Below are 55539 nucleotides of genomic sequence, written 5' to 3'. Positions count from 1 at the left end.
CTCTCGTCCCAGCAGTCCGAACAATGGAACAGCATCGACCTGGCGGCGCAGGTCCAGGCGATGATCGACGTGCCGGTGAGCTTCGCGCGCGACACGTCGGCGGCCTGCGTCGCCGAACTGCTGCTGGGCCGCGGACGCGACATCAAGAGCTTCCTGTACCTGTTCGTCGACACGTTCGTGGGCGGCGGGCTGGTGTTGCATTCGCAGCCGCACTTCGGCGTGCGAGGCAATGCCGGGGCCGTCGCCTCGTTGCCGGTGAATCTGGCGCAACCCGGCGCGGTGCCGGAGCAGCTGGTGCGGCATGCCTCGCTCTGGGACCTGGAGCAGCACTACCAGCAGCACGGGCTCGACCCGTCGGCGGCGTATGACGCGCGCTCGCTCGAGGCGCCCTACCGCGACCACACCAGCCCGTGGATCCGCTCGGCGGCGAACGCACTGGCCCATTGCATCGTCTCGGGCACCGCCGTGGTGGATGTAGACGCCGTGGTGATGGACGGCTCGCTGGCGCCGGCGGCGCTGGAGTCGCTGCTGGCGCAAACGGCGCAAGCCCTGGACAGCTATAACTGGGAAGGCTTGTGGCGCCCGGCATTGCATGCCGGCAGCATAGGGTCGGACGCTCGCGCGCTGGGCGGCGCGCTACTGCCGCTGCACGCCAACTTCGCGCCCGACCGCGAGACATTTCTCAAGGCGGCTTGACGCCGCCCTGCCCGCCTAGGGGGCCCTAAATCTGCCCGGCGTTCGCGGCCCGGGTGGCGTTGCGTTTCGCTTTCCACGCGCCCCAGAGGATGATGAGCCCGGGGATCAGGATCATCGCCCAGATGATCTTGTCCAGGTTTTCCTTGACCCAGGGGACGCTGCCGAAGAAATAGCCGGCCGTGATGATGCCGCCGACCCATAACGCGCCGCCGGTGACGTCGTAGAAGGTGAACTTGCTGCGGGTCATCTGCGCCACCCCGGCAACGAAAGGCGCGAAGGTACGCAGGAAAGGCATGAACCGCGCCGCCACGATGGTGATGCCGCCGTATTTTTCATAGAACGCATGGGCCTGGTCGAACGCCCGCTTGTTGAAATAGCGCGAGTCCTCCCACTTGAACACCTTGGGCCCGAAGAAGCGCCCGATGGCGTAGTTGCTCTGGTTGCCCAGCACCGCGGCGGCCAGCAGCAGCGCCACCGACAGCTGGTAGTCCATCAGCCCCACCCCGCACATGGCGCCCACCACGAACAACAGCGAGTCCCCCGGCAGAAAGGGCATGACCACGACGCCGGTCTCGACGAAGATGATCAGGAACAGCAAGGCATAGACCCAGGTACCGTAATTCAGTACGAAGGTTTCGAGATGTTTGTCGACGTGCAGGATGAAGTCGACCAGAAATGCGATGAGTTCCATGGGCGTGGATTATCACTCCCTACAATGTGCGATCGCATGAACGCCGTCCTGTCCCCCCTGCCCCGCCGGCCCATCCGGGAACTGCCTGATGAGCTTATCAGCCAGATTGCCGCCGGCGAGGTGGTGGAGCGCCCCGCCTCCGTGGTGCGCGAGCTGGTTGACAACGCGCTGGACGCCGGCGCGGCCCAGGTCACGGTGCGCTTGCTCGCGGGCGGCGTGCGGCTGATTTCCGTGGAAGACGACGGCGGGGGCATCGCCCGCGAAGAGTTGCCCCTGGCATTGCGCCGCCATGCCACCAGCAAGATCGCGTCGCTGGCCGACCTGGAGTCGGTGGGCACCATGGGATTTCGCGGGGAGGCGCTGGCCGCGATAGGCTCGGTCGCCCAATTGAACATCCTGTCGCGCACCGCGGACCAGCCGAATGCCTTCCTGCTGGACGGCCGCACCGGCGAACTGCGGCCCGCTGCCCGCGCTACCGGCACCACCGTGGAAGTGAAGGAACTGTTCTTCAGCACCCCGGCCCGCCGCAAATTCCTGAAGACGGACGCCACCGAGCTGGCCCATTGCATCGAGTCGGTCCGCCGGCATGCGCTCGGCCGGCCGGACGTGGGGTTTGCCATCTGGCACGAGGGCAAGCTCGTCGAACAATGGCGCCCGGCAACGCGCGAACAGCGCCTGGCCGACGTGCTGGGCGCCGACCTGATCGAGCAGAGCGTGGACGTGACCTACGGCGCCGGGCCCATCCGGATCACCGGGCGTGCCGGTATTCCCGATGCCGCGCGTTCGCGCGCGGACCAGCAATTCACCTACGTCAATGGGCGCTTCGTGCGCGACAAGGTGCTCACGCACGCGGCGCGCAGCGCCTATGAAGACGTGTTGCATGGCCAGCGCCAGCCGGTGTATGCGCTCTACATCGAGATCGACCCCGGCCGGGTGGACGTGAATGTGCACCCGACCAAGATCGAGGTGCGCTTTCGGGACAGCCGCGAAGTGCACCAGGCGGTGCGGCATGCGGTGGAATATGCACTGGCCGCACCTCGTGCCGCAGCAGCGTCCGCCGGGCCGATCGAAATGCCGCGCGAGGAAATCCAGCGGCCCGCCATGAACTGGGCGCAACCTGCCATGGACTTCAGCCAGCCTGCCGGTCACCGTGTTTCCGACCTGGGGGCGCTGTGGCAACCGGGAATCGTTGCGCCTGAGCCTGCCAAGGACGCTGCGCCCCAATTGCCCGAGGGCGATTGGCCCCTGGGCCGGGCGATCGCCCAGCTGCAGGGCATCTACATCCTGGCCGAGAACCGGCATGGCCTGGTGATCGTGGACATGCATGCCGCGCACGAGCGCATCGTCTATGAGCGGCTCAAGCTCCAGATGGACAGCAGCCAGATCGCCAGCCAGCCGCTGCTGATCCCTGCGACGTTCGCCGCGACCCCGCAGGAAATCGCCACCGCCGAGGCCTGCGCCACGACACTCCGGACGCTGGGCCTGGAAATCACGCCCTTCTCCCCCAAGACCCTGGCCGTGCGGGCAGTGCCGACCAGCCTGGCCCAGGGCGACGCGGCGGAACTGGCGCGCAGCGTACTGGCCGAACTGGCCCAGCACGACGCCAGCACGGTGATCCAACGCGCCCAGAACGAGCTGCTCGGCACCATGGCCTGCCACGGCGCCGTGCGCGCCAACCGCAAGCTGACGCTCGATGAGATGAACGCGCTGTTGCGCCAGATGGAAGAAACCGAGCGCTCCGACCAGTGCAACCACGGCCGGCCCACCTGGCGGCAGCTGACGGTGCGGGAGCTGGATGCGCTGTTCATGCGCGGGCGCTAGGACGCGGCCAAACGCGCAGCGTTAGATCACATCCTTGAGATACACCGACGACAGCTGTCCGCTCTTCCAGAGCTTGTCGGTCGCATCCGAATACGGCAGCAGCAAATTGCGGATCAGGGGCTCCAGCACGGTGGATTGCGCTTCCGCCAGCAGGATGTAGCGCGTTTCTTCCTCATCCTCGATCTCGTTGACACGGCCTACCCAGTCGAGCGCCACCAGGGTCTCCAGCACCGGCTCGAGCTGAAGGGTTTCCGCTTCCAGCGCCCGGGCCAGTTGCAGCGCACTCAGCCCGCGCTGCGCCGAACTGCGCGCGCGATCCAGTTCACGCAGCACTTCCAGCGCCAATTGAAACTGCCAGCCGTGCGCCGTGGCGCGCCGCCGCGTGCCGGCTACGAGGCTCGGCAGGTACGCGGCGATCACCGCGCCCCACAGCACGATCACCCAGGCGATATAGATCCACACCAGGAGGATGGGCACGGTGGCGAAGGCGCCGTACACGGCGGAATAGGTGGGCACCTTGCCGAGGTACAGGGCCAACAGGCTGCGCGCCAATTCGATCCCGATCGCGGCAAACAGGCCTCCGGCCCAGGCATGGCTGCGGCGCACCGGCGTGTTCGGCACATACCGATACAAGGCGGCCAGGCCGGCGGCGAGCAGGAAGAACTGGATGACATCGAGCAGCAGCTGGACGCCGCCGGGCATTGACGCGACCAGCCCGCGCGATGCGGAAATGAGGTACGAGCTGATGCTCAGGGAGGCGCCCAGCAGCAGCGGCCCGAGCGTCATCACGGCCCAATAGACCAGCACCCGCTGGCCCAGGGGGCGGCGCCGCTTGACCCGCCAGATGCTGTTGAGCGTGCGGTCGATCGTCAGCACCAGGGCCAGGGCCGTGACGAACAGGACCGCCAGGCCGAGGGCGCCGAGACGGCTGGCCTTGCCCGCGAACTGGGTCAGGTAGCCCAGAACCTGCCGGGCAATAGCGTCCGGAACCAGGCTTTGCACCAGCCAGGCCTGCAGGGCGCCCTGCAGCTTGCCGAATACGGGAAATGCCGTGAACACGGCCAACGCCACGGTAAAGAACGGCACCAGGGCCATCGTGGTCGTGAAAGTCAGGCTGCTGGCCGTCAAGCCCAGCCTGTCCTCGCGAAAGCGCTCGCCCAGCGTCAACGCAGTGGATTTCCACGGAAAGTGGGTGAGATCGGCGAGCAATTGGCGGGCATCCATCGGCCGCTATGATGCCATCGCCATGTCCACATCCGATTCCGCGCCAGCCGCACGCCCCGACAGCACGGTCGCTATCACCCGATGGCTCGCCGCCGGCAGCCTGCTGGCACTCATCGTCCTGGGCCTCGCCTGGGAACTCTGGCTCGCGCCGGTGCGGCCCGGCGGCTCCTGGCTGGTGATCAAGGTGCTACCTCTGTGTTTCCCGCTGGCAGGTCTGCTGCGCAACCGCATGTACACCTACCGCTGGGTGAGCCTGATGGTGTGGATTTATTTCACCGAGGGTGTTGTGCGCGCGTATAGCGATCGGGGTTTGAGTGCGCAGCTGGCAATGATCGAAACCGTGCTCTGCCTGGTGCTGTTCGCCGCCTGCGCTTTGCATGTGCGGGTACGTCTTCATAGGGCGAAATCATGACCACACTGATCGACCAACTGCGGCAGCTTGTGGGCGACAGCCAGGTGCTCACCGAAGGCGACTTGACCGCCTGGGAACAGGATTGGCGAAAGCGTTCGCGCGGCAAGGCGCTGGCCGTGGTCCGGCCCGGCTCCACTGCGGAGGTCGCCCAGGTGGTAAAGGCTTGCGCCGCCGCGGGCACGTCCATCGTGCCGCAGGGAGGCAACACGGGGCTGGTGGTCGGGTCCACGCCCGACACATCGGGAACGCAGGTGGTGCTCAGCCTCCAGCGCATGAAGACCGTGCGCGAGATCGACACGGAAAATCTGACGATGACGGTGGAGGCGGGCTGCGTCCTGCAAAACCTCCAGGAGGCCGCGGCGGGGGCAGGCTTGCTCTTTCCCTTGAGCCTTGCGGCCGAGGGCACCTGCACCATCGGCGGCAACCTGGCTACCAACGCGGGCGGAACCCAGGTCGTGCGTTACGGCAATGCGCGCGAGCTTTGCCTCGGGCTGGAGGTCGTCACGGCCCAGGGCGAAATCTGGAATGGCCTGTCGGGCCTGCGCAAGGACAACACGGGCTACGACCTGCGGAATCTTTTCATCGGCAGCGAAGGAACGCTGGGGGTGATTACGGCTGCGACCATGAAGCTCTTCCCCCTCCCCGCTGCGGAACTGACGGCCTGGGCCGCCGTGCCGTCGCTGGAAGAAGCCGTGCGGCTTCTGGGCCTGGCCCACAAGCACCTGGGCGCCGGGCTGACCGGCTTCGAGGTCATGGGCCAATTCGCCCTGAGCCTGGTGGCGCGGCACTTTTCCCAGATGCGCGTGCCTTTGTACGACCAGGCGCCCTACTGCGTGCTGCTGGAAAATTCGGACAACGAATCCGAACTGCATGCGCGGGCCCAGTTCGAGCGTCTGCTCGAAACCGCGCTCGAGGAAGGCTGCGTGACCGATGCCGTCGTGGCCGAGAACCTGACCCAGGCGCACCAGCTCTGGCACATCCGCGAAAGCATTCCGCTGGCCCAGGCCGAAGAAGGCCTCAACATCAAGCACGACATCTCGATCCCGGTGTCACGCATTCCGCAGTTTTGCCACGAGACGGACGCCCTGCTGGCACGGCATATTCCCGGCGTGCGCCTCGTGAACTTCGGCCACCTGGGCGACGGGAACCTGCACTACAACGTGCAGGCGCCCAAGGACAGTGACGCAGCGGCTTTCCTGAACGATTGGGAAGAGAAGGTGAATTCGCTGGTGTACGAGTCGGTCCAGCACTTCGGCGGATCCATCTCCGCCGAGCATGGCGTAGGCAGCCTCAAGCTGGAAAAGCTGGAGCAGCACAAACCCCCGGTGGCGCTGCAGATGATGCGCGGGATCAAGCGCGCACTGGATCCCGCCAACCTGATGAATCCGGGGCGAGTGATTCGCCCATAATTCCATCCATGAGCGAAACCAGCCGCCCCGTCCGGTCCCAGTATGAGGACTTCATGCGCCATGTGTACACGCATGGCACGCCCAAGACCGATCGCACGGGCACGGGCACCCGCAGCGTGTTCGGCTACCAGATGCGGTTCGACCTGAACGAAGGTTTTCCGCTGGTGACGACCAAGAAGGTCCACCTGAAGTCGATCATCCAGGAACTGCTGTGGTTCCTCCAGGGCTCGGGCAACAACAACTGGCTGAAAGAGCGCGGCGTCACCATCTGGGACGAGTGGGCCGCACCCGACGGCGACCTGGGCCCCGTCTACGGCGTGCAATGGCGCAGCTGGCCGACGCCGGACGGCGGCCAGATCGACCAGATCGCCGAGGCGGTCAAGACGATCAAGACCAACCCCGACTCGCGGCGCATCATCGTGAGCGCCTGGAACGTGGCCGACATCCCGAAGATGGCGCTGGCGCCCTGCCACGCCTTCTTCCAGTTCTATGTGGCGGACGGCAAGCTTTCCTGCCAGCTCTATCAGCGCAGCGCGGACATCTTCCTGGGCGTGCCTTTCAACATCGCAAGCTACGCCTTGCTCACGCACATGATGGCGCAGCAGTGCGACCTGGGCATCGGCGACTTCATCTGGACCGGCGGCGACTGCCACATCTACAGCAACCACCACGAGCAAGTGGAGCTGCAGTTGAGCCGCCAGCCCTTCCCCTATCCCGTGCTGAACATCAAGCGCAAGCCCGCATCGATCTTCGACTACGAGTACGAGGATTTCGAGGTGCTGGACTACCAATGCCACGGCGCCATCAAGGCTCCGGTGGCTGTCTGAACGAATGAAACTCGGATTGATCTATGCGCGCGCCCGCAATGGCGTGATCGGCAAGGGCGGCACCCTGCCCTGGCACCTGCCCGAAGACCTGGCGCACTTCAAGCGGCTCACGATGGGCTGCCCCGTCATCATGGGCCGGAAGACCTGGGATTCGCTGCCGCCGAAGTTCCGCCCGCTGCCCGGACGCCCCAACATCGTCATCACGCGCGACGCCGGCTGGACGGCGGCAGGCGCGCAGCGTGCCGCCTCGCTGCGGGAGGCTCTCGCCCAGTGCGAGCACCACCCGCAGGCCTGGGTCATCGGCGGCGCGCAGATCTACGCGCAGGCACTGTCGCTGGCCGACACGGCGGAAGTCACCGAGCTCGACGCCGATTTCGAGGGCGACGCGTTTGCCCCGGAACTGAGCGCGCCGTGGAAGCAGGTCGCCCGCGAGTCGCACATCTCGGCCGGCGGCGTGCACTACAGTTTCGTCACCTACCAGAACACCCAACGAGGAGTTTGAAATGTCCGGAGCAGGTTTCCACGTTCACGGCCCGCACGACCACGAGTTGGAGCATGCGGTGCAGCACAGCGCTCAAGGCGGCATGATCAACCAGATCGCCATGTTCACCGCGGTGATCGCCACGGTCGGCGCGATCTTCGCCTACATGGGCGGCGCGACCCAGGCCAACGCCGGCCTTTACAAGAATAACGCGGCGATCAAGAAGACCGAAGCCGCCAACCAGTGGAACTATTTCCAGTCCAAGAGCACGAAGCAGTCGCTGGCCGAAGTCTCGCGCGACCTGTCGCCGCCAGACAAGCAAGGCATCTACCAGGCCAAGATGGAGCGCTACGAGAAGGAAAAGAAGGAGATCGAGGCCGACGCCCGCAAGCTGGAAGCCCAGGCAAACGAGTGGGACAAGCGCAGCGACGAGCAGATGCACCAGCACCACCGCTGGGCCCAGGCCACCACGGCGCTGCAGGTGTCCATCGCCTTGGCTGCCATTGCCCTGCTCACCAGGAAGAAATGGCTGGAATGGGGCATGTTCGGAATGGGTGGCGTCGGCGTAGCGATCGGTTTGCTGGCAATGCTGCACATTTGAGCCGACGATGAAGATCACCACCTGGAACGTCAATTCGCTGACCGCGCGGTTGCAGCACGTGCTGGACTGGACCGCCGCCAATCCGGTGGACGTGCTGTGCCTGCAGGAGCTCAAGCTCACGGACGACAAGTTTCCGCTCGAGGTGTTGCGCTCGGTCGGCTATGAGCACTGCGCGGTCTTCGGGCAGAAGACGTACAACGGCGTCGCGATCATGAGCCGGCTGCCGGTGCGCGACATCGTGAAGAACATCGTGGGCTTCGCCGACGAGCATTCGCGCGTGATCGCGGCAACGATCGACGGCCCGGCCGGCGAAGTGCGGCTGGTCAACGGCTACTTCGTCAACGGCCAGGCGCCGGGCACCGACAAGTTCGAATACAAGATGAGTTGGCTGCGCGGCCTGCGCGACTACCTGAGCGAGGAAATGGCCCGGCACCCGCGCCTGGTGCTGCTGGGCGATTTCAATATCGCGCCGGAAGACCGGGACTCGTATGACCCGGAGGGTCTGCGCGAGACGATCCACCACACCACCCAGGAACGGGATCATTTTCGCAAGCTGATCGAGCTGGGGCTGTGCGACAGCTTCCGGCTGTTCGAGCAGCCCGAGAAGAGCTACAGCTGGTGGGACTACCGGATGCTGGGCTACCAGAAGAACCGGGGCCTGCGCATCGACCATATCCTGGTCAGCGAGGCCTTGAAGCCCGGGGTGAAAGGCTGCGCCATCGACCGCGTTCCGCGCAAATGGGACAAGCCCAGCGACCACGCGCCGGTGACAGTGGAGATCTGAGCTGTCATTGGCATGGATCCCGGATCAAGTCCGGGATGACAGCCAATTCATTCCAGCCCCAATTCCTGGATCTTGCGGGTGATGGTGTTGCGCCCGATGCCGAGCTTTTGCGCGGCCTCGATCCGGCGGCCGCGGGTGTTCGCCAATGCGGTAAGGATGAGCTTGGATTCGAAGCGTTTGGTGAGTTCGTCCCACACATCGTGCCGGCCGCTCGCCAGCAACTCCAGCGCCTCCGCTTCCAGGCCCGACTCCCAGCTGCGCTGACCGTCAGCAACCGCTGCGGCCATCTCTGGCGCGGCAGTAGGTGCCGGCGATGCATCGTCTGGCGTTGCTGCCCGTGGCGCTTCGATCGCGGGCTGCGCCGCACGCGGGGCCGGCGCTTCGCTGGGCCCTGCCCCCACTTCCGGCGGCAGGTCCTTGGGTTCTATCAGCTGCGCCGGTGCCATCACCGTGAGCCAGTGGCAGATGTTCTCGAGTTGCCGCACGTTGCCCGGAAAACCGAAGGTGGCCAGCCGCACCAGAGCGGCGTCGGAAATACGCTTGGGCTCCACGCCCAGCTGCTTGGCGCTTTGCTGCAGGAAATGCCGTGCCAGCATGGGGATGTCGTCCAGGCGCTCGCGCAGTGCGGGCAGCCGCAGGCGGATCACGTTCAGGCGGTGGAACAGGTCCTCGCGGAAAACGCCTTCCTTGACGCGCTGCTCCAGGTCCTGGTGCGTCGCGGCGATCACACGCACGTTGGCCTTCACGGCGTTGTGGCCGCCGACGCGATAGAAGTGCCCATCCGACAGCACGCGCAACAGGCGCGTCTGCAGGTCGAACGGCATGTCGCCGATTTCATCGAGGAACAGCGTGCCGCCCTCGGCCTGCTCGAAGCGCCCGCGCCGCATGGTCTGGGCGCCGGTGAACGCGCCGCGCTCGTGGCCGAAGAGCTCCGACTCCAGCAGGTCTTTGGGTATGGCGGCGGTGTTGATCGCCACGAACGGCCCACCCGCGCGAGGCGAATGCTTGTGCAAGGCACGCGCGACCAGCTCCTTGCCGGAGCCCGACTCGCCGGTGATCATCACCGTCACGTTGCTCTGCGACAGGCGGCCGATGGCGCGAAACACGTCCTGCATCGCCGGCGCCTGGCCCAGCATCTCCGGGGCCGCCGCCATGCGTTCCTCGGCCACTTCCTCGCGCTGGCTCTCCTCCACCGCACGGCGGATCAGCTCGATCGCCTTGGGCAGGTCGAAGGGCTTGGGCAGGTACTCGAAGGCGCCGCCCTGGAACGCCGAAACGGCGCTGTCCAGGTCGGAGAAGGCCGTCATGATGATGACCGGCAGGCCCGGATGCTTCTCCTTGACCTTGGTAAGAAGATCCAGGCCGGAGCCGCCCGGCATGCGGATGTCGCTCACCAGGATCTGCGGGCCGTCCTCGTCGTCGCCCGACTCGAGCGCTTGCAGGACCTCACGGGGATTGGTGAAGCTGCGGGTGGGAAGGTCTTCGCGCAGCAACGCCTTTTCCAGCACGAAGCGGATGGATTGGTCATCGTCAACTATCCAGATCGGCTTCATTGGTTCTTGTCACCTCAGGTCAACTGCATTTGCTCATGGCAACGGAATCAGTATCTTGAAATCCGTCCTCCCGGGCGCGCTTTCGCACTCGATCAGCCCATGATGCTGCTGAACGAAGGTTTGCGCCAACGTCAGCCCGAGGCCTGAACCGCCTTCCCTGCCCGACACCAGCGGAAAGAAAATGCGGTCCCTGATCGAGTCCGGTACACCGGGCCCGTTGTCGATGACATGCAATTCCAATGCCAGTCGGTAGCGCTGTTTGCCGAAAGTGACCTGCCGGGCGATGCGGGTGCGCAAAACCAGCTGCGCATCGCCTGCCGAAATCCGTTCCGACAGGGCTTGGCAGGCGTTCTGGGCGATGTTGAGCACCGCCTGGATCAGTTGCTCGCGATCGCCCCGGAACTCGGGAATGGACGTGTCGTACTCCCGCGCCACCTTCAGGCCGCGCGGAAACTCCGCCAGGATCAGCGATCGCACCCTTTCGCAGACTTCGTGGATGTTGACGTCGCCCACCACGTGCGGCCGGCGGTGCGGCGCCAGCAGGCGATCCACCAGCGTTTGCAGCCGATCGGCCTCATGGATGATGACCCGGGTGTATTCCTTCAAGTCCTTGGACTCGATCTCCATTTCCAGCAGCTGCGCCGCGCCGCGAATCCCGCCGAGCGGATTCTTGATTTCATGCGCCAGGTTGCGGATCAACTCCTTGTTGGCCTGGGCCTGGTCGATCAGGCGCTCTTCGCGGTCCTGCCTGGCCTGCGCCTCCAGCGGCAGGAGTTCCACGATGCACTCACCCGGCCTGTCGGTCTGCGCAACGACCACGTGAACGGGCACGGGCTCGGCGTGGCTCTGGCGAACCAGCCAGGCGTCGTAGCGCAGGGCCGCGAACTCATTGCTGCTTGCACCTTCCAGCGCGTTCTGCAAGATGTGCGGTTCGGTGAAACACTGGGGGAAGTTGGAGCCCTCGATCGTGCGGCGAGAGCTGCCGAGGGCGTCTTCGAGCGCCGAGTTGGCGAAGAGGACGGATCCGTCGCCCGCGACGACCGCCACGAGGGTGGCCAGGAGGTCGAGCGACTGGAAACGGGTAGGAAGTGGCGCCGGCTTGGTCAAGCCCTTATTTTGACACTCGGCCCAGCTCGCGCTTGATACCGGCGATGTCGCTCTCGTTGCGCGCGATGTTTGCCTTCAGCTCGGCGACGCGATCCAGGTACTTCTGGTAGTTGCGGTGCTCCGGCCCCATCTTCTCGGGCTCGCCGTTGTTGTATTCCTTGACCAGTTCGGCCTGGCGCGCTTCGGCCTTTTTCAATTCGGCCTCGAGGATGCCGCGGGCGTCCGAGTCCCTTGCGCGCTGCTCGTCGGCATCGACGCGCTGGCCCGGCCCTGCGGCGGCTTGCGGGGCCGTGGAGACCTTGACCGTCGCCGAGGTATTGACGCGCGTTCCCTGGACAACGGTGACGTTGCCACCTTCCAGGGTCTTGCAACCCTTCGCGCGAGCCTCGCCCGCGTCATTGGTGTACACGTTGCCTGCGCAACGATAGACCGGGGTTTGGGCGTAGCTGTTGGCCGCCATCGCGGCAACGGCCATGGGGATCAAAAAGGCGTATTTCATTGGATTGCTCCTCCGCATCGGAATGCATAGGACGGCTCGACAGTATCGCGCAATCCTTCATGAAAACCAAATAAGCCGTTGATTTCAAAAAGAAAAGGACGCCCTTAAGCGTCCTTTTCGTGCCACATGCTGTGAGAAATTACAGCATCGTGTCAATCACAGTGAGTAGTACATGTCGAACTCGATCGGGTGCGTCGTCATGCGGAAACGGGTCACTTCCTGCATCTTCAGCTCGATATATGCGTCGATCATGGTGTCGCTGAACACACCGCCCTTGGTCAGGAAGCCGCGGCCCTTGTCCAGATAATCCAGGGCCTGATCCAGGCTGTGGCACACGGTCGGAATCTTTGCGTCTTCTTCCGGCGGCAGGTGGTACAGGTCCTTGGTGGCGGCTTCGCCGGGATGGATCTTGTTCTCCACACCGTCCAGGCCGGCCATCAGCATGGCGGCGAAACCCAGGTAGGGGTTCATCAGCGGGTCGGGGAAGCGGACTTCGATCCGGCGGCCCTTCGGGTTGGGAACGTAGGGGATGCGGACCGAGGCCGAACGGTTACGGGCCGAGTACGCCAGCTTCACCGGGGCTTCGAAGCCGGGAACCAGGCGCTTGTAGCTGTTGGTACCCGGGTTGGTGATGGCGTTCAGGGCACGGGCGTGCTTGATGATGCCGCCGATGTAGTACAGCGCGAAGTCCGACAGGCCCGCGTAGCCGTCGCCGGCGAACAGGTTCTTGCCGTCTTTCCAGACCGACTGGTGCACATGCATGCCCGAGCCGTTGTCGCCGACGATGGGCTTGGGCATGAAGGTCGCGGTCTTGCCGTAGGCATTGGCCACGTTGTGGATCACGTACTTCATGAGGATGGTCCAGTCCGCGCGCTGGACCAGCGTCGAGAACCGGGTGCCGATCTCGTTCTGGCCGGCGCCCGCCACTTCGTGGTGGAACACTTCGACCGGGATGCCCAATGATTCGAGGATCAGAGAGACCTCGGCGCGCAGGTCTTGCGTGCTGTCGACCGGGGGAACGGGGAAATAGCCGCCCTTGGTGGTGGGACGGTGGCCCTTGTTGCCGCCTTCGATCTTCTTGCCCGTGTTCCACGGTGCTTCGTACTCGTCGATCTCCACGAAGGAGCCCGATCCGTCGGCGCCCCAGCGCACGTCGTCGAAGATGAAGAATTCGGGTTCCGGTCCGAAGAACGCGGTGTCGCCCAGGCCGGATGCCTTGAGGTACGCCTCGGCGCGCTTGGCGATGGAACGCGGGTCGCGGTCATAGGCCTTGCCGTCGCCCGGCTCGAGCACGTCGCACGACAGGAGCATCGTCGTCTCTTCGAAGAAGGGGTCGATGTTGGCGGTGTTCGGATCCGGCATCAGCAGCATGTCGGAGGCTTCGATGCCCTTCCAACCCGCGATCGAGGAGCCGTCGAATGCATGGCCGCCGCTGAACTTGTCTTCGTCGAAATGAGAAACGGGCACAGTGACGTGTTGTTCTTTTCCGCGGGTGTCGGTGAAACGGAAGTCGACAAACTTGACTTCGTTCTCCTTCACCATCTTCATCACGTCTGCGACGCTCTTGGCTGCCATCAAGGTTCTCCTAGTGGATGGTTGTTAAGAATATGGGACGGGGATTGGAATGCAGTTTCTGTGCCAAAGCTGGTGCATGGCGCGGCCCGCAAAGCTGGCGATTGTCCCCGATCTTTGGCCCTTTTCCCTACGGAAGCCTTGCTCTTTTGGATGAGCATTGCGCCAAAATGGTGCAATCAGGTCGTTGCACTCAATTGGTGCGGCAGCGCTACCGCACCAATTCGGGGCCCAGACGCGCGCCAAAGCTGCGCAGGCCGGCCAGCAACTGCGCATAGGCTGGCTCCACCCGGCCGGGTTCGCCCTTGACGCCCAGGTCGATGTGGCGGCCGTATTCCGGGTGATCCACACTGGGCAGACTGAACACCTTGACGCCGGGGTGGTCACGCTCGATCTCCTCCATCAGCGGCGTCAGGGCGGCCTCCATGGCCCCAAACACGATGACGGACTTCTCGGCGTAGGCTTTCTCTCGGAACAAATGCTGGTAATGGGTGTCGAGCACCCACGCCATCATCGGCCAGGCCATCACCGGAAAGCCCGGCACGAAGTGCACATGGCCCACGCTGAAGCCGGGAATCTTGTTGTACGGATTGGGGATGAGCCGCGCACCCTTGGGGAACACGCCCATGTTCAGCCGGTGGATGTTGTCCGGCCGGTCGGCCTCGTACGCCGTCCCCTGCTCCCGCGCGATGTCCTGCATGCGTTCCCGAATCAAGGCTTCGGCCTGGGGATGCAGTTCGAGCTCGACGCCCAGCGCCTTGGCCGCGCACTGGCGGGTATGGTCGTCGGGGGTCGCGCCGATCCCGCCGCAGGAAAACACGAGGTCGCCCGAGGCGAACGCGCGCTGCAGCGTGGCGGTGATGCGCTCGGGCGAGTCGCCGACGTACTCGGCCCACGCCAGCTGCTGGCCGCGCGCGGCCAGCAGTTCGATGAGCTTGGGCATGTGCTTGTCGGCACGTTTGCCGGAGAGGATTTCGTCGCCGACGATCACCAAGCCCACGAGGGCTGGCTCAGCTTGGGGGGTTGCCTGTGTCATCCGCCAATGCTAACGGCGGCGGGGCGGGCGGGGAATACGGCGGCGCGGGGGGCGGCTCGGCACGAAGCCTTTCCAGCGCAGCCAGGCAATAGTGGGCGAACCAGAGCGACGCGAAGGCGAACACCAGGGTGTAGATCCAGATGGCCAGGGGAACCAGGATCACGAAGGCCGCAGCGAACAGGGCGCCCGAAGCCCAGACGATGCTGGGCGCCGCCCCGAGATAGCCCGTGAGCACGCCTATGCCCAGCAGCCAGGGCCGGTGCCTGCGAAAGACCTCGCGCCGTTCCTCCGTGCTGGCGTACTCCGACAGCGCATCGAAGGCCATCACGCGATAGGTGAGCCAACCCCAGATCAGGGGCGGCAAGATCAAGATCAGCGGCGGCACCAGCCACAGCGGCAGCGAGATCACGAGGGCCAGCAAGGCCAGCGCCGTCGAGCCCAGCGACCAGGCGATGCTGGTCGCGAGCGAGCCGCCGCGCTTGCGCTCCAGGTGCGTGAAGCGCCGCTCGGCCACCAGCGCCGACAAGGCGGGGCCCATGAAAATCGCGACCATCAGCAGCGACAGCAACACGATCAGCGGCGTCAGGGCGAAGATCACGATCAGCGGGGCCACGACCGTCTTGAGGCTCCCGGCGCCCACGCCCTGCAGCCACGCCCACACGCTCTTCATGAGATCGGAGGATTCGAGCAGCCCACGCACCCACTCCAGCGTCGCGTCCCAATAGAAGTAGCCCAGTCCCAGTGACAGCACCACCATCACGACCAGCGGCAGGAACGACAGCGCGATCACGCGCGGGTGCAAGCAGTAAGCCACCGCCCGCCAGAACGAATCCAGAAACAATGTCAATGGGCCCCCACGTTTGCCGCCAAGGCGGCTGCACTGCCCCCCGAGGGGGCGTGATCTTGCTTGAAGCGGTTCTGCACTGCGATCATCCGCGCAGCATAGCGCGTACGCGGCTATCCCTTGCCGAACAGGCGCTTGAGTCCCAGCCCTTGCTGCGACCAGAAGCCGCGCCCATAGTCGCGCCCCTGTTCGACCTGGTCGCGCACCCCCGTGGGGTCGTAGCGCTGCTCGAAGTTGCCTGTGCCGAACAGCATGTCCCACCAGGGAAACAGCACGCCAAAGTTGTGCCCGCCGAGCGCGGGGCTGCGCCCTTGCACGATCACCGGGCCGGTTTCACCGCTCTCGTGGCCGATGCCGATGCTGTGATGCAGGCGGTGAAAGCGCGGGCTGATCCACAGCCGCTCGCCCACCCGCCCGAACCACAACCGGAGGTTGGCGTGCTGCAGGCTTTCGCTCAGCTGGGTGACGGCGACGATGGCCACGAACTGCCCGGGCGCAACGCCTATCAGCTGCGCCAGCAACACGAGCAGGCTGTCGCGCAGCAGGTCGTCGAGCAGGTGATTGCGGTTGTCGCTCCACATCGTCATCTGGCGCTGCGCGTGGTGCAGCGAGTGCAGGCTCCACCACCAGTTCAGGCCATGCTGCGCCCGGTGCATCCAGTAATCCACGAAATCGAACACGACCAGGTAGATGGCGAAGCTCACCAGCGCGTTGTCGGTAACACCAGGCCACAACTGGTCGAGATGGAATGTGCCGAAGCCCGCCACCCGCACCATGCCGAACAGCTCGTCGAACCAGGGATCGACGACAAAGAACAAGGCCACGCGGAACAGGCCGAGCCGATGGACAAGGGTGTACAGCACGTCCGTGCGGATGGTGGCGCGGTCGCTCACGGGCTCCACCGGCCGCCAGCGCTGCAGGGGGCCGATCACGGCGACCAGGATGGCGATCTGGATCAGCCCCACCAGCAGCCAGCCGCTTGCAGCGTAGCCGTCCTCGAGCAAATGGCCCAGGCCCAGCGCGAACATCGCCGGCTGCATGAGCGTTTCGAACAGCCACTGCTGCACCCAGGAAAAAGCGTCTTCGATCCAGTCCATGGTCAGCGCGCGTTGGCGATCCAGTCCCGGTAAGCCGGGTGATCGCGCAAGGTCGAGAAGCAGAACCCCTTTTGCTTCAGGCCTACGATGAGTGGCTCGAGCACCGCCGGCGCCCAGGGGTCCTTACGCGACCAGATTCCCAGATGGGCCAGGAGGATGTCGCCGCTTCGAACGTCGCGCAGCGCCTTCTTCAGCAATGCTTCGTTGCTGGCCGTCTCACTGGGCAACTCGTCGCCCAGGAATCCGGCGGGCGACCAGGCCACGTGTTCGTACCCACAGGCTTTGGTGGCCTGCAGGAACGCAGGCGAGGTCTTGCCGCCGGGCGCGCGAAACAGGGGCAGCGGCCGCTTTCCCGTCACTTCTTGCAGACGCTGTGCCGCCTTCTCGATCTGTCCGCAGTATTGCGCCGCCGTCCAGACGAAGTCGCGCCCCTCGTTGGGACCGGCCGTTGCACGCACGCGAAATCGCGGCGGCGTCCCCGGCAGGTCGCCGCGCCAATAGACGTGATCCCAGGTGTGCGAAGCGAACTCATGCCCTTCGGCCGCGCGGGCCTTCCACCAGGGCGCCCAGTGGGATCCCAGGCTGCCGTCGCCGGTCTTGGTTCGCTCGTTCGCGGCGAAGAAGGTGACCTTCACCTGCTGGCGCGCCAGCACTTCCGCGATCAAGGGCGCCACTTCCATGTGCCCGGTGTCCAGCGTGAGGTACACGGGCCTGTCGCATGCCAGGGCCACGGCCGGGCCCGTCAAGAGCGCGACCGCGGCCAGCGTCAGCCGGCTGGCCTCAGCGAGGCGCGTGCGCCAGCGTCCAGACGCCATGGGGAGACTTTCCTACCTTGACCTGCCCGACGATCTTCTTCGTCTCGATGTCGATCAGGGTGAGTTTCTTGGCCCAGCGCGAGGTCACCAAAAGCAGCTTGCCGCCGGCCAGTACCTCGATGCAGTCGGGTCCGCCCGGCGCGGGGAAGGTGTCGACCAGCGCCAGCGTCTGCAGGTCGATCTTGCCGATGGTGTTGGCAACGCGGTTGGTCACGTACACATGCCGGCCGTCGCCCACAGCGCGAAATGCATGGGCGCCCGCGCCGGTCTTGATCTTCTTGGCAAGCTTGGCTTCCTTGCCGCTCACGTCATACACCTCGACCGAATCGCCGCCGGTCATGCCGACCAGCAAGTTCTTGCCGTCGGGCGTTCCGAACACGTCGGCAGGCATCGGGCCGGTCTTCACGCGCCACGTCAGCGCTTGGCTTGCCAGGTCCAGCGCCACCAGTTCGTCGCTGTCCTGCATGCTCACGAAAGCGGTCGTGCTCTTGCCGTCGATCCAGATGTGGCTGGGAGTCTTGGCTGTGGCGATGCGCTTGGCCAGCTGCGCCTCCTTGCCGTCCCAGCGATAGATATCGACGTGATTGAGACGGTTGCCGGCAATCACCAGCCACTTCATGTCGGGCGAAAAGCGCAGATGGTAGGGATCGAGTACGCCCCGCACCGTGCGCTGGATCTCCGCCGTGCGGGGATCGATGAACGTCAGCGAGTCGGCCAGCGCGTTGGCCACGATGACGGACTTCTCGTCGGGCGTCATGTACAGGTGATGCGGTTCCTTGCCGGTAGGCAGGCGCTTGACCTCCTTCCAGTTCAGGGGGTCCACCACGCTGACGCTGCCATCCAGGGAGTTCAGTACGAAGATCGGGGGCGCGCCCGCGCCCTCCGCAAAAGAAACGGCGGCAAAGAATGCCGCCGGCAAAAGGACGAGGCAACGCGATAGAAAGTTCACAAAAGACGCTTCCAGGGGAACATAAGAGTGTATCCGGCGGGCTTCGCCGTTCCCGTAATATCCCCCGATGGATTTGATGAAGGTCAACGGCGCCGGACTCGAGGTTCAACGCTTGGCAGCCTCTGCCGGCCGACGCCTGGCACCAATTATTTTTCTGCACGAGGGCCTGGGGTCGGTGGCCATGTGGCGCGACTGGCCCGCCCAGGTCTGTGCCGCCACCGGGCGCGCGGGCGTCGTCTATTCGCGCCGGGGCTATGGCCAGTCGGAAAACATTCCCGACGTGCGGGGAGCCGGCCGCCTGGGGCCCGATTACATGCACCGCGAGGCCGTGGACGTGCTGCCGGCGTTGCTCGAGGCGCTGGATATCGAAAGCCCGCTGCTGCTGGGCCATTCGGACGGCGGCACCATCGCCTTGTTACACGCCAGCCATCTGCCCGTGACCGCCTGCGTGGTCATGGCGCCGCACGTCATCGTGGAAGACCGGTCGGTGCAAGCCATCGCGCAGGCACGCGAAGCCTATGAATCCGGCGACCTTCGGGAGCGCCTGAAGCGCTATCACGCCGACGTGGACTGCGCGTTCTGGCAGTGGAACGACATCTGGCTCAGCCCCGGCTTTCGCCTCTTCGATATCCGGTCCGAGTGCCGCCACATCCAGGCCCCGATCCTGGCCATCCAGGGCGAGGACGATCCCTACGGATCGCTGCAACAGATCGACGACATCGAGCCGACGCGCGGCCCGTTCTCCCGGCTGGTCCTGCCGCAGTGCGGCCATTCCCCGCATCGCGACCAGCCGGACCGGGTGAATCAGCGAATCGTGGAGTTCCTGGCGAAACTGCCCTGATCAGGGCTCCAGCAGGGCCAGATCGGCGGGGGACAACCAGCGCCACTGGCCCGGCGCGAGATCCGCAGGAAGCGCCAGGCCGCCGATGCGCGAGCGATGCAGCCCCTCGACCCGGTTGCCCACGGCCGCGATCATCCGTTTGACCTGGTGGTACTTGCCTTCGGTCAGGGTGAGGCGAAGCAGCCGCTCCCCGGCAAGTTCGCAGGCGGCCGCCCGCACCAGCCGGGGGTCATCATCGAGGACGACGCCTTCGAGCAAGCGGCCGATCTGGCGCTCGTCGACCGCATGCTTGGCGGTCACCTCGTAGACCTTGGGCACGTGATGGCGCGGCGAGCTCATCCGGTGGATGAACTGCCCGTCGTCGGTGAGGAGCAGCATGCCGGTCGTGTCCTGGTCCAGGCGGCCCACCGCCTGGACCCCCTGCGTAGCGGCCTTCTGGGGACGCTGGCGCAGCGGCGGTGGCAGCAAGGTGTAGATGCTGGGGTAAGCCGAGGGCTTGCGCGAACACTCGGTTCCTGCGGGCTTGTGCAGCAGGAGATACGCCTTTTCGTGGTACTCCCACTCCACCCCGCCGACGGCAAAGCGCAAGCCGGCCGCCTCGAACTCCGCGGCGGCATCCGTCACCGGCTGCCTGTCCACGCTCACGCGGCCTTGCTGGATCAGGCCGGCGCAAACGCGGCGGGTTCCAAACCCCTGGGAAAACAGAATGTCCTGCAGTTGCATGCCCCGAGTATCTCAGCGCCGCACCAGGGGCAGCGCGCGAGAAGGGGCGCAGGCTAGTTTTCGCTGTGATTGCGCTCCGAGCGCGACTCACGCCAGGGTTCGTCGCGCAGGGCGAACTTGCGGGCCTTCGGTTGGCTTGGGCGATACGGCCGGCGATCGGCGTCGGTATCCGTGGGGTCGAACTCGGAGTATTTTTCGCGGCGGTTCGCAAGTTTTTTTTGCGGCGATTGATGCATAGCTCATCCTGTGGACACATGCTTGGGACATGAAGGCGGCGCTGCCGCCTCACGCACAATCTAGGGCCAGTGCGAACTCGACGCTGTAGGACGGATTCGCATATGTGTAGGACAAAATCGGGAGAACAGTCCCATGGTGACCGAGGATATCGCCCACAAAATGTGACTCTGATATTGACGAGAGTATTCGGTCATGTCCCTCGCCGCAAATTCAGCCCGGGCCGCTTCGTGCCGCTTCTGCGGCTCGGCCTTGCGCCACACGTTCACCGATCTGGGCATGTCGCCGCCCTGCGAAAGCTTCTTGCCGGCGGACCAGTTGAACCAGATGGAGGCTTTCTATCCGCTGCATGTGTTCGTGTGCGAACACTGCTTTCTGGTGCAGCTGCAGGAATACATCAGCCCGGAACACATCTTCACCGAATACGCCTACTTCTCTTCCTATTCGGACAGCTGGCTGGCCCATGCCAAGGCCTACACGGAGCTGATGGTCAAGCGCTTCCAATTGGGCGAGCGCAGCCTGGCGGTGGAACTGGCCAGCAATGACGGCTACCTGCTGCAATACTTCATGGAGCAAGGCGTCCCGGTGCTGGGCATCGAGCCGGCCGCGAATGTCGCCAGGGAGGCGACCAGGAAAGGCATCCCCACGCTGGTGAGATTTTTCGGCCGGGAGATGGCGGCCGAGATGGTGAGCGACGGTACCCGAGCCGACCTGATCGTCGGGAACAACGTGCTCGCGCAGGTTCCGGACATCTGCAGCTTCGTCGAGGGCATGAAGACACTGCTCATACCCCAAGGCGTGATCACGCTGGAGTTTCCCCACCTGATGCGGTTGATGGAAGGTAACCAGTTCGACACCATCTACCACGAACACTTTTCCTACTTCTCTTTCCTCACCACGATGAAGATCCTGGCCAGGTTCGGCCTCGCGGTTTTCGATGTGGAGGAGCTCGCTACCCACGGTGGCTCGTTGCGGGTGTATGCCAGGCACGCTGAAGACCTCTCGCACCCGGTGACCGATCGCGTCCGGGAACTGGCGGACCGGGAAGAGAGAGCCGGATTCACCCGGCTAGAAACCTATTTTTCCTTCGACGAGCGGGTCAAGGAAACCAAACGAAAGATCCTGGCCTTCCTGATCGAAGCCAAGCAGGCCGGCAAGTCGATCGCCGGCTACGGCGCCCCGGGCAAGGGCAACACCCTCCTCAACTATTGCGCCATCCGCACCGACTTCCTGGACTACACGGTGGACCGCAACCCCTACAAGCACGGCAAGTTTCTTCCCGGCACCCGCATCCCGATCTTTCCCCCGGAAAAGATTCGCGAGACCCGGCCCGATTACGTCCTGATCCTGCCCTGGAACCTGAAGAACGAGATCCGGGAACAGTTGTCCTACATCCGCGAATGGGGCGGAAAACTGGTAGTGCCCATCCCCGAGGTGGAGGTCTTGCCATGATCTTCACCGAGACCAGGCTGAAGGGCGCCTTCATTCTCGAACTGGAAAGACGCGACGACGAGCGCGGCTTTTTCGCTCGTTCCTGGTGCCAGGAGGAGTTCCTGGCCCACGGCCTGAACCCCGCCATCGCGCAGTGCAATATTTCGTTCAACCGGCTGAAGGGAACGCTGCGCGGCATGCACTACGCGGCGGCCCCGTTCGAAGAAGCCAAGCTGGTTCGCTGCACCGCCGGCGCTGCGTACGACGTCATCATCGACTTGAGGCGCGACTCGCCTACCTACAAGCAGCATGTGGGCGAAGTGCTGAGCGCCGCCAACTACCGGATGATGTATGTGCCCGAGGGTTTTGCGCACGGCTTTCAAACGCTCGAAGACAACACCGAAATCTTCTACCAGATGTCGCAGTTCTATTCACCGGATCATGCGCGCGGGGTTCGCTACGACGATCCGGCGTTCGGCATCAAGTGGATGATCGCCGACCCGGTGATGCTGGACCGCGACCGGACCTATCCTGACTTCACCGGCTGACCTTGCCGACCGACATGCCGACCACCGATCTCGCCCAGCTTCGAGCCGCGCTCGACCCGCAGGCGATCGGCCCCGCCATCCATGCGCTGATACGTGAGCTTTATCCGATATGCCGCAGCATCACCGGCGACGGCCTTCGCCAGACACTGGCGCGGGTCGGAAAAGAGATCCCGCTCGAAATGCATGAAGTGCCCAGCGGCACCCAGGTGTTCGACTGGACCGTGCCTCGCGAATGGAATATCCGCGAGGCTTATGTGAAGAGTTCGAGCGGCGAACGAGTCATCGACTTTCGCCGCCACAACCTGCACGTGATGAACTACAGCGTGCCCGTCCGGGGCCAGATGTCGCTGGCCCAGCTGCGGCCCCATCTGCACACCCTGCCCGATCAGCCGGATCTGATCCCGTATCGCACTTCCTATTACAAGGAGGATTGGGGCTTCTGCCTGCCCCACCGCCAGCTGGAGGAAATGGCCGAGGACGAATACGAGGTTTGCATCGATTCCACGCTGCAAGACGGGCACCTGACCTACGGCGAATGCCTGCTGAAAGGCGCCTCGGCGCAGGAAGTGCTTGTTTCCTGCCACGCCTGCCACCCTTCCCTGTGCAACGACAATCTTTCGGGGGTGGCGGTCGCCACTTTCCTGGCCCAACACCTGAGCCAGGTGCCGCTGCGCTATTCGTACCGGTTCCTGTTCATCCCGGGGACCATCGGCTCGATCACCTGGCTCAGCTTGAATGAAGATCGCGCCCGTGCGATTGCGCACGGCCTGGTCCTCACCTGCATCGGCGACCGCGGCAACTTCACTTACAAGAAGAGCCGCCGCGGCAATGCGGAGATCGATCTCGCTGTGGAGCACATCCTCAAGCACTCCGGAAGCGGCCACACCACCGTGGAATTTTCTCCCTACGGCTATGACGAGCGGCAGTACTGCTCGCCTGGATTCAACCTGGCCGTCGGTTGCCTGATGCGCAGCCACCACGGCCAATTTCCGCAGTACCACACGTCCGCGGACGATCTGGGCTTCGTCGATCCGGGAGCGCTGGCCGAGTCTTTGGCGACGATTCTCTCGGTGTTCGACGTGCTCGAGCACAACCGCAGTTACGTCAACCGGAATCCGAAGTGCGAACCCCAATTGGGCAAGCGCGGCCTTTACAGTGTCATGGGCGGCAACAACATCAAGCAACTGGAGATGGCCATGTTGTGGGTCCTGAATCTATCGGATGGAAGCTTCAGCCTGCTCGATATCGCCGAGCGGTCCGGGCTGTCTTTTGAAGTGATAAAGAATGCGGCGGAAATGTTGTTCCGCCATGACTTGCTGGCGCCGGCATGAACACACTGGAAAATCAGGTTGCCGTAGTGACCGGCGCAAGCAGCGGGATTGGCAAGGCGATCGCGTTGGAACTCGCTGCACAGGGCGCGAGCCTCTGCCTGGTCGGCCGAAAGTTGGAGACCTTGCAATCGGTAGTCGACGCCGCCAAAGGGAAGGCGGGACGCCACCACTGTTTTCAGGCCGATCTGTCGGTGGACCACGAAGTCGACGAGCTCATTGCAGCCATCAAGCGTGATGTTCAGGCCGTCGATATCCTTGTGCATGGCGCCGGGGTCATATGGTTGGGTCCGCTCGAATCCGCAGCTGCCGACCGCTTGGACAGCCACTACAAAACCAACGTACGCGCGCCCTATGTCTTGACCCAGGGACTCTTGCCGGCGCTCAAATCACGACAGGGACAGGTCTTGTTCCTGAACTCGAGCGCCGGATATGCAGCCAAGGCGAATGCAAGCCAGTACGCGGCCAGCAAGCACGCACTGAAGGCGGTCGCGGACAGCTTGCGGGAAGAAGTCAATCCGGCCGGCGTGCGGGTACTCAGCCTGTTCCTGGGCCGCACGGCAAGCCCGATGCAGGCCGCCCTTCATGCTACGGAGGGCAAGGCATACCAGCCGGAGTTGCTCATGCAGCCAGAGGACGTGGCCGCGGTGGCCATCCACGCCTTGACTCTGCCGCGTACCATCGAGATCACCGAAATCAGTATGCGGCCGCTCGTGAAATCTTACTGAACAAGTGCGCCATTTCAGGTGGCGGGCCTGCTTGGCGAAACCCAGGGCGTACCCCTTGCGCCCGAGGTTTCTTTCCTGATGTCTTCCTGTGGGGCGCGTGCCGGAGGCGGCGAAGCAAGGGGCAGGTCCGATGGCGTGAAGGCGTCGGTCGCGGCCAATTCACGCAGCACCTTCACGCGAGCAGGCGCCGCCGGATTGTCCGCAAACTTGCGGGCAAAAAAGGCGTCGGATCTCCTGAGTTGTTCGAAGTGCTCCTCATGGAATTCGCCCGGGTGGGCGTCGTCGTATTTCTGGATGAAATGGTTCATGGGCCCCTTGCGCGGCCCCAGGTGCATCAGCAGCGTAGGGATGAGGAATTCGTCGGAAATCCGCAGGCGGCTGAAATAGTCGTGGACAGCGGGTCGGGAAAACATGTCCACCATGCCACCGATGACGTTGCGGCGCGCGCCGAACCAGGTCGTTCCGTAATACGGACGAAACGATTCATCGAAGATATGGCGCCCTATCCATGGCCGGGAAAGCGCCTTGACGGTGGCAAACGCAATCCATGGCATGACCCCCCTGCCGGCGCCGCTTCGCAGCCAGATTCCGGCCTCGTCTCGCCGGCCGGACGTCGCGCCGAAGTACGAAAGCGACAGGAATCTCACTACCCGGTGGCGGAATGACCTCTCGGGCGTCAATGCCCGATAACCGACCGACATCAAGGCATCGCGGTCACCCAGCAGATCGATGCAGTCGAAATGGGCATCCGCGCCTCCCGACACGTGCGCCTCGAACTGTTCGAGGGGCTTGATGGGCAGGCACGTCGGGCTAAGCAGCTGCAAATAATCGAAGTCGATGTTCGCCATCGCGTACTGCAACGAATGGAAGATTCCTTCGACGAATCCGAACACGGCCCAACCGGTCTGCTTGGGATTCGGCACGAACCGCACGTTCGGAGCCGTGAGCGGGAAGTTGGGCGTCTGCGAGAAATCGTGATGGACCAGCACGAGGTGGGGCGCCAGGGCACGGGCGAGTTGCTCTATCGTCGCCGGCTTGCTGACGGCCGACATCACCAGAAAGACGATCCTCGGTCTCATCGGATGGGACGACTCAATACCGCCAGAAGAGCCGTTCATCGACCTGTCCGGACACGCTCAAATACTTGATCTGCTTCAGGCGTGTGAAAGGCCGGGCGTTGAATACAGCCGAGTCGATGGCGATGCGTTCGAATACGTCATGGAGCTGCTGGGCCCCTTTGCGCGCATCCCAGGCACAACGAAAGCCGGGCAGCCGGTCGCGGATCTTGGCAAAGCTGACCCGGTAGCTGCGATTGTCGCCCCCGGGGGGACCGTACGACAGCTGGCAGCCGGGATAAGCCTGCGCGACGATCTGCGCGATCTCGCGAACCTGGTAGTTGTCGGCGTCATGGCCGACGTTGAATACCTCACCGTGGACCGCCTCCCGCGGCGCTTCGAGGACGCAGGCGATCGCCTCGCAGATGTCCAGCACATGCACCAGCGGCCGCCAGGGCGAGCCATCGCTCGTCATGACGATCCGGCCCGTCGTGGCGGCGACACCGCAGAGATTGTTCAACACGATATCGAAGCGCATCCTCGGTGACGCGCCGTAGGCAGTTGCGTTGCGCAGGAACGTCGGCGAGAAGGTGGACGAAGCCATGGCGCCGACGTCGCGCTCGACCAGTGTCTTGCACCTGGCGTACGCGGTCTGCGGACTGGTGGGCGAGCGCTCGTTCATGGGCTCCGCGCCATCGGCGACACCGTAGACACTGCAGGAAGACGTGTAGACGAACCGCTTCACACCGGCGTCCCGCGCCAGCTCGGCAAGCCGAACCGAAGCCCGGTGATTGATCTCGTACGTCAGCTCGGGATTGTTCTCGCCCAGCGGATCATTGGACAGCTCTGCCATGTGCACGATGGCGTCCACTCCCTGCACATCGCCCAGCTGGATCTCGCGTATGTCGCGATTGATGGTGCGCGGAAATCCCGGTATCAATTTGCGATCGCTGAACAACCAGCCATCGCGGTAGTACCCGGTATCCAGCCCGACAACCTCGTGCCCGCGTGCCTGCAGCAACGGTGCGAGAAGACAGCCGATGTAGCCCTCGACTCCGCTGACGAGCAGCCTCATTTGCGATGACTCCCTGTGGCGTTTGTCAAATCCGCTGTGATCGTAGCTCAGACACGTGCGTTCGTGTGTCAGTTCTCATTGCTGAGTTCTGTCCCAAGAATAAGCTTTCGGCAATAGAACGCCTCGGCATATTGGTCCGGGGCAGCGCACTCGACCCCGCGCAACCGCAAGATTGCCCGAAAGGTATCTTCGGTCATCCATGCCTTGTTGCTTTCGCTCTTGAACACATCGCAGATGTTCTTGATCTTGCGTGCGCAAACTTCCTTCTTGAGAGGCACGAAACAATTTGGAGCGCCCAGGTCACCGTCGTACTTCGGAATCTCGTATTCCAGGATCAGATGCCGGCGCCATGTGTTCCAGGTCAGTTCGCTGATGGTGCGATGGTCCTGGTGCCGGTCATCGCGATAGTGGGTGAAGATCAGGTCCGGATCGACATTTATCTTGAGCTCCTCGAAGGACTCCTTGATATCCGCCCCCTGGTACGGGAAGAATCCGTCGCGGAAGTTCATCACGATGACCTCTTGCGCTCTGGCCTGCTGGAGAAAGAGCGACGCACTGGTACGAGCTTCCCTCTCGCGCTCGCCGGCGGAACTGAACACCACCCACACCACGCGCAGATTGGAACGGGCGGAAAGCAACTGCAGAACGGTCCCGCCGCAACCGATTTCAATGTCGTCCGAGTGGGCCCCCAGGCACAACAGGGTGAGGGGCGCCGCCGGATCGCGTGGCAGGCCTAGCTGCAGCATAGGGGCCCCCTGCGGCGCCGTTTGTCGTTAGCCCTTGCCATTGGTTCTCCACACTTCCCACGGGGCGGCCCCGGTCGCGTACAGGCTTTCCAGCTGCTGCCTGTCCTTGAAAGTGTCCATGCTGGCCCAGAAGCCGTCGTAGGGATAGCCCATCAACTGCCGCTCCTGGAGCAGCCTGTGGAACGGCTGCTCGACCAGTTCTTCCTTGTCCCCTATGTAGTTGAATATCTCTTTCTTGAAGATGAAAAAGCCGCCGTTGACGCGCACATCGCCGTTGTCGATGGCATGGATGTCAGCCACGAGGTTGGTACCCTCCTGGAGTGAAACGACGTGATAACTCAGGTTCGGCCGCACGCACAGGAAGCTCGCCACCTTGCCCTGCCGGCGGAAGTGTTCCAGTTGCTGGGGCAACGGCAGGTCCGTGAGGCCGTCGCTGTAATTGGCCAGGAACTCGGTCTCCCCTTCCAGATACTTCTCCACCGCCTTCAATCTCTGTCCAATATTGGAATTGATCCCGGTGTACGCGAAAGTGATGCGCCAGTCCTCGATGTCGCTGCTTATGAGCTCCAGGTTCTTGCCCCCTGCGGACAGGATGAAGTCGTTGGAGATGCACTCGTTGTAGTTGAGGAAGTAGTTCTTGATGGCGTCGGCCCGGTGTCCCAGGCAGAGGATGAAATCCTTGTGGCCGAAGTGGGCGTAGTACTTCATCACATGCCACAGCAAGGGCCGCAAGCCGATTTGCACCATCGGCTTGGGCAGGTTCTCGGCATCGCGAATGCGCATGCCGAGCCCTCCGCAAAACAGGACGACCTTCATGACGCGTTGTGCCTCCGCTGGCCGCAAAGCAGCTTCATACCCATGAAATGTGCACCCCGCGCATGCCTTGGATACAGGAGTTTTGTCCTCCTTGTGCTAGTACAGATGTCCGGATATTTGCCAAGGAAAAAGGGCCGCCAGGAACAGATTCCCGGCGGCCCTTGTCCGCTGTAGTGGTGGAGCTGGCGGGAATTGAACCCGCGTCCGCAAGCCTTCTTCGCACAGTTCTACATGTGTAGCCGTCTGATTGAGTCTCGCCTCCTGTATCGCGCAGCGGCACGCTATACAAGACGCCAGTAACCTCTTTTCTCGTTCCGTGCCAAGTTACCCGACACGAAACCAGCCTATGAAATTATCTTTGCAGCCGGGAGCCCTTAACTTGCGCTAAAGACCCCTTGCCCAGCCCATAGGCCTGCTGTTGCAAAGCTCACCGGCAATTAAGCGGCGAGTGCGAAACGTTCGTCGTTTGCAGTTAGTTTGTTTGAATCTGTTTTACGAGCACATTCAGCTCGACATGCCCTGCCACGCGTCCGAACCCACGTCGAAACCAGTGCAGCCCCAAGCCTCGTATTTTACGCCTGCCGCTGTGATTTCAAGAGCGCCAGCAATTCAAGCGGTGAATGAATGTGGGCATGAGCCCCCCAGAGCATGGTGTCGGCGTTACTGCCGAGGTAGCCGTAAGTGGCGGCCACGGTGCCCATGCCGGCCGCCAAGCCGGCGGCCACATCGCGCTCGTCGTCCCCCACGTAGATACAGCGAGCCGGATCGAGCCGCAACTGCCGCGCTGCCTCCAGCAAAGGGGCGGGATGGGGCTTTGCGTGCGGGGTGCTGTCCCCGCCGACCACGGCCGAGGCAGTGGCGAACAAGCTCATGCGTTGCGTCAGCGGCTGGGTGAAGCGCATCGACTTGTTCGTCACCACACCCCAGGCCAGGCCCTGGCCCAGCAGTTGGGCGATGAGCTCGGCAATGCCCTGGAAAACATAGGTTCGCTCGGTCATGCAGTTTTCGTAGTTGGCGAAGAACTCCTCCCGTAGCGCGGGGTAGTCGGGATGCTCGGGCGTGATGCCGAAAGCCACGCCCAACATGCCACGCGCGCCGGCGCCGGCCATGGGACGGTAGCGCTCGAGCGGCAGGGATGGCAGGCCGCGATCCAGCCGCATCTTGTCGGCCGCCACTCCCAGGTCCGGCGCACTGTCGATCAGGGTGCCGTCGAGGTCGAACAGCACCGCACGGATATCACTGAACATCAGGCCCTCTGCGTGGCGAACATGTAGTTCACGCTGGTGTCGCCCGACAGCCAATAGCGGCGTGTGAGCGGGTTGTATTCCATGCCGCGCGTGTGCACCAGCTCAAGGCCGGCCGTGCGAGCGTGAGCGGCCAGCTCACTGGGCCGGATGAATTTCAGGTACTCGTGGGTGCCCCGGGGAAGCAGGTTGAGCAGGTACTCCGCGCCCACGATGGCAAAAACGAAAGATTTAGGGTTGCGGTTGATGGTGGAGAAAAACACCCAGCCGCCCGGCTTCACCAGCCGGCTGCAGGCGCGCACCACCGAGCCGGGATCGGGCACATGCTCCAGCATCTCCATGCAGGTGACGGCATCGAATGAGCCAGGCTCTTCGGCGGCGAGCGCCTCGACGCTGACCTCGCGGTAGGCGACATTCGGCGTTTGCGCTTCCAGAGCGTGCAATTGCGCGACCTTCAAGGCTTTTGCCGCCAGGTCGATGCCCAGCACCTGGGCGCCCTTGCGGGCCATGGAGTCGGAGAGGATGCCGCCCCCGCAGCCCACGTCCAGCACGCGCTTGCCCGCCAGGGGCAGGTGCGACTGGATCCACTCCAGCCGCAGCGGGTTGATCTGGTGCAGCGGGCGGAACTCGCTCTCGGGATCCCACCAGCGGTGGGCGAGCTCGGAAAACTTGGCCAGTTCGGCCGGGTCAGCGTTTACGGTTGTCTCGGTCATGGAGACCCGATGGTAGCCATAAAAAAAGCCCCGTCGCCGGGGCTTTTTCTGGAATCGCCAAGGATTTAGCGGTTGGCGCGGGTGCCGACCACTTCGATTTCCACGCGGCGGTTCTTGGCGCGGCCTTCGGCGGTCTTGTTGTCGGCCACAGGCTGCTTCTCGCCCTTGCCTTCGGTGTACACGCGGTTCTTTTCGATGCCCTTGGACACCAGGTAAGCCTTGACGGCTTCAGCGCGGCGCACGGACAGCTTCTGGTTGTAGGTATCGGAGCCCACCGAGTCGGTATGGCCGACGGCGATGATAACTTCCAGGTTAATATCCTTGACCTTGCCGACCAGGTCGTCGAGCTTGGCCTTGCCTTCAGGCTTGAGCACAGACTTGTCGAAGTCGAAGAAAGCGTCAGCGGCGTAGGTCACCTTGGTGGCGGCCGGCGGCTGGGGAGCCGGAGCGGGAGCCGGAGGAGTCACGGCCGGCGCCGGGGCGGCTGCCACGGGAGCGGGAGCCGGAGCAGCGGCGACCAGGGCACCATCACAGCCCTTGGCGGCGGTGGCAGGCGTCCAGTTGGAATTGCGCCAGCACAGTTCGTTGGTGCCGTTCTTCCACACCAGGTCGCCGGATGCATTGACCCAGTTGTCGATACGGTTGCCGCCGTCGGCTGCCGTAACGCGAGTTTGCGCACCTGCGGCGGTTGCCAACGCAGCGGCTGCAAACATCAGCGCCACTTTATTCAGTTTCTTCATGGTTCTCCTCTTCGGGGAAAAAGCCGCAGCCGCGCTGCGAAAATACTACGCTTAAGGTGACCATCACCAAAAGCGTCAAACTTATTGTGCCACACGTCCTTACACAATCAACGCATAAGGCGTGCAAGCCACGTAGGACAAAACCTCATTCAGCCCATTTTGTTGCGGGTTCGCGACATGGCCCTTCAACGTAAAATCAAAGGCTTCGCGCCGCCTCAGCCTCCTCCTAATGACCCAATTCGCCAAAGAAACCCTGCCCATCAGTCTTGAAGAGGAAATGCGGCGCAGCTACCTCGATTACGCCATGAGCGTGATCGTGGGCCGTGCGTTGCCCGACGCCCGTGACGGCCTCAAGCCCGTTCACCGCCGCGTGCTCTACGCAATGCACGAGCTCAATAACGACTGGAACCGTCCCTACAAGAAGTCGGCGCGTATCGTGGGCGACGTGATCGGTAAGTACCACCCGCACGGTGACCAGTCGGTCTACGACACCATCGTTCGCCTGGCGCAGGATTTTTCCATGCGCCACATGCTGGTGGACGGCCAGGGCAACTTCGGCTCGGTCGACGGCGACAACGCGGCGGCCATGCGTTACACCGAAATCCGGCTGTCCAAGATCGCGCACGAGATGCTTGCCGACATCGACAAGGAAACCGTCGACTTCGGCCCCAACTACGACGGCAGCGAAAAAGAGCCGCTGGTATTGCCCAGCAAACTGCCCAACCTGCTGGTCAACGGTTCGGGCGGCATTGCGGTGGGCATGGCCACCAACATCCCGCCGCACAATCTCAACGAGGTGGTCGATGCCTGCCTGCACCTGCTGCGCAACCCCGAGGCCAGCATCGATGAGCTGATGGAGATCGTGCCCGCGCCCGACTTTCCCACCGCCGGCATCATCTACGGCATCAATGGCGTCAAAGAAGGCTATCGCACCGGCCGCGGCAAGGTGGTCATGCGCGCGAAATGCCACTTCGAGGACATCGACAAGGGCCAGCGCCAGGCGATCATCGTCGACGAACTGCCCTACCAGGTGAACAAGAAGACGCTGCAGGAGCGCATGGCCGAGCTGGTCAACGAGAAGAAGATCGAGGGCATCAGCCACATCCAGGACGAGAGCGACAAGTCGGGCATGCGCCTGGTCATCGAGTTGAAGCGCGGCGAAGTCCCTGAAGTCGTCCTGAACAACCTCTACAAGCAGACCCAGCTGCAGGACACCTTCGGCATCAACATGGTGGCCCTGATCGACGGCCAGCCCCGCCTGTGTAACTTGAAAGACCTCATCCAGGTCTTCCTGCAGCACCGGCGCGAAGTGGTGACGCGGCGTACCGTGTTCGCCCTGCGCAAGGCGCGCGAGCGTGGCCACGTGCTGGAAGGCTTGGCGATCGCGCTGGCCAACATCGACGACTTCATCGCGATCATCCGCAACGCCCCGACACCGCCGGTGGCGAAAGCCGAACTGATGAGCCGGTCCTGGGACAGCCAGCTGGTGCGCGAGATGCTCACCCGCACCCGCACCGATGGCGGCATCGTCAACGCCGACGACTACCGGCCGGACGGGCTCGAGCGAGAGTTCGGCATGGGCAGCGACGGCCTTTACCGCTTGTCCGATACGCAGGCCCAGGAAATCCTGCAGATGCGCCTGCAGCGCCTCACCGGCCTGGAACAGGACAAGATCGTTGCCGAATACAAGGACGTGATGGCCGAGATCGAGGACCTGCTCGACATCCTGGCCAAGCCGGCCCGGGTCTCCACCATCATCAGCGAGGAACTCACTTCGCTGAAGCAGGAGTTCGGTGACACCAAGCTGGGCGCGCGCCGCAGCCTGGTCGAGCACAACGCCCAGGATCTGGCGACCGAGGACCTGATCACGCCCACCGACATGGTGGTGACGTTGTCCCACTCGGGCTACATCAAGAGCCAGCCGCTTTCCGAATATCGCGCGCAAAAACGCGGCGGACGCGGCAAGCAGGCCACGGCGACCAAGGAAGACGACTGGGTCGACCAGCTCTTCATCGCCAACACCCACGACTGGATCCTGTGCTTCTCCAACCGCGGCCGGCTTTACTGGCTCAAGGTCTGGGAAGTGCCCGCGGGCTCGCGCGGTTCGCGCGGCCGGCCCATCGTCAACATGTTCCCGCTGCAGGAAGGCGAGAAGATCAACGTGGTGTTGCCGCTGACCGGTGAGTTCCGCAGCTTCCCGGCCGACCACTTCGTGTTCATGGCGACCAGCATGGGCACTGTGAAGAAGACGGCCCTGGACGAGTTCAACAACCCGCGCAAGGGCGGCATCATCGCCGTGAACCTGGACGAAAGCGACTACCTGATCGGCGCGGCGCTGACCGACGGCAAGCATGACGTGATGCTGTTCTCCGACGGCGGCAAGGCGGTGCGCTTCGACGAGGATGACGTGCGGCCGCTGGGCCGCGCAGCGCGCGGTGTGCGCGGCATGGCGCTGGACCCCGGACAAAGCGTGATCGCCATGTTGGTGGCCGAGGACGAACAGCAAAGCGTGCTGACGGCCACGGCCAACGGCTATGGCAAGCGCACCAGCATCACCGAATACACCCGGCATGGCCGCGGCACCAAGGGCATGATCGCGATCCAGCAGAGCGAGCGCAACGGCAAGGTGGTCGCCGCCACGCTGGTCCACGCCGACGACGAGATCATGCTGATCACCGATAAGGGCGTCCTGGTCCGCACCCGTGTCAGCGAAATCCGCGAGCTGGGCCGCGCCACCCAGGGCGTCACCCTGATCGGCCTGGACGAGGGTTCCAAGCTGAGCGGGCTCCAGCGCATCGTCGAAAACGACGCGCAGGCCGCCGAGGGTGAGGAAGACCCGGCCGGCAACGACGAGGCCGCATGAAAAAGGACCTGGCCCAGCTGCGCAACGAGATCGATGCCGTCGATCGCGAACTGCTGGCCGCCCTCAATCGCCGGGCGGCACTGGCCAACGAGGTCGGGGACCTCAAACGCGCGGAAGGCTCGACCGTGTTCCGCCCCGACCGCGAGGCCCAGGTCATCAACGGCCTTCAGGCCGCCAACCCGGGGCCGCTGAAGGCAAGCAACGTCGCGACCATCTGGCGCGAAATCATGTCGGCCTGCCGGGCGTTGGAAGCGCCGCAGCGCGTGGCCTACCTGGGCCCGGCCGGCACCTTCAGCGAGCAGGCCGCGGTGCAGTTCTTCGGCTCCAGCATCGAGCATGTGCCCTGCGTCAACTTCGACGAGGTGTTCCATGCGGCGACCGCGGGCACGGCCGATTTCGGCGTGGTGCCGGTGGAGAACAACAGCGAAGGCGTGGTCACGCGTTCGCTCGACCTGCTGCTGCACTCGCCCCTTCATATCGTCGGCGAGATCAGCCTGCTGGTGCGCCATCACCTTTTGCGCCTGTCCAATTCCTTGGATGGCGTGGAGGTGGTGCTGGCCCATCCCCAGGCGCTGGCGCAGTGCCAGGGCTGGTTGAACAAGCACCTGCCGAAGGCCGAGCGCCGCGCGGTGTCGAGCAACGCCGAGGGCGCCCGGCTGGCGGCCACCAACCCGGCGTGGGCCGGCATCGCCGGGGAACGCGCCGGCAGCGAATTCGGCCTGCACATCGCAGCGCACGCCATCCAGGACGACCCGTTCAACCGCACACGCTTCGCCGTAATCTGCCTGCCGCAGACCCTGGAAGCGCCGCAGGCCTCCGGCCGCGACTGCGTCAGCCTGGTGGTTTCCGTTCCCAACCGGCCCGGCGCTGTCCACGACATCCTGGTCCCGCTCAAACAGCATGGTGTCTCCATGACGAGGTTCGAGTCGCGGCCGGCGCGATCCGGCCAGTGGGAATACTATTTCTATATCGACGTGCAAGGCCACCCCTCGCAGCCTCATGTGGCTGCGGCGCTCAAAGATCTCCAGTCCCTCTGTGCCTTCTACAAGGTGCTAGGCACCTATCCCGTCGGCGATTAAAACGAAAATATGTTCGAGCAACTTGGTCTGATCGGCTGCGGCCTCATGGGGGGCTCTTTCGCCCTGGCGCTCAAGCGCGCCGGTCTGGTGAAACGCGTCGTCGGCTACAGCAAATCGCCGTCCACCACGCAACGTGCGTTGTCCATGGGCGTGATCGACGTCGAGGCGCCGTCTGCCCTGCTGGCCGTTTCGGGGGCCGACATCGTGTTGCTGGCGGTGCCGGTCTCAGCGACCGAGGCCACGCTCAAGGCCATCAAGCACCTGGTCACCAACGACATGCTGATCATGGACGTGGGCTCCACCAAGCGCGACGTCATCGATTCGGCCCGCCGCGTGCTGCGCGACCACATCGGCTCGTTCGTGCCCTGCCATCCGATCACCGGCAAGGAAGTGTCGGGGGTGGAGCACGCCGATCCCGACTTGTACACGGGCAAGCAGATCATCCTGACACCCATCGATCGCACGCATCCGGCTCAGGCCGAAAAAGCCGTCCAAGTCTGGGAAGGGCTGGGCTGCAACGTGCTGAAGATGACGCCCGATGACCACGACGCCGCCTTCGCCGCCGTGAGCCACCTGCCCCACCTCATCGCCTTCGCGCTCATCAACGGCATTACTTCGCAGAACCACGGCAAGGACTACCTCTCCCTGGCCGGCCCGGGCTTTCGCGACTTCACCCGTATCGCCGCGAGCGATCCCAAGATGTGGCGCGACATCCTGCTGGCCAACCGGCAGGAATTGCTGGCCCAGTCCAAGGTCTTTCAGCGCACGCTCCACGCCATGGAACTGATGATCGAGAGCGGCAACGGCGAAGCCCTGGAAGACCTGATCAACCAGGCCAGCGAGACCCGCGCGCATTGGCGCATGGGCACCTCCAAGAAATGACGAGCGCCCTGCTCAAGCCCTGATGTTCGCGACCGAGTTCCTGGACATACCGCCGTTGGACAGCGCCGCGGGGACCGTGCTGTTGCCCGGTTCCAAGAGCATCTCCAACCGTGTGCTGCTGCTGGCCGCTCTGAGCGCCGGGACCACCACCGTGCACGAATTGCTGGACTCCGACGACACGCGCGTCATGCTGAACGCCCTGCGCGCGCTAGGTTGCGGCGCAAAGCACAGCGGGAAGGCCGTCGAGATCACCGGGCTGGGCGGCCGGGCGCCGGCGCTGCCTGCCAGGCTATTCCTGGGCAACGCCGGCACGGCAATGCGCCCCTTGACGGCGGCGCTGGCTGTCATTGGAGGCGAGTTCGAGCTGAGCGGCGTGGCTCGCATGCACGAAAGGCCCATCGGCGACCTGGTCGATGCGCTACGCCAGTTGGGCTGCGACATCCAGTACCTGGGAACCGAGGGCTATCCGCCGCTGCGCATCGGACGGCCCCAGCTCAAACTCGACCGGCCCATCCAGGTCCGCGGCGATGTCTCGAGCCAGTTCCTCACCGCCTTGTTGATGGCGCTGCCGTTGGTGGCCAAGCAGGACGTCGTGATCGAAGTGACCGGCGAGCTGATCTCCAAGCCCTACATCGAGATCACGTTGAATCTGCTGGCCCGTTTCGGCATCACCGTGCGGCGCGAAGGCTGGCAGCGCTTCACCATTCCCGCCGGCAGCAACTTCCGCTCCCCCGGCAGCATCCACGTGGAGGCCGACGCTTCCTCCGCCAGTTACTTCGTGGCGCTCGGCGCGATCGCGGCGGCTCAAGGCCAGCCGCTGCGCGTTTCCGGCGTGGGCGAGGACTCCATCCAGGGCGACATCCGCTTCATCGATGCCGCGCGCCTGATGGGTGCGCAGGTGAACGGCGGCCCCAATTCGCTGGAGGTGTCGCGTGGCGCCTGGCCGCTCAAGGCCATAGACCTGGACTGCAACCACATCCCGGATGCAGCCATGACCCTGGCGGTGATGGCGCTATACGCCGACGGCACCACCACCCTGCGCAACATCGCCAGCTGGCGCGTGAAGGAAACCGATCGCCTGGCCGCCATGGCCAAGGAGTTGCGAAAGCTGGGCGCCGAAATCGTGGAAGGGCCGGACTTCATCACGGTCACGCCGCCTGTCCAATGGAAACCGGCCAGCATCCATACCTACGACGACCATCGCATCGCGATGTGCTTCTCCTTGGCCGCCTTCAATCCGGCGGGCGTGCAGGTGCGCATCGAGGACCCGAAGTGCGTGGGCAAGACCTTCCCCGACTACTTCGAAACCTTGTTCGCGGTCGTGCAGACTCCAGCGCCGCGCATTCCGGTGATCTGCGTCGACGGCCCGACCGCCTCGGGCAAGGGGACATTGGCCTCCCAGGTTGCCCACAGGCTCGGCTACCACTACCTGGATTCCGGCGCGCTTTACCGCATCACCGCATTCGCCGCCGTCCGGGCCGGGCTGGCGCTGGACGCGGCCCACGAGCACAGCATCGGCAAGATGGCCGAAACCCTGCCCGTGCGCTTCCTGGGCGGCCAGGTCCTGCTGGGCGAGCAGGACGTGACCGATGCCATCCGCACCGAAGAAGCGGGCATGAACGCCTCCAAGGTGTCCGCCCTGCCCGCCGTGCGCACGGCGCTGGTGGCTTTGCAGCAGAGCTTCCGGCGGCTGCCCGGGCTGGTGGCCGACGGGCGCGACATGGGCACGGTGATCTTTCCCGACGCCCAGATGAAGGTCTATCTCACGGCGAGCGCCGCCCAACGCGCCGAGCGCCGCCATAAGCAGTTGATTTCAAAGGGAATTTCAACTACAATCGATGCTCTTCGCGCTGACCTGGAAGCGCGCGACGCAAGGGATTCGTCCCGGGCAGTCGCGCCACTCAAGCCAGCCGGGGACGCCCTCCTTCTGGATAACTCAAGTCAATCGGTCGATGAATCGGTGGCCCAGGTGCTCCAGTGGTGGGAGGGCAAACAGCCTTTTGGGTCCGCCCATTAGGTTTTCCGGCCCACGCCGCCCTTCTCGCGCGCCAGCGCACCAGGCAGTGTGGTTCAACAACTTAACCCGCGGTGCCAAGCCGCACAAACCGCCGTCCCAGTCCTAGAAACAGCCGCGTTGAAGCGATTTTGCTTTTGCGTCTGGAAACCTGTGCGACGTGCAAGGAAACCGAATGTCTGAATCCATGGAATCTTTTGCCTCGATGTTCGAGGAATCGCTGCAGCGCTCTGAAATGCGCACCGGCGAAGTGATCACTTCCGAAGTGGTGCGTATCGAACACAGCTTTGTCGTCGTCAACGCCGGCCTCAAGTCCGAAGCGTATGTGCCGATCGACGAGTTCAAGAATGACAAGGGCGAAATCGAAGTCCAGGTGGGCGATTTCGTCTCGGTGGCCATCGACGCCATCGAAAACGGTTACGGCGACACCATCCTGTCGCGCGACAAGGCCAAGCGCCTCGCATCCTGGATGAGCCTTGAGAAGGCCCTGGAGTCCGGCGAATTCGTCACCGGCACCACCAGCGGCAAGGTCAAGGGCGGCCTGACGGTCCTGGTCAACGGCATCCGCGCCTTCCTGCCCGGCTCGCTGATCGACACGCGTCCGATCAAGGACCTGACGCCGTACGAAAACAAGACCATGGAGTTCAAGGTTATCAAGCTGGACCGCAAGCGCAACAACGTGGTGTTGTCGCGTCGTGCCGTGGTCGAAGCTTCGATGGGCGAAGAGCGCGCCAAGCTGATGGAAACCCTGAAGGAAGGCTCCGTCGTCCGCGGCGTCGTCAAGAACATCACCGAATACGGTGCGTTCGTGGACCTCGGCGGCATCGACGGCCTGCTGCACATCACCGACATGGCCTGGCGCCGTGTCCGCCACCCGAGCGAAGTCGTTCAGGCCGGCCAGGAAATCACCGCCAAGATCCTCAAGTTCGACACCGAGAAGAACCGCGTGTCCCTGGGCCTGAAGCAGATGGGCGACGACCCGTGGATGGGCGTGAACCGCCGCTACCCGCAAGGCACCCGCATGTTCGGCAAGATCACCAACATCGCCGACTACGGCGCGTTCGTGGAACTCGAGCCCGGCATCGAAGGCCTGGTGCACGTGTCGGAGATGGACTGGACCAACAAGAACGTCGCCCCCTCCAAGATCGTGTCCCTCGGCGATGAAGTCGAAGTCATGGTCCTCGAGATCGACGAAGACAAGCGCCGCATCAGCCTGGGCATGAAGCAGTGCAAGGCCAACCCCTGGCAGGAATTCGCGCAGAACACCAAGCGCGGCGACCGCGTCAAGGGCCCGATCAAGTCGATCACCGACTTCGGCGTGTTCGTCGGCCTGGCAGCAGGCATCGACGGCCTGGTGCACCTGTCCGACCTGTCCTGGAACGAGACCGGCGAAGCCGCCGTGCGCAACTACAAGAAGGGCCAGGAAGTCGAAGCCATCGTTCTGGCCGTCGACGTGGACCGCGAGCGCATCAGCCTGGGCATCAAGCAGCTGGACGCCGACCCGTTCACGACCTTCGTGTCCGTGCACGACAAGGGCTCCGTGGTTTCGGGCAAGGTCAAGACCGTCGACCCCAAGGGCGCCGAGATCGACCTGGGCCAGGAAATCCTGGGCTACCTGCGCGCCAGCGAAATCTCCCGCGACCGCGTGGAAGATGCCCGCAACGTGCTGAAGGAAGGCGACGAAGTGACGGTCGTGGTCGTGAACATCGACCGCAAGACCCGCAACATCCAGCTGTCCATCAAGGCCAAGGACATGGCCGACCAGCAGGAACAGATGTCGAACCTCTCGCAGCAATCCGCTCGCGAGAACGCCGGCACCACCAGCCTGGGCGCCCTGCTGCGCGCCAAGCTGGATAACACCGAGAAATAAGAGCAAAGGACTGTCATGCCGGACTCGATCCGGCATCCATGCAGCCGCGTGGATCCCGGGTCAAGCCCGGGATGACAACCCCAAGGCCCTATGACTCGTAGTGATCTCGTCGAAGAACTGGCCGCGCGTTTCAGCCAGCTGACGCACCGCGACGCCGAATATGCCGTCAAGACCATTCTTGACGCCATGGGCGACGCGCTGGTGCGTGGGCATCGGATCGAAATCCGCGGTTTTGGCAGTTTCTCGATCAACCGGCGCCCGCCGCGCATGGGCCGCAACCCGCGCTCCGGCGAAAGCGTCCATATCCCCGAGAAGCGCGTACCCCACTTCAAGCCGGGCAAGGCGCTGCGTGAGGCGGTGGATCAGCGCACGGCCGAAATCGAGGCCGAGGGCAAGCCCTGACGCTGTCGCTAGAATCAGCCTTCCCACTGAGGAAGACTTGATTTGAAATACCTCATGTGGCTGCTCAAGGCAGCCATTTTTTTTACCCTGTTCGCTTTTGCACTGAACAACCAGCAGGATGTGACGGTGCACTTCTTCTTCGGCACGCTCTGGCGCGCGCCCCTGGTGCTGGTCGTGCTCGCCGCGTTCGCGCTGGGCCTGGCCATCGGCGCCCTGGGCATGGTGCCGCGGTGGCTGAGGCACCGTGCCGCAGCCCGGCGCGCCCACGAAGGCATGACGACGCAGTTCCCCCCGGACGCCGGACCCTCCCAGCATGGACTTTGACCTGAGCTGGGTCCTCTGGGGCCTGCCCATCGCCTTCGTGCTGGGCTGGCTGGCCTCGCGCCTGGACCTGCGCCAGCTGCGCATCGAGAACCGCCAGGCTCCCAAGGCCTACTTTCGCGGCCTGAATTTCCTGCTGAACGAACAGCAGGACCAGGCCATCGACGCCTTCATCGAGGCCGTTCAGAAAGACCCGGACACTTCCGAGCTGCACTTCGCCCTGGGCAACCTGTTTCGCCGGCGCGGCGAATACGAGCGCGCCGTTCGCGTCCACGAGCACCTGCTCTCGCGCGGCGACTTGAGCCGCGCCGATCGCCATCGCGCCCAGCATGCGCTGGCCCTGGACTTCCTCAAGGCCGGCCTGCTGGACCGCGCGGAGGAAGCGTTGCGCAAGCTGGAGGGCACGGCTTACGAGAGCCAGGCCTTGCTCGCGCTGCTGGCAATCTACGAGCGCACCCGCGATTGGGGCCAGGCTTCGGAAATCGCGAAGAAACTCGATGCATCGGGCCACGGCACTTTCACGGCGCGCCTGGCGCATTACTTGTGCGAGCAGGCCGCCGCGGCCCCACCGGAGAAAGCAGAGCAGCTGCTGCGCGAGGCGATCAAGATTGCGCCGGCCGCCGCCCGCCCCGGCATCGAGCTGGCGGCACTGCAGCGACGCGCCGGCGATGCCGCCGGGGCCCTGGACACACTGTCGCGGCTGGCGCATTCGGCGCCGGCCTCCATTCCGCTGGTTTCGAAGGCATTGACAGAAGCCGCCCTGGCCACCGGCCAGCAAGCCCAGGCCATGGAGATCCTGCTCACCAGCTACGAGCTGTCGCCATCGCTGGACGTGCTGGAAGGCATCGTCGCACTCGAGCCGGACGCCACCGTGGCCAGGGAATGGTATGTGAAGCACCTCGAACGCGAGCCATCGCTGGTCGCGGCCACCAAATGGCTGGCGGGCGAGAAGCTGGAGCACGAGCAATTTCATCCCCATGTGCAAAGTGCGCTGGACCATGCGGTGAAGCCTCTGACGCGCTATCGTTGCGCGGCGTGCGGCTTCGAGGCCAAGCAGCACTTCTGGCAATGCCCCGGCTGCCAGGCTTGGGACAGCTATCCCGCCCGCCGGGTGGAGGAACTATGAGTTTGAGCAAGCAACAATTGGCGAAGTCGCGGGTGCTGGTGGTCGGCGACGCGATGCTCGACCGCTATTGGCACGGCGCGGTGGAGCGGATCTCGCCCGAGGCACCCGTTCCCGTGGTCAAGGTCACGCGCGAGGAAGAACGCATCGGCGCCGCCGCCAACGTCGCCTACAACGTGATCACGCTGGGCGCGCAGGCCAGCTTCCTTGGCGTCGTGGGCGATGACGAGCCAGGGCACCGGCTGGAGGCCTTGCTGCGCGAAACCGGCATCGCCACACACCTCAAGCGCGACCCGGGCCTGAAGACCACCGTGAAGCTGCGCGTGATCGGCCGCCACCAGCAGCTGCTGCGCATGGACTTCGAGAACGAACCCGACCACGAGGCGCTGGCCCTGCAGAACGAAACGTTCGCGCTCCTCGCACCGAAACACGACGCGGTATTGTTCTCCGACTACGGCAAGGGCGGTCTGGCCCACATCGGCACCATGATCGCCGCCGCCCGAGCGGGCCGAAAATCAGTGCTGGTCGATCCCAAGGGTTCGGACTATTCGCGCTACAGCGGCGCCACCGTCATCACGCCCAACCGCGCCGAGTTGCAGCAGGTAGTGGGGAGCTGGCGCGACACCGATGAGCTGCGTGCCAAGGCGCAAAATCTTCGCGAGGCGCTCAAGCTCGACGCCCTGTTGGTGACGCTGGGTGAGGATGGCATGACGCTGTTCGATGCGCAGGGCGATTCCCATGTGGAAGCCCAGGCGCGCGAGGTTTTCGATGTGACCGGTGCCGGCGACACGGTGATAGCCACGCTGGCCGCGCTGGTCGGCGCGGGCATGGGCCTGCGCGATGCCATGCCGCTGGCCAACAAGGCGGGCGGCATCGTCGTGGGCAAGTTCGGCACCGCCACCGTTTCGTACGAGGAGCTCTTTTCATGACACGCATGGTGGTCACCGGCGCTGCGGGTTTCATCGGCAGCAACATCGTCAAGGGCCTCAACGCGCGTGGCATCGACGACATCATCGCCGTCGACGACCTGACGCAGGGCGACAAGTTCCGCAACCTCGCCGACCTGAAAATCGCCGATTACGTGGACGCCGACATGTTCTACGACCTGTTCGCCGAGGGCTACTTCGGCAAGGTCGAAGCCGTCTTCCACGAAGGCGCCTGCAGCGACACCATGGAAACCGACGGCAAGTACATGATGGACAACAACTACACGTTGTCGTGCGGCTTGTTCAATGCTTGCCAGGAGCGCGGCGCCCGCCTGCTCTATGCATCTTCGGCGGCGACCTATGGCGGCTCGGACACGTTCCGCGAAGCCCCCGAGTTCGAGCGGCCGCTCAACGTCTATGGCTACTCCAAGCTGCTATTCGACCAGAGGATGCGGCGCGAATTGGGCAACGACTTCAACCGCGCCAAGTCCCGCAAAGGCCGCCAGGTGGCCGGCTTCCGCTACTTCAATGTCTATGGCCCACGCGAGCAGCACAAGGGGCGCATGGCCAGCGTGGCCTTCCACCAGTTCAACCAGTTCAAGACCGAAGGCAAGGTCAAGCTGTTCGGCGAGTACGGCGGCTATGGGCCGGGCGAGCAGAAACGCGATTTCGTCTTCATCGACGACGTGGTCGCCGTGAACCTGTGGTTCCTGGACCACCCCGAAAAATCGGGCATCTTCAACCTGGGATCGGGCCGGGCCCAGCCGTTCAACGATGTGGCGACGGCGGTGGTCAATGCGCTGCGCGGCTCAACCCCGCCTTTCGACACGGCGTCCGCAGCCGCGGCCGGCTTGATCGAGTACGTTCCGTTCCCCGACGCACTGCGCGGCAAATACCAGTGCTATACCCAGGCCGACCTGGGCGCGCTGCGCGCCGCCGGCTGCGACCACGCTTTTGCTGATGTACAAACTGGGGTCGGTAAATACATGGCTGAGCTTTCGGCCTAGGGTCGGCACGGTCAACCGCGCTGCCCGGCTTGCGTTAGTCAAAGGTCCCCATCAACCCAAGGAGAAATCCATGTTCAAGAAACTTCTGGCCATCCTGCTCATGCTGTGCGCCTCCATGGCCATGGCCGCCGTCGACGTGAACAAGGCCACCGAGGCTCAGCTCGACAGCGTCAAAGGCATCGGCCCGGTCACCTCCAAGCTGATCATGTCGGAGCGCAAGAAGGGCGAGTTCAAGAGCTGGGAAGACTTCATCGAGCGCGTCAAGGGCGTCGGTGACGACAAGGCCGCCAAGCTGTCGGCCGAAGGCCTGACCGTCAACGGCGCCGCGTACAAGGGCGCCGCGGCGACCAAGAAGGACGACAAGGCCGCCGCCAAGTCCGAGAAGAAGGAAACCAAGGCTGCGGCCAAGGACGAAAAGAAGGACGAAAAAGCCGCCGCCAAGGAAGAAAAGGCTGTAGCCAAGGCGGAGAAGAAGGACGCCAAGGCCGCCGCCGACAAGCCGACCGCCAGCGCGAAGCCTGCAGCCAGCGCTGCCAGCGCCAAGAAGTAAGCGCCTCGCGCACCACAAGAAAACCCGCCTCGGCGGGTTTTTTCTTTTCCGCTACACCAGCGCGATCAGGTCGGTGACTCCGGGGTCGATGCCCGCCTGCGCCAGGAGCGTGGTGACCTGGCCGCGGTGGTGGGTCTGGTGATTGAAGAAATGGGTGAGCGCCTGCCACATCGGGTGCTCGCGCTTCACGCCCTTGCTGTTGCTGTAGCGCATGATGCGCAGCGGGAAATCCGCCGGCATGTCGCGCACCCATGCCTCGATGGCTTCGTCGAGCTGCTCGCGCTTGGTTCGCAATGAGGCCCACTCCTCATGAAGCACGGCCGCGTGCATGGCGCCCTCGGGCAGATCCAGCAAGCCGCCACCCAGCGAAGCGAAGGCTACGCCCTGGGCCGCGAACCGCCTGAGCCAGGTCTGGTCGCCCCAGACCAGGTGGTTCAAGGTGTTGTGGATGGAAACGAAGAAGGCGCCGCGATCTCGCTTGCGCTCCTCGTCCGGAAGCTGCTCGCACGCCGCATACAACCTCTGGTTGAACCAGCGGTTGTAGCGGGCCAGAAAACGGTAGTTCTCGAGAAGGGCACGTTCTTCCATGCGCCGGATTGTGCCGACTATCCCGGCTGTCCGTAGCCGCCCCCGCCGGGCGTGTGGACTTCGAAAACGTCGCCCGGTTTCATCTCGGCCTGGCCGATATGCCCGAGTTCTTCCACGACGCCGTCGCCTCGAACCACGCGGTTGATGCCGACCAGGCCCGGCTGCCCGCCGGCCATGCCGAAGGCGCCGTGCTTGCGCCCGTTGGACAGGATGCTGGCCGTCATGTCTTCCAGGAAGCGCACCCGGCGCACCCCGCCGTTGCCGCCCTTCCACTGGCCGGCGCCGCCGGAGCCCTTGCGGATTTCGTAGCTGTCCAGCCGGACCGGGAAACGGAACTCCAGCACTTCCGGATCCGTGAGGCGCGAGTTGGTCATGTGGGTCTGCACCACGCTCGTGCCGTCAAAGCCGTCGCCCGCGCCGCTGCCGCCCGAAATGGTCTCGTAGTACTGGTGGCGCTCGTTGCCGAAGGTGAAGTTGTTCATGGTGCACTGGCTGGCGGCCATGATGCCCAGCGCCCCGTAAAGCGTATTCGTGATGCAGGTCGAGGTTTCCACGTTGCCCGCCACCACCGAAGCCGGGGGATTGGGATTGAGCATGGAACCGGCCGGAATGATGACCTTGAGCGGCTTGAGGCAGCCGGCATTGAGCGGAATGTCGTCGTCCACCAGGGTGCGGAACACATAGAGCACGGCGGCCATGCAGACGGCCGTCGGGGCGTTGAAGTTGTTGACTTGCTGCTCCGAGGTGCCCGTGAAATCGATCTCGGCGCTGCGCTTCTTCGCATCGACCCGGATCGCCACCTTGATCCGCGCGCCGTTGTCCAGCGGCAGGGTGAATTCGCCGTCTTTCAGGCGAGTGATGACGCGGCGGACGGACTCCTCGGCGTTGTCCTGCACGTGGCGCATGTACGCCTGCACCACGTCCAGGCCGAACTGGTCGACCATCTTGCGCAGTTCCTGCACGCCCTTCTCGTTGGCGGCGATCTGTGCCTTCAGGTCGGCCATGTTCTGCTCGGGATTGCGGCTGGGATAGGTGCCGCTCCTGAGCAGGGCCAGCATTTCGGCTTCGCGCAGGGTTCCGCGATCGACCAGCTTGACGTTGTTGATCTGCACGCCCTCCTCCTCGATCAAGGTCGAGAAAGGCGGCATGGAACCCGGCGTGATCCCGCCGATGTCGGCATGGTGGCCGCGCGATCCCACATAGAACAGCGGCTTGTCGTCATGCCCGATGCCCAGGTACACGGGCGTGATCACCGTCACGTCCGGCAGGTGCGTGCCGCCGTGATAAGGGTCGTTCAGCACGAAGACGTCACCCGGCGACATCTTGCCCGCGTTCTCGCGGATCACCGTCTTGATGCTCTCGCCCATGGAGCCCAGGTGCACCGGCATGTGCGGCGCGTTGGCGATCAGGTTGCCCTCCTGGTCGAACAGTGCACACGAAAAGTCCAGCCGCTCCTTGATGTTGACCGAGTAGGCCGTGTTCTGCAGCTGCAGGCCCATCTGCTCCGCGATGTTCATGAAGAGGTTGTTGAACACCTCCAGCAGGACCGGGTCGACGGTGGTTCCGGCCGCGAACTTCACCGAACGGGCGACGCGCCGGTCCAGCACGATGTGGTCCAGTGCCGTGATCTGCGCCTCCCAACCCGGCTCGACGATGGTCGTCGCATTCTTTTCGGCGATGATCGCCGGCCCTGAAATGATGTCGCCGGGCTGGAGGTCTTCGCGTACCACCAGCGCGGCGTCGTGCCACTGTCCTCCCGAGTACATGCGCACCGTTTCCCGGCGCGGCAGCTCACGAACGGCGTGCATTTCCTGGCGCGGCTCCTCCGGTGCATCGCCGGCGACCACGGCTTCCACCGAGATCGCTTCGACCATCATGTTCTTGCCTTGCATCAGGAAGGCAAAGCGCTGGCGATAGGCTGCCTCGAAGCCCGCAATGATCGTCTGCAGGTCGCCGAACGGCACCACCAGGGCCGAGTCGCTGCCCTCGTACCGGACGTGGACGCGCTGATGAATGGTGACGGCGCCCGCGCTGACCTGCTGGCGCTCCAGGTCGGCCTGGGCCGCGGCGCCCAGTGCGTCGAGCTGCTCGGCGATCGACGGCAGCGACTGCGGGGCCAGCGGAAGCTCGATCGCCTGCTCGCGGATCACGTTCTGGTCGGCCAGGCCCATGCCATAGGCCGACAGCACGCCGGCCAGCGGGTGGACGAATACGCGGCTCATGCCCAGCGCATCCGCCACCATGCAAGCGTGCTGGCCGCCCGCGCCGCCGAAGCATTGCAGCGTGTAGCGCGTCACGTCGTAGCCACGCGCTACCGAGATTTTCTTGATGGCGTTGGCCATCTGCTGCACGGCGATGTTGATGAAGCCTTCGGCCACGACTTCGGCGCTGCGGCCGGTCCTGCCCGCCAGCTCGTTGAACTTGGCCTGCACCGCTTCGTAGCTCAACGCCTCGTCGGCCTTGGGTCCGAACACCTTGGGGAAATAGCGCGGCTGGATCTTGCCGACCATCACGTTTGCGTCGGTCACGGCCAATGGCCCGCCGCGCCGATAGCTGGCCGGGCCGGGATTGGCGCCCGCGCTTTGAGGGCCGACGCGAAAGCGCGAACCATCGAATTCGAGTATCGAGCCGCCGCCCGCCGCGACGGTGTGGATGCTCATCATGGGCGCGCGCATGCGAACGCCAGCCACCTGCGTTTCGAACTCGCGTTCGAACTGGCCCGCGTAGTGCGACACGTCGGTGGAGGTGCCGCCCATATCGAAGCCGATCACCTTGTCGTGGCCCGCGAGCTGCGCCGTGCGCGCCATGCCGACGATGCCGCCCGCCGGCCCCGACAGGATCGCGTCCTTGCCCTGGAAGGCGTGGGCATCGGTGAGGCCGCCGGATGACTGCATGAAGAACAGCTTGACACCCGGCATTTCGGCCGCAACCTGCTCGACGTAGCGCCGCAAGATGGGCGACAGGTACGCATCGACCACCGTCGTGTCGCCGCGGCTGACGAACTTCATCATCGGGCTGGTTTCGTGCGAGGTGCTGATCTGCGTGAAGCCAACCTGCTGCGCAATGCGCTTGGCCGCCTGCTCGTGCTCGCTATAGCGATAGCCATGCATGAAGACGATGGCGACGCTGCGCAGGCCGCGCTGGTGGGCCGCCTCCAGTTCCTCTTGGAGCAAGGCCTCGTTCAGCGGCGTGAGCATTTCACCGCGGGCGCCGACGCGCTCCTGCGCCTCGATCACCGAGCTGTACAGCAGCTCCGGCAAAACAATGTTGCGGTCGAACAGCCTCGGGCGGTTCTGGTAGGCGATCCGCAGCGCGTCGCGAAAGCCCTTGGTGGTTACCAACAGAGTCGGCTCGCCTTTGCGTTCGAGCAAGGCGTTGGTGGCGACGGTGGTGCCCATCTTCACGCAATCCACCACATCGGGCGTTACCGGCTGCCCGGCCTTCAGGCCCAGCAGATGCCGGATGCCGGCGACCGCGGCGTCCTTGTACTGTTCCGGGTTCTCCGACAGCAGCTTGTGCGTCACCAGCGCGCCGTCCGGCCGCTTGGCGACGATGTCGGTGAAGGTGCCGCCACGATCGATCCAGAACTGCCACTTGGCGCCGGGTGTGCCTTGCATTGCCTGATTTTCCTTGTGCATGGTCTCTTTGGGTGAAATGGGATGAAAACGTTGCCTAGAGCGAGGACGCCGCCCGCGCGGCCTGGTCGTACAGGCCGCTCATCAGCCGCAGGAAGCGCGCGAGTTCGCCGATGTGCGGATTCATCTCGCCGTCCACGCTGTCGATCAGGCACTGCTCGCGTACCTCACGGTACTTCGCCACGACCTCTTCGCCTTTGGCCGTCGGGCTGTAGAGCACTTCCTTGCCGACCTTCTCGCCCTGCGCCAGGCCGGCGGACACCAGCTTCTTGAGCGAGTAGTTCACGACGTGAGTGTCCTCGTAGTTGAGGACGAAGCACACATCGGCCAGCTTCTTGTTGCGGGCGCGGTGGTTGATGTGGTGCAGCACCAGCACGTCGGTGATGGTGAGATCCGGCACGCCGGCCGCCGCCATGCAGCGCACGGCCCAGCGGCTGAACGCGTTCCAGCTGACGATGAGGCCGAATTCCAGTTCGCTCATTTCGGCGCTGCGCGGCGAGACGAGGTGGGATGACGAAACGATGGCGTTTTGAGAGGTTGTCATGGTGCGTCCGGGTTGTTTCAGCTGGCACTATATCGACAAAGTGTCTGATATTTTGTTGATTTCTTATCGATGATCTATAGGTATAAACACTATGTAGACGTTAACTCGATATTTTATTGATAATTTGTCTGCATTTTCTCAACAACCCGTTGGAAAGGAACCGAGATGCAAACCTCCACCCTGAAAGCCGCCTTGGCCGTCGCCCTAACTGCCCTGGCGGGCGCTGCCTGGAGCCAGACAAAGTGGGACCTGGCCGCCGCCTACCCGGCGACCAATTTCCATACGGAAAACATCGTTCAGTTCGCGGCCGACGTTGAAAAAGCCACCGCAGGGGCACTCAAGATCCAGGTCCATCCCAACGCGGCCCTCTTCAAGGCGCCGGAAATCAAGCGCGCCGTGCAAGGTGCCCAGGCGCAGGCGGGCGAAATCCTCCTGGCCAACTACGAGAACGAGAGTCCGCTCTTCGGCGCCGATGGCGTGCCGTTCCTGGCCACCAGCTACAAGAACGCCAAGAGCCTGTACGACGCGCAGAAACCGGTCCTCTCGCGCTACCTCGAGAAGCAGGGCCTGATGCTCCTGTACACCGTGCCGTGGCCGGCGCAGGGCCTGTTCAGCAAGAAGGAGGTCGATTCCATGGCCGACATGCGGCGCATCAAGTGGCGGGCCTATTCACCGGCCACCGCCAAGATGGGCGAGCTGATGGCTGCGCAATCGGTCACCGTGCAGGCAGCGGAGTTGGGCCAGGCCATGGCGACCGGCGTGGTGGAAGCCTTCATGACCTCCAGCACGACCGGCGTGGACAGCCGTATCTACGAGCACATCAAGAACTTCTACGACGTGCAGGCCTGGCTGCCGAAGAACGCGGTGCTGGTCAACGCCAAGGCATTCCAGTCCCTGGACAAGGCGCAGCAGGAAGCGGTCCTGAAGGCCGCCGCCGCCGCCGAGGAGCGCGGCTGGAAGCTAAGCCAGGAAAGGAACGACGCGGCCAAGAAAATGCTGGCCGACAAAGGGATGAAAGTGCACCAGCCGTCGTCCAAGCTTGTCTCCGACATGAAACAGCTCGGGTGGACGATGCTGCAGGATTGGCAGAAAAAGGCGGGGCCTGAGGGAGAATCCATCGTTGCCGCCTACCTGAAGACCCCGGCATTCGCCTCCGGCACCAACCGAGAAACCAAAAAATGAGAAAACTCCTGGACGGTCTCTATTTCGCGGCAGGGGCCGTCGCGGCCCTTTGCGTGCTCGCGATCTGCGTGCTCATGATCGGCCAGAGCATCCTGCGCGAATTCGGGGTGCGCACCGGAGCCACCAACGACGTCGTCGCTTGGCTCTGCGCTGCGGCGGCCTTCCTGGCAATGGCGCACGCATTCAAGCACGGCGACTTCGTGCGCGTCACCCTGCTGCTGGAGAAGGTGTCGGCGCCAGTGCGCCGGGTGCTGGAGATCGTCTCCCTCGTGATCGCCTGCTTCGCCATCGGCTACCTGGCCTGGTGGGCGACGCGGTTCGCCTGGGAAAGCTACAAATTCAATGACATTGCCAACGGACTCCTGGCCATCCCGCTATGGATCCCGCAGACCACGTTCGTTGTCGGCTCGTGGCTGTTCTTCATCGCGGTACTCGACGAGATGGTGCTGGTGGCGCGTGGCGCGCGGCCGACCTACGTCACTTCCGTCGAAGAGCGGCACGCGCACGGCGACTTCTCATCCGATATCTAGAACTACTACAAGAGCACGCCATGGAAACCCTAGCTATCGGCCTCTTCCTGCTGATCATCATGCTGGTCCTGCTGTCCGGCGGGGTCTGGATCGCCATGACGCTCGCCATCTGCGGATGGGTCGGGCAGGCGTTCTTCGTCAGCACCCAGCCGGGCAAGAACCTGTTCTCCGCTTTCTGGGAAAGCAACGCCTCGTGGGAATTGGCGGCACTGCCGCTGTTCATCTGGATGGGGGAGATCCTGTTTCGCACCAAGCTGAGCGAGGAGATGTTCGAGGGCCTGCGGCCCTGGCTGAACCGCATCCCCGGCCGGTTGATGCACACCACCATCCTGGGCTGCGGCATCTTCGGCTCAGTCAGCGGGTCTTCGGCGGCGACTTGCGCCACCATCGCAAAAGTGGCGCTGCCTGAACTGAAGAGGCGCGGCTACGACGAGAAGCTGGCCCTGGGTTCGCTCGCCACCGCCGGCACGCTGGGCATCCTGATCCCGCCTTCCATCACCATGGTGGTGTACGCCGTGGCGGCCGACGCTTCCATCATCCGCATCTTCCTGGCCGGCTTCATCCCAGGGGCGCTGCTGATGGTGCTGTTCATGGGCTACATCGCCTGGTGGTCGATCCGCAACCCGTCCAAGGTTCCGGCCGCCGATCCGCCCTCCAGTTTCAGGGAGAAGATCCGCAAGAGCGGCAACCTGATTCCCTGTGGCTCTCTCATCGTCTTCATCGTCTGGGTGCTGGTCAGCGGTTACGCCACCGCTACGGAATGCGCGGCCTACGGCGTCGCCGGCTCGCTGGCGATCGCCGCTTGGGGCCGCTCGCTCACCTGGCGCAATTTCTGGGACGGTCTGATGGGCGCGACCCGCACCAGCTGCATGATCATGTTCATCCTGGCCGGCGCCGCCTTCCTCACCAAGACCATGGCCTTCACCGGCGTGCCGCGCGAGCTGGCCGAATGGGTCAATGGCATGCACCTGTCGCCCTACGCGCTTATCTCGTGCCTGGTCCTCGTCTACCTCGTGCTCGGCACGGCGCTGGACGGCATCAGCATGATCGTGCTCACTGCGGCGGTGGTGTTGCCGATGATCCAGAAGGCCGGTTTCGACCTGGTCTGGTTCGGCATCTTCATCGTGCTGCTGGTGGAGATCGCCGAGGTCACGCCGCCGGTGGGCTTCAACCTGTTCGTGCTTCAAAACATGACGGGCAAGGACAGCAACACCATCGCACGCGCCGCCATCCCGTTCTTCGGCTGCCTGGTCCTCTGCATCGCCCTCGTCACCCTCTTCCCGCAGATCGTGACGTGGTTGCCCAACTACGTGATGGGCGTGGAAAAGTGATCGAGCAGGGAACGCAGCTCCCAACCGGTGGCTTCGTGCACTGATTTCGCGTAAGGCGGCATGTTGGTGCACTCCAGCACCACGGTGCGCAGGTCAGGTGCCCGAGCCTTGAGCGCCAACGCCGCAGCCACGACGTCGGCCTGCGCTTGCTGCAAGTTCATGTCGGTGCGGTTGCCGAGGATCGCGCTCGCAAACTCGCCGGCCGGATCGACGCCCTGCACGATCACGTCGGCCAGCCGCCCAGACGGCACGCCTGCCGCCAGCAGATGCTCCGTCCCGAGGTGGGCCTGGCTGATGGTGAGCACCCCGACCTGCTGCTGACGCTCGAGCAAGCCGGGTAGCTGGAGCAGGCTGGAGGTCACCATGGGTACCCGCACCGCCTCTTGCAACTCGCGCTGCAGCAGGACCAGGAAGCCGCAACTGGTCGTGATGGCGTGTGCGCCCGCGCGTTCCAACTCGCGCGCCGCTTCGCAAAAGGCCGAAAGCATCCCACCGGAGCGCAAGGCCTGCGCGCTGGCGACGATCGTTCGCGGCCACGCACCGCGAACCACCAAATGCCGAACCGGCACGCCGAAACTGTCCGGGTGGCCGATGTCACCGGGCGGCCTGGGAAACCGGGTGTCGAGCATCAACACGCCTAGGAACCCCACTCGCGCCGCCGCTTTCACCGGGGGTAAAACCGAATCCGCTGGCGCGGGATTTGCACGTATTCTCTGCCCACTGTTCATAACCCCATTGTCCCGGAGTGACTATGAAACTCAAGTACGCCTTTTTCGCGGCCGCCCTCGCGCTGGCCAACCAGGTTTCGGCTCAGGTCAAGTGGGACCTGCCGGCTGCCTATCCGGCCGGCAACTTCCACACCGAAAACCTGGTGCAGTTCGCCAGCGACGTGGACAAGGCGACCGGCGGCAAGCTCAAGATCCAGGTGCACGCCAACGCGTCGCTGTTCAAGGCGCCCGAGATCAAGCGCGCCGTGCAAGGCAGCCAGGCACAGATCGGGGAAATACTGATCTCCAACTTCAGCAACGAATGGCCGATCTTCGGTGCCGACGCTTTGCCGTTCCTGGCCGACAGTTACGACGCATCGGTGAAACTCTGGCGCGCACAAAAGCCGTTTCTCGACAAGAAACTCGGCGAACAGGGCATGCTCGCCCTTTACGCTGTGCCGTGGCCGCCGCAGGGCATCTACGCGAAGAAGCCGCTCAACTCGGCAGCTGATCTGAAGGGCGTGAAATGGCGCGCATACAACCCCCAGACGGCGAAGATCGCCGAAATGGTGGGAGCTATCCCCGTGACGGTGCAAGCGGCTGAACTAAGCCAGGCACTTGCGACAGGCGTCGTCGAAAGCTATATGTCCAGCGGGTCCACCGGCTTCGACACCAAGACTTATGAGCACCTGAAGTATTGGTACGACACACAGGCATGGTTGCCGAAGAACGTGGTCCTCGTCAACAAAGCCGCCTTTGATGCTCTCGACGCTCCCACCAAGCAGGCTTTGCTGAAGGCTGCGGCAGACGCGGAGACTCGGGGTCTGGCGGCAAGCAAGAAGGCCAACGACGAAACGCTCGCGAAACTCAAGGCCAATGGCATGAACATCCTGCCGCCTTCTGGGCAGCTGAAGGCCGACATGAAGAAAATCGGCGACGTGATGCTCAAGGAATGGATCGAGAAGGCCGGCCCCGAGGGTCAGGCCCTGGTCGACAACTTCCGCAAGTAAGCGCGCAGCCGCGGGCGGTTCAGCCCGCCTGCGGCAACACAGCGCAAGCCAGATCGCCGGGATTGTTGGCCGGCACCGCCAGGCCGTTCTTGGCCTGGGCCACATCCATATCGCGCGGCAGTTTCACTCCATTCTTCACCGCGAGAATTTCCGCCATCACGCTCACGGCGATCTCGGGCGGGGTCTTGCTCCCGATGTAGATGCCGATCGGGCCGCGCAGCCGGGCCAACGACGCCGGGGTTTCGCCGAAGTGCTCGATCATGCGCTGGTGCCGGGCTTCATTGTTGCGGCGGCTGCCGATCGCGCCCACGTAGAAGGCCTCGCTCTTCAACGCCTCCAGCAACGCCAGGTCGTCCAGCTTGGGATCATGCGTTAGCGCCACCACGCAGCTGCGACGATCGGGTTTGAACGCCGTCACCACGTCGTCCGGCATGTCGGCCAGCACCGTGACGCCGGGCACGCTCCAGGCGCCACGGTATTCCTCGCGCGGATCGCACACTGTGACGGCAAAGCCGCTGAAAAGGGCCATGGTGGCCAGGTACTCGGTCAGCTGGCCGGCACCGATCAGCAACATGCGGTATTCCGGGCCGAACACATTCACCAGTTCGGTCGCATCGACGCTCAATGCGCTGGGCGACGTCGCCTCGGTGAGGGTCGCCGCGCCATCAGAGAGCCTCACGGTTCGCCGCATCAATCGTCCCTGCTCCAGGGCGGCCACGATTTCGGCGAGCGCGGACGCGTCTGGGTTGAACTCCAGCAGCAACTCCAGGGTGCCGCCGCAGGGAAGGCCGAAGCGGTGTGCCTCGTCGGCCGTGATGCCGTACTTCACGAAGACAGGGGCGCCCGTGGGAAGGATCTGCGCAGCGCCGCTGTAGCGGTAGATCAGGTCGTCCTCGATGCAGCCACCCGAGACCGACCCCACCACGGCGCCGTCTTCGCACAGAGCCATGATCGAGCCGATCGGGCGCGGCGACGAGCCCCAGGTGCGCACCACTGTCGCCAGCAAGGCGCGCTTGCCCGCCGACCGCCAGTCGCGCAGCGTACGCAGAACCATGACGTCGAGATTTTCCATATCGTCCTAGCGCAACCACCAAAAGAGCAGAGCCACCACCAACACGGCGCCCACGACCCACAACCAGACAGGGATCGGCTTGCCTGTCGTCGCCGGTTCAGCCGCCGCGGGCGCTGCAGCTACGGCTGCGGCTGCATAAGCTTCGGGGTGGCGCCGCTGCATCTCCTCGTCGAAGCGCCGGAAAAAATCCTCGGCCATGGACTTCGCCACACCGTCGACCAGGCGCTGGCCCATCTGCGCAATCTTTCCGCCCACCTGCGCCCCCACTTTGTAGTTGAGTTCGCAGCCGTTGCCCTGGGGAGTGAGCTTCACCTGCGCCTGGCCCTTGCCGAAACCCGCCGCCCCACCCTGCCCGTCGAAACCCAGGGTGTAGCTTTCCGGCGGGTTGACGTCGGTCAAGGTGATCTTGCCCGCGAACTTCGCCGCCACCGGGCCGACCTTCACTGCGACCGCCACCACATACTGATTGTTCCCCGTCGATTCCACCTTGTCGCAACCAGGGATGCTGGCCTTGAGGACTTCGGGGTTGTTCAACGCCTCCCAGGCTTGTTGCTGGGTGACTGCGAGGGCGCGGTTGCCTTGCATTTCCATGATCTGCTAATTCCTCATGACGGCGGCGAGACTGGCTGCCAGGTCCTGGAGCTTGCTGAGATTGTGCACCGCCAGCATGCCGTGCGCCTGCCGGTGCAGCACCTCCGCGCCGCGCGCCACCGGCGCATAGCCGCTGAAACGCAACAACGGATTCAGCCAGAGCAGGCGCCGGCTGTGCAGCCGCAACCAGTCCAGCTCGTCGGAAAGCACCTCCGGCTCGCCCGTGTCCAGCCCGTCAGTGATCAGCAGTACCAGGGTGCGGCCGCCGATCAGCCGCCTGGCATGGTGCCTGCGCAGGCCGGCCAGCGATTCACCCAGGCGCGTGCCGCCCGCGAAATCGTCGATGGCGGCGCTCGCGGCGGCCAGCATGTCGTCGGTGTCGGCCCGGCGGAACGCCAGAGTCAGGTCCGTGAGGTGGGTGCCGAATGCGAACACATCGCGCCGGCCCTTGCGGCCGTAGACATCGCGGGTGGCGGCGTGAAGAAAGGCCAGCAGCAGCCTGGCGTAGCGCTCCATCGAGCCCGACACATCGACCAGGACCAACAGGGGCAAAGGCTCCTCGTGCCGTTGCAACCGGCGCAACTGCAGCAGTTCGCCGCCGGTGCGCGCGGCATGGCGCATGATCCCAGCCCAATGCAGTTGCCCGCCACGCCAGCCCGGCCGGGTGCGCCG

Annotated in this window: 55 protein-coding genes and 1 other RNA gene (2 of these 56 cut by a window edge); 28 read left to right on the top strand and 28 right to left on the bottom strand. The window is 64.1% G+C overall.

Annotated elements, in window-relative coordinates; translation table 11 throughout:
- Positions 1–696 carry the 3' portion of an ROK family transcriptional regulator gene (locus HNE04_RS08060; protein WP_172218129.1) on the top strand. 456 nt of this gene lie to the left of the window's left edge, so the window shows 696 of its 1152 coding nt (coding positions 457–1152); its start codon lies beyond the left edge, outside the window; the stop codon is at positions 694–696.
- Between the two features lie 25 nt (positions 697–721).
- On the opposite strand, the gene HNE04_RS08055 is transcribed toward HNE04_RS08060, so the two are convergent.
- A complete protein-coding gene (locus tag HNE04_RS08055) occupies positions 722–1387 on the bottom strand; it encodes a DedA family protein (RefSeq protein ID WP_172218018.1) in 666 nt (221 codons plus the stop codon).
- Positions 1388–1423: 36 nt separating this feature from the next.
- On the opposite strand from HNE04_RS08055, the gene mutL reads away from it, so the two are divergent.
- Positions 1424–3208 (top strand): DNA mismatch repair endonuclease MutL, encoded by a 1785-nt coding sequence (gene mutL, locus HNE04_RS08050; protein ID WP_172218017.1) that lies wholly within the window; start codon positions 1424–1426, stop codon positions 3206–3208.
- A gap of 21 nt (positions 3209–3229) precedes the next feature.
- Here mutL and HNE04_RS08045 read toward each other — a convergent pair whose 3' ends face one another.
- Positions 3230–4432: a YihY family inner membrane protein gene (locus tag HNE04_RS08045; protein ID WP_172218016.1), complete on the bottom strand. Its 1203-nt coding sequence runs from the start codon at positions 4430–4432 to the stop codon at positions 3230–3232.
- A 22-nt stretch (positions 4433–4454) separates the two neighbouring features.
- Between HNE04_RS08045 and HNE04_RS08040 the strand changes: the two genes are divergently transcribed.
- Genes HNE04_RS08040 through xth form a run of 6 tightly spaced genes read left to right on the top strand, consistent with a single transcriptional unit; the run spans position 4455 to position 8946 of the window.
- On the top strand, positions 4455–4844 hold the full coding sequence (locus tag HNE04_RS08040) for a DUF2069 domain-containing protein (RefSeq protein ID WP_172218015.1): 390 nt from the start codon (positions 4455–4457) through the stop codon (positions 4842–4844).
- On the top strand, positions 4841–6253 hold the full coding sequence (locus tag HNE04_RS08035; protein WP_172218014.1) for an FAD-binding oxidoreductase: 1413 nt from the start codon (positions 4841–4843) through the stop codon (positions 6251–6253). Before HNE04_RS08040 ends, HNE04_RS08035 begins: the two co-directional genes overlap by 4 nt.
- Positions 6254–6261: 8 nt before the next feature.
- Complete coding sequence (locus HNE04_RS08030; RefSeq protein WP_172218013.1) at positions 6262–7080, top strand: thymidylate synthase; 819 nt, start codon at positions 6262–6264, stop codon at positions 7078–7080.
- 4 nt (positions 7081–7084) lie between these two features.
- A complete protein-coding gene (locus HNE04_RS08025; RefSeq protein WP_172218012.1) occupies positions 7085–7582 on the top strand; it encodes a dihydrofolate reductase in 498 nt (165 codons plus the stop codon).
- Position 7583: 1 nt separating this feature from the next.
- Positions 7584–8162, top strand: coding sequence for a DUF4337 domain-containing protein (locus HNE04_RS08020; RefSeq protein WP_172218011.1), 579 nt, complete (start codon positions 7584–7586; stop codon positions 8160–8162).
- Between the two features lie 7 nt (positions 8163–8169).
- Positions 8170–8946 carry an exodeoxyribonuclease III gene (xth, locus tag HNE04_RS08015; protein ID WP_172218010.1) on the top strand — a complete coding sequence of 259 codons (777 nt, stop codon included), beginning with the start codon at positions 8170–8172 and terminating at the stop codon, positions 8944–8946.
- Between the two features lie 47 nt (positions 8947–8993).
- Here the strand turns inward: xth and ntrC are convergent, their stop codons facing one another.
- The 9 genes from ntrC to HNE04_RS07970 all read right to left on the bottom strand — a co-directional run bounded on the left by ntrC (position 8994) and on the right by HNE04_RS07970 (position 18388).
- Positions 8994–10499: a nitrogen regulation protein NR(I) gene (gene ntrC, locus HNE04_RS08010; protein WP_172218009.1), complete on the bottom strand. Its 1506-nt coding sequence runs from the start codon at positions 10497–10499 to the stop codon at positions 8994–8996.
- 33 nt (positions 10500–10532) lie between these two features.
- Positions 10533–11606, bottom strand: coding sequence for a nitrogen regulation protein NR(II) (glnL, locus tag HNE04_RS08005; protein WP_172218008.1), 1074 nt, complete (start codon positions 11604–11606; stop codon positions 10533–10535).
- Positions 11607–11610: 4 nt separating this feature from the next.
- Positions 11611–12105, bottom strand: a complete 495-nt coding sequence (locus tag HNE04_RS08000) for a hypothetical protein (RefSeq protein WP_172218007.1) — start codon at positions 12103–12105, stop codon at positions 11611–11613.
- Positions 12106–12261: 156 nt separating this feature from the next.
- Positions 12262–13680 (bottom strand): type I glutamate--ammonia ligase, encoded by a 1419-nt coding sequence (gene glnA / locus HNE04_RS07995; protein WP_172218006.1) that lies wholly within the window; start codon positions 13678–13680, stop codon positions 12262–12264.
- Positions 13681–13888: 208 nt separating this feature from the next.
- The gene (locus HNE04_RS07990) at positions 13889–14713 is read right to left on the bottom strand and encodes a competence/damage-inducible protein A (protein WP_172218005.1); all 825 of its coding nucleotides are present in this window, start codon (positions 14711–14713) and stop codon (positions 13889–13891) included.
- Positions 14688–15560 carry an EI24 domain-containing protein gene (locus HNE04_RS07985; RefSeq protein WP_172218004.1) on the bottom strand — a complete coding sequence of 291 codons (873 nt, stop codon included), beginning with the start codon at positions 15558–15560 and terminating at the stop codon, positions 14688–14690. The genes HNE04_RS07990 and HNE04_RS07985 overlap by 26 nt, the downstream gene beginning before the upstream one ends.
- Before the next feature lie 110 nt (positions 15561–15670).
- Positions 15671–16654: a sterol desaturase family protein gene (locus tag HNE04_RS07980; RefSeq protein ID WP_172218003.1), complete on the bottom strand. Its 984-nt coding sequence runs from the start codon at positions 16652–16654 to the stop codon at positions 15671–15673.
- Positions 16655–16656: 2 nt separating this feature from the next.
- Entirely contained in the window at positions 16657–17469 is an 813-nt protein-coding gene (locus HNE04_RS07975) for a polysaccharide deacetylase family protein (protein WP_172218002.1), read from the bottom strand.
- A complete protein-coding gene (locus HNE04_RS07970; RefSeq protein WP_235964873.1) occupies positions 17435–18388 on the bottom strand; it encodes a YncE family protein in 954 nt (317 codons plus the stop codon). The genes HNE04_RS07975 and HNE04_RS07970 overlap by 35 nt, the downstream gene beginning before the upstream one ends.
- A gap of 97 nt (positions 18389–18485) precedes the next feature.
- Between HNE04_RS07970 and HNE04_RS07965 the strand changes: the two genes are divergently transcribed.
- Positions 18486–19259 carry an alpha/beta fold hydrolase gene (locus tag HNE04_RS07965; RefSeq protein ID WP_172218000.1) on the top strand — a complete coding sequence of 258 codons (774 nt, stop codon included), beginning with the start codon at positions 18486–18488 and terminating at the stop codon, positions 19257–19259.
- On the opposite strand, the gene HNE04_RS07960 is transcribed toward HNE04_RS07965, so the two are convergent.
- Both HNE04_RS07960 and HNE04_RS07955 read right to left on the bottom strand, forming a co-directional pair.
- The gene (locus HNE04_RS07960; protein ID WP_172217999.1) at positions 19260–19982 is read right to left on the bottom strand and encodes a pseudouridine synthase; all 723 of its coding nucleotides are present in this window, start codon (positions 19980–19982) and stop codon (positions 19260–19262) included.
- A 53-nt stretch (positions 19983–20035) separates the two neighbouring features.
- A complete protein-coding gene (locus HNE04_RS07955; RefSeq protein ID WP_172217998.1) occupies positions 20036–20218 on the bottom strand; it encodes a hypothetical protein in 183 nt (60 codons plus the stop codon).
- A gap of 193 nt (positions 20219–20411) precedes the next feature.
- Between HNE04_RS07955 and HNE04_RS07950 the strand changes: the two genes are divergently transcribed.
- From HNE04_RS07950 to HNE04_RS07935, 4 genes are read left to right on the top strand one after another with little or no spacing between them, the layout of a single operon-like run.
- Positions 20412–21668, top strand: a complete 1257-nt coding sequence (locus HNE04_RS07950; RefSeq protein ID WP_172217997.1) for a class I SAM-dependent methyltransferase — start codon at positions 20412–20414, stop codon at positions 21666–21668.
- Entirely contained in the window at positions 21665–22195 is a 531-nt protein-coding gene (rfbC, locus tag HNE04_RS07945; protein WP_172217996.1) for a dTDP-4-dehydrorhamnose 3,5-epimerase, read from the top strand. The genes HNE04_RS07950 and rfbC overlap by 4 nt, the downstream gene beginning before the upstream one ends.
- Positions 22196–22209: 14 nt before the next feature.
- Positions 22210–23526, top strand: a complete 1317-nt coding sequence (locus HNE04_RS07940) for a DUF4910 domain-containing protein (RefSeq protein WP_172217995.1) — start codon at positions 22210–22212, stop codon at positions 23524–23526.
- Positions 23523–24251 (top strand): SDR family oxidoreductase, encoded by a 729-nt coding sequence (locus HNE04_RS07935; RefSeq protein WP_172217994.1) that lies wholly within the window; start codon positions 23523–23525, stop codon positions 24249–24251. Before HNE04_RS07940 ends, HNE04_RS07935 begins: the two co-directional genes overlap by 4 nt.
- Before the next feature lie 14 nt (positions 24252–24265).
- Here the strand turns inward: HNE04_RS07935 and HNE04_RS07930 are convergent, their stop codons facing one another.
- The 8 genes from HNE04_RS07930 to ompA form a co-directional block, all read right to left on the bottom strand.
- On the bottom strand, positions 24266–25330 hold the full coding sequence (locus tag HNE04_RS07930) for a hypothetical protein (protein WP_172217993.1): 1065 nt from the start codon (positions 25328–25330) through the stop codon (positions 24266–24268).
- Positions 25331–25343: 13 nt separating this feature from the next.
- A complete protein-coding gene (locus HNE04_RS07925) occupies positions 25344–26381 on the bottom strand; it encodes an NAD-dependent epimerase/dehydratase family protein (RefSeq protein ID WP_172217992.1) in 1038 nt (345 codons plus the stop codon).
- A gap of 68 nt (positions 26382–26449) precedes the next feature.
- On the bottom strand, positions 26450–27127 hold the full coding sequence (locus tag HNE04_RS07920; RefSeq protein WP_172217991.1) for a PIG-L deacetylase family protein: 678 nt from the start codon (positions 27125–27127) through the stop codon (positions 26450–26452).
- A gap of 27 nt (positions 27128–27154) precedes the next feature.
- Positions 27155–27910 carry a glycosyltransferase family protein gene (locus HNE04_RS07915; RefSeq protein ID WP_207717481.1) on the bottom strand — a complete coding sequence of 252 codons (756 nt, stop codon included), beginning with the start codon at positions 27908–27910 and terminating at the stop codon, positions 27155–27157.
- Between the two features lie 207 nt (positions 27911–28117).
- Positions 28118–28503, bottom strand: a transfer-messenger RNA (tmRNA) gene (gene ssrA, locus HNE04_RS07910).
- A gap of 12 nt (positions 28504–28515) precedes the next feature.
- Positions 28516–29190: an HAD family hydrolase gene (locus HNE04_RS07905; protein WP_172217989.1), complete on the bottom strand. Its 675-nt coding sequence runs from the start codon at positions 29188–29190 to the stop codon at positions 28516–28518.
- Positions 29190–29900: a bifunctional 2-polyprenyl-6-hydroxyphenol methylase/3-demethylubiquinol 3-O-methyltransferase UbiG gene (gene ubiG, locus HNE04_RS07900; protein WP_172217988.1), complete on the bottom strand. Its 711-nt coding sequence runs from the start codon at positions 29898–29900 to the stop codon at positions 29190–29192. Before ubiG ends, HNE04_RS07905 begins: the two co-directional genes overlap by 1 nt.
- A gap of 65 nt (positions 29901–29965) precedes the next feature.
- Positions 29966–30640 (bottom strand): outer membrane protein OmpA, encoded by a 675-nt coding sequence (ompA, locus tag HNE04_RS07895; RefSeq protein WP_172217987.1) that lies wholly within the window; start codon positions 30638–30640, stop codon positions 29966–29968.
- 229 nt (positions 30641–30869) lie between these two features.
- Here ompA and gyrA point away from each other — a divergent pair, with 229 nt between their 5' ends.
- From gyrA to HNE04_RS07840, 11 genes are all read left to right on the top strand, one after another.
- The gene (gyrA, locus tag HNE04_RS07890; protein WP_172217986.1) at positions 30870–33503 is read left to right on the top strand and encodes a DNA gyrase subunit A; all 2634 of its coding nucleotides are present in this window, start codon (positions 30870–30872) and stop codon (positions 33501–33503) included.
- A complete protein-coding gene (gene pheA / locus HNE04_RS07885; RefSeq protein WP_172217985.1) occupies positions 33500–34582 on the top strand; it encodes a prephenate dehydratase in 1083 nt (360 codons plus the stop codon). The genes gyrA and pheA overlap by 4 nt, the downstream gene beginning before the upstream one ends.
- A 9-nt stretch (positions 34583–34591) precedes the next feature.
- Positions 34592–35464, top strand: a complete 873-nt coding sequence (locus tag HNE04_RS07880) for a prephenate dehydrogenase (RefSeq protein ID WP_172217984.1) — start codon at positions 34592–34594, stop codon at positions 35462–35464.
- A gap of 22 nt (positions 35465–35486) precedes the next feature.
- Positions 35487–37481, top strand: a complete 1995-nt coding sequence (locus HNE04_RS07875) for a bifunctional 3-phosphoshikimate 1-carboxyvinyltransferase/cytidylate kinase (protein WP_172217983.1) — start codon at positions 35487–35489, stop codon at positions 37479–37481.
- Between the two features lie 172 nt (positions 37482–37653).
- A complete protein-coding gene (rpsA, locus tag HNE04_RS07870) occupies positions 37654–39348 on the top strand; it encodes a 30S ribosomal protein S1 (protein ID WP_235964862.1) in 1695 nt (564 codons plus the stop codon).
- A 90-nt stretch (positions 39349–39438) separates the two neighbouring features.
- Complete coding sequence (locus tag HNE04_RS07865) at positions 39439–39750, top strand: integration host factor subunit beta (protein WP_172217982.1); 312 nt, start codon at positions 39439–39441, stop codon at positions 39748–39750.
- 42 nt (positions 39751–39792) lie between these two features.
- Positions 39793–40074, top strand: a complete 282-nt coding sequence (locus HNE04_RS07860) for a LapA family protein (protein WP_172217981.1) — start codon at positions 39793–39795, stop codon at positions 40072–40074.
- A complete protein-coding gene (gene lapB / locus HNE04_RS07855; protein ID WP_172217980.1) occupies positions 40064–41197 on the top strand; it encodes a lipopolysaccharide assembly protein LapB in 1134 nt (377 codons plus the stop codon). Before HNE04_RS07860 ends, lapB begins: the two co-directional genes overlap by 11 nt.
- Positions 41194–42123 carry a D-glycero-beta-D-manno-heptose-7-phosphate kinase gene (gene rfaE1, locus HNE04_RS07850; protein ID WP_172217979.1) on the top strand — a complete coding sequence of 310 codons (930 nt, stop codon included), beginning with the start codon at positions 41194–41196 and terminating at the stop codon, positions 42121–42123. The genes lapB and rfaE1 overlap by 4 nt, the downstream gene beginning before the upstream one ends.
- Positions 42120–43127 carry an ADP-glyceromanno-heptose 6-epimerase gene (rfaD, locus tag HNE04_RS07845; RefSeq protein ID WP_172217978.1) on the top strand — a complete coding sequence of 336 codons (1008 nt, stop codon included), beginning with the start codon at positions 42120–42122 and terminating at the stop codon, positions 43125–43127. Before rfaE1 ends, rfaD begins: the two co-directional genes overlap by 4 nt.
- 70 nt (positions 43128–43197) lie before the next feature.
- The gene (locus HNE04_RS07840; RefSeq protein ID WP_172217977.1) at positions 43198–43677 is read left to right on the top strand and encodes a ComEA family DNA-binding protein; all 480 of its coding nucleotides are present in this window, start codon (positions 43198–43200) and stop codon (positions 43675–43677) included.
- A gap of 51 nt (positions 43678–43728) precedes the next feature.
- On the opposite strand, the gene HNE04_RS07835 is transcribed toward HNE04_RS07840, so the two are convergent.
- The 3 genes from HNE04_RS07835 to HNE04_RS07825 are packed head-to-tail and all read right to left on the bottom strand — an operon-like array spanning position 43729 to position 48444.
- Positions 43729–44265, bottom strand: coding sequence for a DinB family protein (locus tag HNE04_RS07835; RefSeq protein ID WP_172217976.1), 537 nt, complete (start codon positions 44263–44265; stop codon positions 43729–43731).
- A 17-nt stretch (positions 44266–44282) separates the two neighbouring features.
- The gene (locus HNE04_RS07830; protein ID WP_172217975.1) at positions 44283–47882 is read right to left on the bottom strand and encodes a hydantoinase B/oxoprolinase family protein; all 3600 of its coding nucleotides are present in this window, start codon (positions 47880–47882) and stop codon (positions 44283–44285) included.
- A 55-nt stretch (positions 47883–47937) separates the two neighbouring features.
- The gene (locus HNE04_RS07825; protein ID WP_172217974.1) at positions 47938–48444 is read right to left on the bottom strand and encodes a winged helix DNA-binding protein; all 507 of its coding nucleotides are present in this window, start codon (positions 48442–48444) and stop codon (positions 47938–47940) included.
- Between the two features lie 165 nt (positions 48445–48609).
- Between HNE04_RS07825 and HNE04_RS07820 the strand changes: the two genes are divergently transcribed.
- From HNE04_RS07820 to HNE04_RS07810, 3 genes are read left to right on the top strand one after another with little or no spacing between them, the layout of a single operon-like run.
- Complete coding sequence (locus HNE04_RS07820) at positions 48610–49626, top strand: TRAP transporter substrate-binding protein (protein WP_172217973.1); 1017 nt, start codon at positions 48610–48612, stop codon at positions 49624–49626.
- Positions 49623–50156 carry a TRAP transporter small permease gene (locus HNE04_RS07815; RefSeq protein ID WP_172217972.1) on the top strand — a complete coding sequence of 178 codons (534 nt, stop codon included), beginning with the start codon at positions 49623–49625 and terminating at the stop codon, positions 50154–50156. Before HNE04_RS07820 ends, HNE04_RS07815 begins: the two co-directional genes overlap by 4 nt.
- Before the next feature lie 20 nt (positions 50157–50176).
- A complete protein-coding gene (locus HNE04_RS07810; protein WP_172217971.1) occupies positions 50177–51487 on the top strand; it encodes a TRAP transporter large permease in 1311 nt (436 codons plus the stop codon).
- Here the strand turns inward: HNE04_RS07810 and HNE04_RS07805 are convergent.
- Entirely contained in the window at positions 51463–52215 is a 753-nt protein-coding gene (locus HNE04_RS07805; RefSeq protein ID WP_172217970.1) for an aspartate/glutamate racemase family protein, read from the bottom strand. The genes HNE04_RS07810 and HNE04_RS07805 overlap by 25 nt on opposite strands.
- Before the next feature lie 23 nt (positions 52216–52238).
- Here HNE04_RS07805 and HNE04_RS07800 point away from each other — a divergent pair, with 23 nt between their 5' ends.
- On the top strand, positions 52239–53204 hold the full coding sequence (locus tag HNE04_RS07800) for a TRAP transporter substrate-binding protein (protein ID WP_172217969.1): 966 nt from the start codon (positions 52239–52241) through the stop codon (positions 53202–53204).
- Between the two features lie 19 nt (positions 53205–53223).
- Here the strand turns inward: HNE04_RS07800 and HNE04_RS07795 are convergent, their stop codons facing one another.
- The 3 genes in view from HNE04_RS07795 to HNE04_RS07785 are tightly spaced (at most 6 nt apart) and all read right to left on the bottom strand, a layout consistent with a single transcriptional unit that may run on beyond the window.
- On the bottom strand, positions 53224–54276 hold the full coding sequence (locus HNE04_RS07795) for an XdhC family protein (protein ID WP_172217968.1): 1053 nt from the start codon (positions 54274–54276) through the stop codon (positions 53224–53226).
- A gap of 6 nt (positions 54277–54282) precedes the next feature.
- Positions 54283–54867 carry a CoxG family protein gene (locus HNE04_RS07790; RefSeq protein WP_172217967.1) on the bottom strand — a complete coding sequence of 195 codons (585 nt, stop codon included), beginning with the start codon at positions 54865–54867 and terminating at the stop codon, positions 54283–54285.
- Positions 54868–54873: 6 nt separating this feature from the next.
- On the bottom strand, positions 54874–55539 hold the 3' portion of the coding sequence (locus HNE04_RS07785) for a vWA domain-containing protein (RefSeq protein WP_328700293.1). It continues 528 nt past the right edge of the window; only the last 666 of its 1194 coding nucleotides appear in the window; its start codon lies off the right edge, out of view — the gene reads right to left on this strand; it ends in the stop codon at positions 54874–54876.

Origin of the sequence: Caenimonas soli, from assembly GCF_013155545.1 — a bacterium.
Taxonomy (GTDB): domain Bacteria; phylum Pseudomonadota; class Gammaproteobacteria; order Burkholderiales; family Burkholderiaceae_C; genus Ramlibacter; species Ramlibacter soli.
The sequence above is the reverse complement of the archived record's forward strand: the minus strand, read 5'-3'. Positions and strand labels throughout refer to the sequence as shown.

Excerpts from the sequence above, each read along its gene's own strand:
- HNE04_RS08055 (WP_172218018.1), bottom strand. The coding sequence starts at position 1,387 with ATGGAACTCATCGCATTTCTGGTCGACTTCATCCTGCACGTCGACAAA.
- mutL (WP_172218017.1), top strand. The coding sequence starts at position 1,424 with ATGAACGCCGTCCTGTCCCCCCTGCCCCGCCGGCCCATCCGGGAACTG.
- HNE04_RS08045 (WP_172218016.1), bottom strand. The coding sequence starts at position 4,432 with ATGGATGCCCGCCAATTGCTCGCCGATCTCACCCACTTTCCGTGGAAA.
- HNE04_RS08040 (WP_172218015.1), top strand. The coding sequence starts at position 4,455 with ATGTCCACATCCGATTCCGCGCCAGCCGCACGCCCCGACAGCACGGTC.
- HNE04_RS08035 (WP_172218014.1), top strand. The coding sequence starts at position 4,841 with ATGACCACACTGATCGACCAACTGCGGCAGCTTGTGGGCGACAGCCAG.
- HNE04_RS08030 (WP_172218013.1), top strand. The coding sequence starts at position 6,262 with ATGAGCGAAACCAGCCGCCCCGTCCGGTCCCAGTATGAGGACTTCATG.
- HNE04_RS08025 (WP_172218012.1), top strand. The coding sequence starts at position 7,085 with ATGAAACTCGGATTGATCTATGCGCGCGCCCGCAATGGCGTGATCGGC.
- HNE04_RS08020 (WP_172218011.1), top strand. The coding sequence starts at position 7,584 with ATGTCCGGAGCAGGTTTCCACGTTCACGGCCCGCACGACCACGAGTTG.
- xth (WP_172218010.1), top strand. The coding sequence starts at position 8,170 with ATGAAGATCACCACCTGGAACGTCAATTCGCTGACCGCGCGGTTGCAG.
- ntrC (WP_172218009.1), bottom strand. The coding sequence starts at position 10,499 with ATGAAGCCGATCTGGATAGTTGACGATGACCAATCCATCCGCTTCGTG.
- HNE04_RS08000 (WP_172218007.1), bottom strand. The coding sequence starts at position 12,105 with ATGAAATACGCCTTTTTGATCCCCATGGCCGTTGCCGCGATGGCGGCC.
- glnA (WP_172218006.1), bottom strand. The coding sequence starts at position 13,680 with ATGGCAGCCAAGAGCGTCGCAGACGTGATGAAGATGGTGAAGGAGAAC.
- HNE04_RS07990 (WP_172218005.1), bottom strand. The coding sequence starts at position 14,713 with ATGACACAGGCAACCCCCCAAGCTGAGCCAGCCCTCGTGGGCTTGGTG.
- HNE04_RS07980 (WP_172218003.1), bottom strand. The coding sequence starts at position 16,654 with ATGGACTGGATCGAAGACGCTTTTTCCTGGGTGCAGCAGTGGCTGTTC.
- HNE04_RS07975 (WP_172218002.1), bottom strand. The coding sequence starts at position 17,469 with ATGGCGTCTGGACGCTGGCGCACGCGCCTCGCTGAGGCCAGCCGGCTG.
- HNE04_RS07965 (WP_172218000.1), top strand. The coding sequence starts at position 18,486 with ATGGATTTGATGAAGGTCAACGGCGCCGGACTCGAGGTTCAACGCTTG.
- HNE04_RS07960 (WP_172217999.1), bottom strand. The coding sequence starts at position 19,982 with ATGCAACTGCAGGACATTCTGTTTTCCCAGGGGTTTGGAACCCGCCGC.
- HNE04_RS07955 (WP_172217998.1), bottom strand. The coding sequence starts at position 20,218 with ATGCATCAATCGCCGCAAAAAAAACTTGCGAACCGCCGCGAAAAATAC.
- HNE04_RS07950 (WP_172217997.1), top strand. The coding sequence starts at position 20,412 with ATGTCCCTCGCCGCAAATTCAGCCCGGGCCGCTTCGTGCCGCTTCTGC.
- rfbC (WP_172217996.1), top strand. The coding sequence starts at position 21,665 with ATGATCTTCACCGAGACCAGGCTGAAGGGCGCCTTCATTCTCGAACTG.
- HNE04_RS07940 (WP_172217995.1), top strand. The coding sequence starts at position 22,210 with ATGCCGACCACCGATCTCGCCCAGCTTCGAGCCGCGCTCGACCCGCAG.
- HNE04_RS07935 (WP_172217994.1), top strand. The coding sequence starts at position 23,523 with ATGAACACACTGGAAAATCAGGTTGCCGTAGTGACCGGCGCAAGCAGC.
- HNE04_RS07930 (WP_172217993.1), bottom strand. The coding sequence starts at position 25,330 with ATGAGACCGAGGATCGTCTTTCTGGTGATGTCGGCCGTCAGCAAGCCG.
- HNE04_RS07925 (WP_172217992.1), bottom strand. The coding sequence starts at position 26,381 with ATGAGGCTGCTCGTCAGCGGAGTCGAGGGCTACATCGGCTGTCTTCTC.
- HNE04_RS07920 (WP_172217991.1), bottom strand. The coding sequence starts at position 27,127 with ATGCTGCAGCTAGGCCTGCCACGCGATCCGGCGGCGCCCCTCACCCTG.
- HNE04_RS07915 (WP_207717481.1), bottom strand. The coding sequence starts at position 27,910 with ATGCGCATTCGCGATGCCGAGAACCTGCCCAAGCCGATGGTGCAAATC.
- HNE04_RS07905 (WP_172217989.1), bottom strand. The coding sequence starts at position 29,190 with ATGTTCAGTGATATCCGTGCGGTGCTGTTCGACCTCGACGGCACCCTG.
- ubiG (WP_172217988.1), bottom strand. The coding sequence starts at position 29,900 with ATGACCGAGACAACCGTAAACGCTGACCCGGCCGAACTGGCCAAGTTT.
- ompA (WP_172217987.1), bottom strand. The coding sequence starts at position 30,640 with ATGAAGAAACTGAATAAAGTGGCGCTGATGTTTGCAGCCGCTGCGTTG.
- gyrA (WP_172217986.1), top strand. The coding sequence starts at position 30,870 with ATGACCCAATTCGCCAAAGAAACCCTGCCCATCAGTCTTGAAGAGGAA.
- pheA (WP_172217985.1), top strand. The coding sequence starts at position 33,500 with ATGAAAAAGGACCTGGCCCAGCTGCGCAACGAGATCGATGCCGTCGAT.
- HNE04_RS07880 (WP_172217984.1), top strand. The coding sequence starts at position 34,592 with ATGTTCGAGCAACTTGGTCTGATCGGCTGCGGCCTCATGGGGGGCTCT.
- HNE04_RS07875 (WP_172217983.1), top strand. The coding sequence starts at position 35,487 with ATGTTCGCGACCGAGTTCCTGGACATACCGCCGTTGGACAGCGCCGCG.
- rpsA (WP_235964862.1), top strand. The coding sequence starts at position 37,654 with ATGTCTGAATCCATGGAATCTTTTGCCTCGATGTTCGAGGAATCGCTG.
- HNE04_RS07865 (WP_172217982.1), top strand. The coding sequence starts at position 39,439 with ATGACTCGTAGTGATCTCGTCGAAGAACTGGCCGCGCGTTTCAGCCAG.
- lapB (WP_172217980.1), top strand. The coding sequence starts at position 40,064 with ATGGACTTTGACCTGAGCTGGGTCCTCTGGGGCCTGCCCATCGCCTTC.
- rfaE1 (WP_172217979.1), top strand. The coding sequence starts at position 41,194 with ATGAGTTTGAGCAAGCAACAATTGGCGAAGTCGCGGGTGCTGGTGGTC.
- rfaD (WP_172217978.1), top strand. The coding sequence starts at position 42,120 with ATGACACGCATGGTGGTCACCGGCGCTGCGGGTTTCATCGGCAGCAAC.
- HNE04_RS07840 (WP_172217977.1), top strand. The coding sequence starts at position 43,198 with ATGTTCAAGAAACTTCTGGCCATCCTGCTCATGCTGTGCGCCTCCATG.
- HNE04_RS07835 (WP_172217976.1), bottom strand. The coding sequence starts at position 44,265 with ATGGAAGAACGTGCCCTTCTCGAGAACTACCGTTTTCTGGCCCGCTAC.
- HNE04_RS07830 (WP_172217975.1), bottom strand. The coding sequence starts at position 47,882 with ATGCAAGGCACACCCGGCGCCAAGTGGCAGTTCTGGATCGATCGTGGC.
- HNE04_RS07825 (WP_172217974.1), bottom strand. The coding sequence starts at position 48,444 with ATGACAACCTCTCAAAACGCCATCGTTTCGTCATCCCACCTCGTCTCG.
- HNE04_RS07820 (WP_172217973.1), top strand. The coding sequence starts at position 48,610 with ATGCAAACCTCCACCCTGAAAGCCGCCTTGGCCGTCGCCCTAACTGCC.
- HNE04_RS07815 (WP_172217972.1), top strand. The coding sequence starts at position 49,623 with ATGAGAAAACTCCTGGACGGTCTCTATTTCGCGGCAGGGGCCGTCGCG.
- HNE04_RS07810 (WP_172217971.1), top strand. The coding sequence starts at position 50,177 with ATGGAAACCCTAGCTATCGGCCTCTTCCTGCTGATCATCATGCTGGTC.
- HNE04_RS07805 (WP_172217970.1), bottom strand. The coding sequence starts at position 52,215 with ATGAACAGTGGGCAGAGAATACGTGCAAATCCCGCGCCAGCGGATTCG.
- HNE04_RS07800 (WP_172217969.1), top strand. The coding sequence starts at position 52,239 with ATGAAACTCAAGTACGCCTTTTTCGCGGCCGCCCTCGCGCTGGCCAAC.
- HNE04_RS07795 (WP_172217968.1), bottom strand. The coding sequence starts at position 54,276 with ATGGAAAATCTCGACGTCATGGTTCTGCGTACGCTGCGCGACTGGCGG.
- HNE04_RS07790 (WP_172217967.1), bottom strand. The coding sequence starts at position 54,867 with ATGGAAATGCAAGGCAACCGCGCCCTCGCAGTCACCCAGCAACAAGCC.